The organism is Rhizobium sp. AN5 (assembly GCF_900215255.1).
Classification (GTDB): Bacteria; Pseudomonadota; Alphaproteobacteria; order Rhizobiales; family Rhizobiaceae; genus Agrobacterium; species Agrobacterium tumefaciens.
In genome coordinates this window covers 1-52,679 of sequence record NZ_OCMJ01000001.1, presented here as the reverse complement: position 1 = coordinate 52,679, position 52,679 = coordinate 1, and the positions used below count along the sequence as shown (strand labels likewise).

Here is a 52,679-nt window from a genome sequence, read left to right as displayed (position 1 = left end):
TGAACGACGAGCTGAGGATCGCCGGCCGTTCGCGGAATGGTAAAGTGATCATCACTGGCGATCTGGTGAACGAAGTCGATGATGGATTGAAAATGGCGTTGGTTATCGCCGCGCTCCAGAGCTTCAACAACTTCAATCCGGACAACGACCCGCACGGCGAACACGATTGCGGGACATTCGAGACCGCAGGTGAGCGGTTCATGTTCAAGATCGACTATTACGCCCTGGACGAGGAAAGTCTGTCGGAGCACCCGGAGGATCCCAACGTAACGATCCGGGTTCTCTCGGTGTTCTACGCGCACGACTACTGATTCCGCTCACTACCTTGCGCGCTCCGATTTAGTTCGCGCTATAACGTAAGTAATGACTTACTTAAAACAGGAGCAAAGCCATGCAGACACCGCAAAACATGCTCGATCACCTCACAGACTGCGCCAACGTGTGCGGCGAAGACTTTCCCGGCAAAATTTACAAGCGCTGGCACGAAGGCGCGCACGGTCGCTCGATGACCCAGGAGCTCATAATTTTTGGCGATGATGGCGAGACCTATCGCGTGAAGATGGATCGCGTCCCGGCAGATGAGGTGTCGGAGCTCGTTAAGGACGCTCACGAAACATGAGCGGAAAGAGGATCAAGGTCGGCGACGTTGAGGTTTCCATCATCCGCGATCCCGATCCTGCGAAAACAGGTTGGCTCGTGGTGCGCTATCGGCCCCGAACCCACGAATACCTATCCAAACAGCCTGCCCAAACGCGCGAAATGGCCGAATACCTATTCACCCAGGTCGCCGGTCAAGAGGGGCTTCGACAAAAACGTGCCGCTGAGCAGGCTGTGGCAGCTATCAGCGTCGTGAATGAAATGGAAGGCGTCCTTGGCGGGGAGCCTTTCTATCGTGACCATCCCGACTATGCGAGGTTCTAACCCTATGAGCGTCCAAAAACGAAAGCGCGAGCTATTGCGGCTCGCTCAAGCAATCTGCCCCGCCGCAACAATCGAGCACTCCGGACACCACCTGCAAATCACCATTCGAGGACCGAATGGATCCCGCAAGGTGTTCTGCGCATCGACGGCGGGTGATCACCGCGACACCAAGAATATCAAGCGCGACATATTGGGCGCGGCGCGGGCGACTGGTTTGATCGCGGTCAACAATAACGACCGCACATAGCCTGCCGCTCTCCGAAGTCGAGAGCGTTAAGATTCGAATATCAGCAACGACCGAAGAAGAAAGACACCAGAATGAACCGCTATTCAGTTCACGGCGACAACCAAATCGCCCGCGCCGATCTGTTCGCGTTCGCGGCTCACTCCGCTGTGAGCCAGGTGCGCAAATACACAGGTGAGCCTTATATTCAACACCCGCGCACGATCGCCGGCATGATCCAGGCTGTTCCGGGGCATACCTGGCAGCAGGTTGTTCTGGCCTTGCTCCACGATGTCGTCGAGGACACCGGCGTTACGCTCGACCAGATCAAACAGGAATTCGGCGAGGACATCCACGACGGCCTCTACTTCCTGACTAATGTCGGCAAGGAAGCCGGCAACCGGGCGGCCCGTCACCAGATCAATTGCGCGCGACTGCGCCAAGCGCCGGCTTGGGTAGCGACGGTCAAGGTTCTCGATATCCGCGACAACACCCGCAACATCGTGGAACTCGATCCGAAGTTCGCGCTGCAGTATCTGCGCGAGAAGTCAGAAGCGATGGAATGCCTTCGCCAGGCTGACCCGATCGTCTGGCGCCTCACCATCGAGCAGATTGCGCGCCTGCGTAAAGAGTGCGTGGATAAGGGGCTTGCGGCATGAGCAGTATCGAGACCGTCGATATCCACGAGATTGAGACCCTGCCGGGTGGCGCTGCCACGCTGCAGGTGATCTCGATCGAGGACAAGCTTGAAGGCGACAAGTATTTCGTGCGCCTGCAGGAGGTCGGCAACCCCGACGAATACGAGGACACGCCGTTCGAGGACTATCCGCAGGCGTATGCCCACTATCGGAACACCCTGCGCACCCTCGGAATCAGCGTGGCGTATCATGCGCCGGTCCAGGTCAGCTTTGCAGAGGACCGCACCGCGGCTCCCACGCGCGGCGCCGTCGAAGTCTTCTACGAATTCCACGGAGAGCTGAGCCGCTTTGGTGCGGGAATGATCGAGGCGACGGCCGTTCGCGACAGGTTTATGGCCGACCCCGATTTCATCGAGCACGCCAACGAGATTTTCGCGCTGGCTGGCACCGATAAAAACGATTGGAAGGCTGCAACCATTCGCACGGCTTGCCGGCGCGTCGCGGCGGTGGAGAAAGCGGAGTCTGATCGTCGAATTCAGGAGCAGCTTGGCTCTGTGAGTGGCTTTGGGGCGTTCTAGCCCTACCACTACCCTTGCGGGCCGCGCGCATCACCTACCGCGTTCCAACTGCATCTTCGCTACAACTAAAATGCAAAGCGAAACAAAGCAGAGGAGAGCTGTATCATGGTGAACGTGCCGAACATCGAGCGCGTGATCGCTTCCATTAAAGGCGAGCTGCCTGAGACGCAGACGCTAGGTTTCAACATGAACAGCTACGTCGATCCCGTGAGCTTGGCGAACCCGGATCTCAGCGGTCGCGATTGCGAATGGACCGGCTGCATCGCCGGTCATGCCTATCTGCTCGAAATCGGCTGCCCCTTCACCCAGGCAGAGAGTGAGGACACCGAGGAGATCGAGGAGATCGCCCAGCATTACCTCGGTTTAAGCCGCGAGCAGGCCGATAACTTGTTCTTCGATCTTCCAGCGCACCTGAAGCTCGCGCGCCTTCCGGCGAGTGTGGCGATCGAGACGCTGGAACGTCTGGCCGCGACGGGCAAGGTCGACTGGCTTGGAGAGAAATATGTCGACGCCGCCTGACGGATGGACGCTGATCAAGGGCGTGTCGTGCGCCGGCTGGGATATCTGGGCCGGCAAGTGCGAGAGGGGCGGCCGTAGTCCCTATGCCGTGCTGCGTCGACGCATTGCCGACCAGGACACCTATGACATCGGCAAACGTCATCCCTCACTGGAGTCGGTGACGGCCGCGATCGATGAAATTCGTCAGACGCTGCGGGAAGGCAAATACAGGTTCGATGACCTGTTCCCCGAAGAGAAGCTGATCGATCATCCCAACTATGGGGCATTCTGATGACCGAAGCGACCGAGATCCAGGTCTTTGCCATGCACGGCGATCGTATCGCAGAGCGAGGCGAGACCATCGACTACTACGATATTCTGGTGCGCGCCGACGGCAACGACGGCGAGATCATTGAGATCGAGGAGCACGAAGACATGTCAGAAGACGAAATGAACGTTGTCCTGACCGAGCTTGAGATCAAATACGGTCTCAGCGCCGACTTTATAGGTGGATAGGGAATCCGATGTTGCGCAACCTGCTTTACTGAAACGCGGTGTGTAGTAGAGGTTCATCTGTCAGCACTCAAAAGAGCGAACGTCGCAGATGTCGGTAAATCCCAACGAATGGCTTAGCGCTGCCGAGAATATATTCAACAAAGCGATGGGCTTTGGGATCGTTCTTCTTGTCCTGTCAGGCACATACTGGCTCTTCTACCGTGCCGCGTTCATAACGCCTTCGAATGCAACGAAGCTTGCCTTCGATGTCAGTCAGATTGTTGCGGTGCTATCCCTCGCGCTATTTATTGTCGGCGTTATCATTTGGATTTACAGGCTCGTGTTCGCGCTCATTCGTTGGCCCTTCTCCTGGATCGCTAAGCGATGCCAACGTCGGTCTGAGTATATAAACTTGAGCAGAAACTATAGGCTCCTCAAAAGGGTGAGTCAGGTCGTTTTCTTGCATTATCTAGAACACGACGACGGACGATTCCGGTCTCCCGGAAACACACCCTACATTAAAGAACTCACGGAGGCCGGGCTTATTTGGGCCGTAGATGTCCAGGATCGAGCCTATGGCATTAGCCATCCCGGCGAGTTTATGACCGTAACGCCACCTGCCAACACCAAATCAATGAAAAAGATGGTGAGAGAGCACCTCCTCAATCAAGGTATTCCGATTAATGACGCCGCGGCGTTTGGACAACTGCTCAGCAATATCGCAACCACTAACAGGTTGTCTCCCTAACAAGGCACAAATGCCTAATCTCTTAAAATCATAGGGAAACGCTCCACCTAATTTTAAGCCGCTCATGCGACAGGCAAGGGTGCATAAGGAGCGATTATGAACGATCACAAAGCCAAGGTTCTCAAGTTTGTCGGGTATGCAGTCCTGGCATATGCCGTTCTGACGACGCGGGTTGTCGAAATTCACCCCACAGCCGAGCCGGCATCGAGATACGTCATCGGCACAAATTTCTGGGCCTTCTACCCCTTTGACTCTGCCGCAGCTTACTGTGAGCGCAATGTGGGGAGCGACAGGAGCCTAAACCCGATAAACTGCACTAGTTGGGTATCTGATGGCGTCGCTGCAAAATGGCTTACCTTCACCATTTATCGAGGCGAACCGGTCTCGGCGGCATTCTGAGGATAACCATCGATAAGAGGTTGTTATCGATGGTTAGGCGCCCAACCTCAGACTATCCGAACTAACGAATCCTAAACGATAGTTCGCTTTCGTTCAGGAAGAATTAACCATAAATTTCAAGCTCTTGTTAATTCACCATTTTCAGCGGCTTTTGCCTTCTATATAAGGGCGCGACAAAAGGAGCTGCCCACCATGGATCCCACGCGTTCATTTCAGGATTTGATTCTGACCCTTCATAATTTTTGGGCCGCCCAAGGCTGCGCGATCCTGCAGCCCTACGACATGGAAGTGGGTGCCGGCACGATGCACCCAGCCACTGCCATGCGCGCAATCGGCCCAAAACCCTGGAAGGCAGCCTACGTTCAGCCATCACGTCGGCCATCGGACGGACGCTATGGCGAAAACCCCAATCGCCTTCAGCATTATTACCAGTATCAGGTCATCCTGAAGCCCAACCCGTCCAACCTGCAAGAGCTCTACCTCGGCTCGTTGAAGGCGATCGGGCTCGACCCCCTGTTGCACGATGTTCGCTTCGTAGAAGACGACTGGGAGAACCCGGCACTTGGCGCCTGGGGTCTCGGCTGGGAGTGCTGGTGCGACGGCATGGAAGTATCGCAATTCACCTATTTCCAGCAGGTCTGCGGGATCGAATGCTCACCCGTTTCTGGCGAACTGACCTATGGTCTGGAACGCTTGGCGATGTATGTCCAGGGTGTCGATAACGTCTACGACCTGAACTTCAATGGCCGAGAAGGTGATGAGAAGATCACCTATGGCGATGTGTTCCTTCAGGCTGAGCAGGAATATTCGCGGCACAATTTCGAATACGCCGATACGACCATGCTGCACCGTCACTTCGATGACGCAGAGCGGGAATGCAAAGCCCTGCTGGATGCCGGCACACCCAACGCTGCCCACGTGCTGCACCACTGCGTTTTTCCCGCTTACGACCAGGCGATCAAGGCGTCCCACGTCTTCAACCTCATGGATGCCCGCGGCGTGATTTCCGTCACCGAGCGCCAGAGCTACCTTCTACGCGTCCGCACCCTCGCCAAGGCTTGCGGTGAAGCCTTCCTCCTAACCGAGGCGGGTGGTGCGAGCTGGAACAAGGCAGCATGAATACCGTCACGCTAACCCCTCCGTCACATGCACTGGTAGGAAGAGTCGAACCGCCTGGCTCGAAGTCCATTACCAATCGCGCCCTGCTGCTGGCAGGTCTCGCCAAGGGTCAGAGCATCCTTACGGGTGCGCTGAAGAGCGACGATACGCTTTACATGGCCGAGGCGCTTCGAATGATGGGCGTCAACGTCACGGAAGTAGATGCCACAACCTTCATCGTTGAAAGCAGCGGCAAACTCACCACGCCCGGCGGACCCCTCTTCCTTGGCAACGCCGGCACGGCAACGCGCTTTCTGACGGCCGCTGTTGCGACAGTTGATGGAACTGTTGTTGTGGACGGCGACGAACATATGCGCAAGCGACCCATAAAGCCGCTTGTAGACGCACTTGTCTCGCTGGGCGTCGATGCTTCTGCACCGACCGGCTGCCCTCCCGTGACCGTGCGTGGCAACGGCAAGGGCTTCATGCGACCGCGGGTCACCATCGATGCCAATCTCTCCAGCCAGTATGTCTCCGCCCTACTGATGGCCGCGCCCTGTGGCGACACGCCACTGGATATCGGTCTGGCTGGCGAGGACATCGGCGCGAAGGGTTATATCGACCTCACCGTCTCGGCGATGGAAGCCTTTGGAGCGACAGTTGAGCGCATCGACAACGCGACCTGGCGCGTCCATCCGACCGGCTATATTTCGACGGATTTCCACATCGAGCCGGATGCCTCGGCTGCAACCTATCTCTGGGGTGCGGAACTACTGACGGGCGGGAAAATAGACATTGGCACGCCTGCGGATGCGTTTACGCAACCTGACGCCAAGGCGCACGCCGTTATGGCGCAGTTTCCGAACCTGCCGGCCGAGATCGATGGCAGCCAGATGCAGGATGCCATTCCCACGATTGCCGTGCTCGCGGCCTACAATAAGACGCCGGTGCGCTTTGTCGGCATCGCCAACTTGCGCGTCAAGGAGTGCGACCGTATCCGCGCAGTGTCGCTCGGACTGAATGCTATCCGGGATGGGCTCGCTCATGAAGATGGCGACGATCTGATCGTGCATTCCGATCCATCGCTCGCCGGTGAGACGGTCAAGGCGTCGATCGACACCTTTCACGACCACCGTATTGCGATGAGCTTCGCTCTGGCTGGCCTGAAAACAAGCGGAATAGTCATCGAGAATCCCGCCTGTGTCGGCAAGACCTATCCGGGTTACTGGAAGGCGCTCGCCTCGCTCGGTGTCGAGATGACCGAATTGTAAGGCTAACGAGGCAGTTGACCAAGGATCCACTTGTTGCCTGCCTTGTTACCGCACTCCAAGCACCTCAGACGCGGCGCAAGAGAGGAAAGATACGTTGTCTTTCCCCACTGACGCGACAGGTCGTAGCGTTGCAGCCAAGCTTCTCGCTCGCACCTGGAACAGTGCGCACCCAAAGCGTGCCACTCCGGAATATCCTCAAATGTCGTGTGCATCGGATCCAACAGAGGACCGAGGTAAACCACCTCGTCTCGTCCGAGCTTAATGCCGCGTCTATGCCTCATGTTCTTATTTTGTTCTGAACGGGTTTGAGAGTCAACTTTCTTCAACCCTGCCGCACTCCATCTGCATCTGAGTTAAATTCTAATCATCGACAGCGACAAGAAAGAACGCGAACGATGAAGAAGCTCAGTCAGCTTTGAGGGTGGCTACCTCGACCACAAATAGCCCGGCTGGAACACGCCGTTACTCTCATACGGTAGGCAGACCGTTATAGAGGATGGGACAAGGATAAAGCGCCCTACCCTCCGGCTGCACGATCCGAGATGTCGCCCGCCCGTCATGGGTAATCTGGGTGAAAAGATTCCAGACCCTATGCCTCGAATGGCGCAGCTCGACTGCCCGTAATCGTTGTCAGGGTGTTCTGCTTGAGTGCTCACGATCCACTCCTAGATCCGTATCCCGCGCGCCACTGAGCCGTGATGACGCTGCGGAGTGAGATCAATGAACACTCGGGCGTAGCTCTATAGCTTCCTAGCTAAAAAGCTACCGCTCACGACCCGGAGCGCTTGCCCGAGAGCGCCGCTAAAACTGTCCGCATCTGGATAAACCGAAGGAAAGGCCGGAAATGTCGAACACCAGCAATGACGCAGCCCTTGACTACCTCAAGGAGTTGAAGAAGGACAAGATCTCCATCATCACGGAGACCAAGGAATACAAGCACTTCAAGCTGAACGGCGTCGAATACGTCGAGCTCCTTGAAGACTCGACCGCGTGGTCGGTTTTCTACGACGTGATCAGCGCCACGCTGGGCAGTCACTTCCTCAACGAGCGCAATATCTATCCGGTTTCACGGATGGCGACCCTCTACAAGAAGATGATCGAGCGCGCTCGTCGGCGGTTCACCCACTTCGAAAAGCAGACGAATTTCAAGGACACCGTCGCAATCTTCGAACTGCTGCGGATCGCCAGCGATCGGGTCGAGGAAGAACGCAAGTCGCGCATGGACGACGGTCTCGTAATCTTCGAAGACCTGCCGTTCCTTTTCGAAGATGGCGAGCGCGTCACCTGGGAAAACTCCGACGAGCTCCAGGTTGCAGGCTACTATCGTGCGGCCGAAGCTAAGTCGTCCTGGTCCGGCTCCTACATGATCTTCACCATGGAAGTGATCGTCAAGGTGTCCAATAGCGTCACCCGCGCTCAGGTCACGTTGTCCGTGCCGGCATTCGGCGGCTCGGTGGAAATCTCAAAGCTCCCGATCGCCAAGCTCGTTACTGGCTCGAAGACCGAGAAGGAGTTGATCGCTCGCGGCGAAATCTTCGCATCGGTCGCTGGTGGCGCCTCGTATGTCGAATATACCGGTATGTTGGTTAAGCCGGGCTGGATGTCTGATGCCGAGTTCCGCGCCGACGGTCGTGTGATGGTCGATCCGGAATCGATGGCCCGTCTCGACAGCACCACCTATGACAAGGTGAAGCGCCGCATCATGCAGAAGACGGGCTACCGCGACGATGATGACATTGAGGTCAAGATCGAGACCGTCGATGAGAAGGATCTGTTCGCTTGCTCGCCCTACGTTCTCGGCTTCTCTTTCCGTGCGAAGACCTGGGGCATGTTGCGTATCGCCGACATCAAGCCGATCGATTGGGCGAAGGATGCTTTCGAGCGCTTGGTCCTGGAGCCGAAGACCAAGAAGCGCGTCCGCGCCCTGGTCCAGAACTCCACGGATAGCTTCTCCGATATCATCGGTGGCAAGGGCGGTGGTTGCGTGTTCCTGCTGCACGGCGAACCCGGTCAGGGCAAGACGCTGACGGCTGAAACGGTCGCAGAAGACCTGCGTCGTCCGCTCTACTCGATCTCCGTCGGCGAGCTCGGCACTGACCCGGATCAGCTCGAAAAGCGCCTGCGCGAGATCCTCGACCTGGCGACCATCTGGAACGCGGTTCTGCTGCTCGATGAAGCGGACATTTTCCTCGAAGCCCGCGACGAGAAGGACGTGCTTCGCAACGCGATGGTCGGCGTGTTCCTGCGCTTGCTCGAATACCACCAGGGCGTTCTGTTCCTGACCACCAACCGCGTCCGCAACATTGATACCGCCTTCTACAGCCGTATCTCTGTCGCCATCGCCTTCACGAAGGCGGATGCGTCCAAGCGGTTCAAGGTCTGGAACAACCTGCTCGGCGCGGCCGGCCTCAAGCTCGGCGACAACGAAATCGGGGAGCTTGCCAAGAGCGATCTCAATGGTCGTCAGATCAAGAACGTCATCCGCACGGCGACGACCCTCGCCAAGCTTGACGGCGAGACTGTGACCTTCGAGCGTCTGCAGGACGAGATCGACGAAGCAACCCGCTTCGAGCGCGATATGCGGGAGGCGCCTGAGTTCCTGACCAAGGAGCCTGCCAAGCCGCAGCTCGTGAAGGCCGCGTGAGCCACACATCCTCAAATGATCAAGGGCGCACCCGTTGCGCCCTTTTTCTTATACGCCCTACCCGCGGATCCCGTGCGGAAGCCGCTCATGACCTGCCGCACTCCAAGCGTGTGCTTGCTAAAACTAATCATCAGCAACGCATCTGATCGGTCGAAGGAGAACTTTATGACAGTCAATCCATTCACTGCGAAGTGCGCGTCGGATCGAAACCCGGACTGGCCCTACTGGTATGTTGAAGGCCCGGATGGCGTCAATCAGACCGCACGGCTTCTGACCTGGCTGATGAACAAGCCTGTCACGGGCTATGTCCTTCCAAAGAAGATGGCAGAGCTGCTTTCAGCTTACGCGGTCGAGTTCAACTACCCGGCGCCGTGCGATCCGGAAGTCCTCAAGAAGTTCCACGCGACCCTCGCTGAGAATAAGGAAGCAGCGTAATGAGTGCCCTCGGACGGATCAGAAAGGACATGCGGCCAGCAACCAGGATCGCACCGCCCTCCCCTTCCAAGATCGACACCTTTGTCGCTGAGTTGATCGAGGAGGTCCGCGCAGAGGAAGGCGCCACGACCAAGGTGCCGCCTCACCCGCAAAAATATCCCAAGCACGATAATCCCGAGAAGGGCTCAGTCTTCGGTGGTATCTGCAACCGGACTGCCTGCAATGACTTCCCTGCCCTCTTTTACAACAAGGGCACCTTCGGCTACTACTGCGTGCCATGCGGTCGAGCTATCAACGGCCGTGATCCGAAGCCGTTGTGTGAGCGCGTCGATCATGACCTCTCTCACGAAGAAATGAACGAGAGGTATCGGTCGCAATGGGCCAGGTCGAAATAGCGCTTATCCCCGCGGATGAAGAGCCGCACTTTAAAGAGCCTGAACGCCAAAGCGCGCTCATGGCTTTTAATGAGGAAATGAAAAGGCACGGCGTAAAACTAGAGCCTTTCGTTTATATGCAGAAAAGCTTTGATGGTCCCGGTTCATGGCAGACGGGCATGTTCCTGTTGGACATCGGCAAAGAGGCAGCGCCATACTTTTCGAACATCATTACAGGTTTACTCGGATATCTGGCTGCGAAGAAGGGCAGAAAGGTCAAGGTGAAAGTAGGCAACACCGAGATCGAGGCAGGATCACCGGAGGAGGTGAAAGCTCTGCTCCAGATCCTAAAAGATCACAGCAGCAAATCGTAAGCTAGGAGGCCAAGATGCCCAAATACCGCATCACCACCACAATGATCCTGGAAGCTGACGACGAGAAGCAGGCTGCGATGAAGACCTTCGCCCTGCACGATACCATGACGCCCGAAGATTATGTGGTCTACGGCGAAGATGAGATCATCGGGACAGACGTCTTCCTGGAACAGGACAACAAGGAAGAGGCTCGCCGGGCATACGCTGCAGGCGAATATTTCGAAGAGGTCGATATCTCGCAGGTCAAGCTGTGACCTGCTCCCATATATGGGTAGAGATAGGCGGGACCAACGCAGGGTGCGACGAAAATTGCATCTGCTCGGTCCCGGTCTTCGCATGTCGGCTCTGTGGTGACTCTGACTATGGCGATAATATCTACGCCAGGAGCCGGATTCAGAACTGCAGGCAGCATGAGGCCAGGCAGGCCCAAAGACACCACTATGCAAACAACCCGGCCTATGGAGCTTTCTAGCTAGGTAGCTATAGAGCTAACCATGCGCGCGGGATCCGCCCATCACGGTTTAGGCAGAGACCGGTTTACGGGCACGGCCTTCTCGATAGACCTTGGCGAAACAATGGGGCGAATGCGCCGGCCACATACACACCGAAAGGTCTTCCCTATGCAGCTGCCGTCTGGTGGAAGGCTGGTCAGATCGAGCTCCACATGACGCTCACACGGGTCGCAATAGAGGTCCACCCTTAGACCCATAGCGATCATGCCGCCCCAGGTTCCGTTATTAAGCTTGGACATGAATAAATCCGGTGTAGAGTGGGTTATGCACAAGATGGTCTACCAGATAAGCTACAACAACGGAATTCCAACCCGGCCCATGACCGGCACCATGGATGACCTCGCCTACACTCTGACACAATATGGTATCGACAAGGACGACGCCCTTGCCGCGGCGTTAGCTTTGGACCTCATCCTGCAAGGGCACTCATCCTACAGTTTTCCGATCGATAACGTCACGATTCACGCCAGGCTACCAAAACCATAACGCGAGTTATGATTTACATACAACCTTCCATCATGACAAGGTTAAGCAAGGTTCGGCCAAGCCAGGCCCTCAAAACACATATCCCGCCCAGGCCAGAGGTAAACATCACGACAACGCCCAACCTTGTCGAACCTTTACATCAAGTTTACCTTATCTTGACAGATTAGCCCCGTTTCATCGATTTTCGGCAAATGTAAACATCGATGACAACGTTCTCCCTGGCTCGACAAATCGACAGAGAAGCTCACAGAAGCGTTCCGTCGTATAGAGATGAGCAGAGAGACACTCAACTACACCCATGTGCTCAGTGACTCTCTACGAGCTTTCCCAAAAACGCTGGCAAACCAGAACCAAAAACATATCCCGACAGAGACAGAGAGCTAGATAGGCAGATAGCTACCTAGATAGATACCCATATGAGGGAGAGCACCATAGAGAGACCCTACGTGTATGTCCCTAGAGAGAGGGTGCGTGTGTAGAGAGGAAGGTGTGCGTGTAAGGGAGAAAGTCGGTGAGCGTCCAGAGGAGGTAGGTTGCCGCGCCGCGGTTCTCCACGGACCAACGAGGCAATCCATCACCTCCCACCCCGACCCACGGCAATCCATGGACACGCACGCCGTTCTTACCCTGATTGCTCTCCATGATGCCCTGTGCGACACACGATTCATCAGTTTCGAGCGCTGTCACCCGGAGCGCTCTGCGAGGAGAAGTTAGACGCTCCCCGCTTTCTTCGTAGTTGCTGATGCCGGCGATCGGGTGTGAGCTGGACAATTAGGCGAGCTTGACCATGTGTCGGCTCGCCTTTCTTTTGGGTGCCTGATGCGGGGACGGGGAACGGGGCGCTTCGCATACGCCGGAAGCCTGACCCTTGGAGAACCGTGGGACGGCGGGTTCTCAACTCCCGGAACCTTATCCATTCCCGTCCGCATACCGTCTGTTACTTAAACCTTATACATACTGGTATAGGTATATAATATTTACGATGAACGGACGGGAATGAAACTTCCGGTTCCTCGTGATGGCGTCCTCTTCCCCTCTCCCAAGGTCTTCCGTGGCGCTCCATGGTTCCGGCTAAGGTTAGCGACGGGCCTCGGATCCCGCCCGCAGTAAAGCCTGCTCCTGCCCTTCCCTGTCCTCGATACACCCAAGATTTGCTTTGCTATTGTCTAATCATCGAAACGCACAAAGCTTTCGAATAACAAGCAACGCAAGAAGGACACACCATCATGACCAAGAAGAACGCAAAGAACACCGCAGTTTCTACCGAAGTTGCACCGCTCGACATGGCCCAATTCTTTGACGCCGCTGCAAACGCCGTCGCTGAGATGGGTGCAGAGGCTGAGGAGCTGGCTGCCAAGGAGAAAGCGGAAGCCGACGCGGCCGCTGAGCTCGCCGCCCTGGAAGCGGCCACGACCGATGCTGATGCCGGCCAGGCCACTGACGAAGAACCGGCCGGCCAGGATGAGGTCGAGCTCGAAGCCGTCGAGCATGTGCCCGGCGACCTGAAGACGCTCAAGACCAACTTCACGCCCGAAGAGAAGCAGGCGAAGAAGGACGAGATCGTCACCGAGTTCACCGAGCGCAAGGAATTCGAGAAGGCCCAGCCGGGTCTGTCCTCGAAGATGATCCCCAACCTCGAAGCCGAGGAGAAGAAGATGGCGACCATCGGCGCTGCCGGTATCTTCCTCGCCATGGACATCGATCCGTCCTTCATCAACCGCGAGGTCTCGACCGGCTCGAAGTTCAACGTCTACGCCCTGCAGAAGGTGAATGACCTGATCGTAGCACTCGACGGCGGGTTTATGCAGAACGCCATCAACCGCGCGATCGTCATGAGCCTGTTCAACTTCCGGGATGCCGGCGTTCCCTTCACGGGACAGGCTGCACTGTGCGCCGTGTCCGACAAGATCAAGGCTGACCGGGCGATCGCAAAGCATCTGGTTCGTCACACGGTCAGCGCCAACACCGCCTCGACCCAGAAGTCCTCGACGATGACCGCACTCAAGACGCTGGGCATCGTGACGAACAGCGGACCGCGCGGCCAGGAGGTGTGGACCTTGACCGACACGCCTGCAACGCGCCGCCTCGAAGAGGTTGTTCGCAAGGCTGCATAGCCACATAGCTACCTAGCTAGGGAAGGGCGCTTCGGCGCCTTTTCTTTTGGGCACATCTAAGGGCACGGGGTCGGGGAACGGCTTAGGATCAAGGGATCGACGGGATGCCTGCGGTTACGGCATAGGGGACGGGCTCCGCGGCCCGGCAGGAACAGGCCAGGCCCGGCCACCCTGCCCTCTCCCGGCCATCCTCGGCCACCCGTGGGAGACCGTGCATCACCGCGAGACACCCTGCTCCAGCATTTGCGAAGATCAATCATCGAAAACGCAATGGAGCATCACATGCACAACGACCGCACTCTCCTCGAAATCGTCACTGACAGCGCCAAGGATCTCGCCGGGCTTGCTGCCATAAGCCTGTTCATCCTGGCCGTCGTTCACATCGCCATCGCATACGCACCCGTCGTAAAGCCTGTGTAATCCTGTAGCTACGTAGCTATCTAGCTAGTAATCTAAAAATGCGCAGAACGAAGCGCGTAACAGCAACGAAAGAGCACAAAAATGTCCTACGTCACCGAAGTTTTCATGAACCGTCAGATCGCTCAAGCCGCTGTGTCTCTCGACATCGTGCAAGCAGCACAGAACCACAAGCTGCCTGCTGACAGCAAGAAGCACGCAATCCTCGCCCGCGTCTTGAAAGAGCACGCCGATCGCTTTCAGCAGCTCGCCGCACAGCAGACCGTCATGTCGCCTGACGAGTTCTTCAAGCGCGCAATCGAGCGTGTCCGCGAGATCCGTGCAGAAGCTGCCATTCTCGCCACCCAGCGCCGCGAGAAGCGTGAGCGTGACGAAGCCGAGCGTGCCCATATCTTGAATATGATGGGCGCGACAGCAGCCGCTTAACGATTGACGCCTAGCGACAACCGCAGTGCTTCGGTGCTGCGGTTGTTTGTGGGCGTGCCGGGAGGTTACGGGGTTGGGGAACGGCTTAGGGTCTAGGGACCGCCCGTATGGCGGGAGGGCGCGGGCACGGAAGGGGCCCGCCGAACCCTGTGACAGGGTTCGGCTTAGGCGCAAGCGGTCAGAGGAGGGCAAGGGCAGCCACGGAGCGCCATGTGGGTCCAAGGACACTCGCCAACGCAAAAGACTCGCTAGGGACGATCCTGGCGAGTTTGCGGAATGGCAGCTATGTGGCTATATGGCTAGACCCGCGCGGGAGGCGCCCGCGGTCAGTTGCTAATTGAGTGAGCGCTTATTCGCGCTCACTCTTGTTTAGCTTTTGCTTATGCAGCTTCGCTTTCTGTTTCGTCGCTTTCTTCGATCTCGACTTTCGTTGCATCGATTTTGAACGCATCGCAGAGAGCTTGCGCAAGCGTCGTCAGATTGACGCTATACGCGTTTTTCATGTCTGCGCGTGCTTCGATGATGTTGAGCGTCAAAAGCGCGTCACGCGACGTTTGTGTCTGCGCTTGCACTGTTTCAGACGTCTGAATGAGATTGCGAACGTAAACGACGTGCTTAACGCTATCATCGACTGTCAAATCGCGCGAAATGCTCGCTTCGATCATGTTCTGTGTCAGTGCGATATCGTGCTTGTAGCAGTTGATCGCAGTGCGAAAGATTGCATACGTGTTTTCATTCAAGTCTTTCGCATTCAAAGCGATAGCTTGCGATGCAAACTTGACGACTTTTTCACAAGCGTAGATAGCGCGTGTAAAGCGTTCTGCGTCTACGTTTGCATCTTTAAGCATAGATGCAAGCTTTTCGTTAGCAAGCATGTTAGAAAGCTTGCGCATCTTCTTTTCGTTAGACGCGCTGCAATTGTTATCAAGTGCAGTTGCGAGACGTGCGACGATTGCAGAGTGATATACGTTAGACATTGTGTTTCTCTTTCTTCATTAGAGCGTTGCGTTACTCGAAACGTTGCGTTTTGCTTTGTTCGTTTCGATGATTAGACTTTATCGAAGTCTTAGATCGGAACAAGCGACGTGATGGGGATGCCTTCCGCACTGGCGACGTTCCGGCGAATGTAACCTCCCATACCTAGCCAGATAGCCAGATAGCTACCAGTCTAGACCGCTACCGGGGCAGATGTCCGGTGCTCCTATCCTCCTCTACCGACGCGTGGTATGACGCCAGGAGGGTTGGGAACTGCCAGACATGAAGAAGACACACATCAGACCGTGGCCGCGGAATGACGAGCGGAAGAACCGTGAGGAGCTCCTAAGGGAGAAGCGCCGAAGCCGCCTAGGCGAACATCTAATGATCGCAGCGACTGTTCTCTCGGCGATTGCGACCGCCGGCACAGGGACAATTGCGTTGATGCAGTATCGGACGATGGAACGAGCAATCAACTCCCCGAACAAGAATGAAAGCTTCCAGGAATTGCTGCGAGGACTAAGCGAAGCATGTGTCGCAGCGCAACCATTCCGGAGCTGGCTTATCTCGCTCAACATCGACAAGGATTCATATCCTAGCGATAAGGACTTTGATGGTCTGGATACCCCGGTTCGAAGATTGCACACCGCGTTTGACGCCTTTAAAGTCTGGCTTGAAGCAGACAAAAGGGTTGAGATACTCGCAATAGAATACGCGTTCACCTCCTCCTTCGACACTTTGCTCCTGCGCAGCGTCTTCGGCTCGAAAAAGCAGTTCACAGCCGATCATGCATTTCGCATTCTTCAAGTGTGCACGACCGGGTCCAACCAGATTATCTCCTGGTTCCACGACGGTCGACAGATCGACTTTAGTCCGTATCTGATCTCGAAAGTGACACCATCTTCACTCGGCGAAGGCCCATAAGCTAAATAGCTAGATAGCTAATTGTAAGTAAGTGTTTACTTATTTACGGTGGAGTGGTATGGATCTAGTGTGCTTACGCGGGATAGCTCAGTTGGTAGAGCGCTGGACTCATAATCCAGGTGTCGTCGGTTCAAGTCCGGCTCCCGCAACCAGCATTGGATCGTAGCTCAGTTGGTAGAGCGCCTCACTGTTAATGAGGTGGTCGCAGGATCGAAGCCTGCCGATCCAGCCAGTTTCATAGGACCGCAGGCTGGGCATGAGTGAGCCCATCTGGCTGTAAACCAGACGCCTTAGCGCTGTGGGAGTGCGAATTCTCTCCCTGCGGACCAGTTCAATCGGGGTGTGTAGCTCAGTGGTAGAGCACCGGTCTCCAAAACCGCAGACGAGGGTTCGATTCCCTACTCACTCGCCAGCTTCGAGAGCTTCATGACCCACGATCCCTCCCAGATCCATTCCGACGCGCTCCAGCAGCGCGACGCCGAGAAGTCCGACGTTCATCAGGTAGCTACCGAGCTATCTAGCCAGATGGCTGCATCTCCCATCGCCGGACACTCTGGCTTGCCTGTCGTCGGCTACGACAAGAAGGTCGAGCAGTGGAAGATCGACATGGTCAACGAGAACAAGGTTCTCGAAGAGAAGGTTCTGCGCCGCGTCGACGCCCATGTCCGCAATCGTGGCAGCCAGGAGATCGATCAGGCTTCTGTGCAGATCGCGCGCCGTCACGTCGAAGACGCCTTCTACCGCCTCAACCGGGCCATTATGCAGCCGAAGCGCATCACCGGAGACCTTTCCTAATGTCCGTTATCGTCTACGACGCAAAGCGTCAGCTCATGGCCGCCGATACCCGTGCTTATTCGGGATCTTCGCATCCGATTGGAAACAAGATGAAGATCCACCGTCTCTGGGATGGCTCGCTCCTCGGCATGTCCTCGGCCCAGCCCGGCGCTCCGGAAGCATTCAAGGCTTGGATCGACCGTGGTGAGAAACTCGATGACTACGCCCCGAGCGACATCGATATCGAAGCGCTCCTGGTAAAGCCGAACGGCGAAGTCTTCCTCTACAGCGACGGATACTATCGCGCTGGCCCGCTCGTAGGTGACGTGTTTACGGTCGGCTCGGGCAAGAAGTATGCACTTGGCGCCTGGCATGCTCTCCAGGACGCAGTGCAGGCCGTCGAGGTGGCAATCGCGTGCGACACTATGTGCGGTGGCCCTGTCGCTGCTTTGCCGCTTCACGAGCCTCGCACGTCCGATCAGCCGCAGGAACAGCTCCCGCTGGATCTATCGGGTTTCTCGACCGGAGCCACCCTCTCCTCGACGCCTGTAGCTCAGTAGCTACCTAGCCAGAAAGCTTTCCAGCTATGCCGCACGTTTTCCATCTCCTCAATCTGATCCTCGGCTTCATCCTCGTGGCCGCAGTCATCGCATACGCCGCGATCATCATTCCGATCGTGCTGGCCTGTGTGGCCGGCTTCTGTCTCGCCCTTTGGCTCTACGCCCATGTGGTCGACGGCGTCTATTATCTCAGCCGCAGGGTCCAGCGCTGGTTCTCCAGCCGCAGCTAAACAGTAAGGCCGGGCATTGACCCGGCCTTTTCGTCTATCTGGCTATGTGGCTTGGTAGCTACTTGGCTTTTTCCCGCTCGGCCTTCTCCCAAGTCGCGAAGCATTCCATCAGGAACTCCTTCATATCGAGTCCTCGCGAAACCGCGGTCATCTTGAAACGCGTGTGCCAATCCCGCGGCATGTTGAAAGTCATGCCGACGAGTTTCTCGGCCTTCATGTTGTTTGCGGCCTCGGCCCTTTCCTCAGTTGCGGACGGCGCCAGGAACGACGACTGCTTTCTGGGAGGAGGGGGCGGGGTTGCGCGTGTTTTTGCTTCGGCCGTCATGCTGCCTCCTGCGACTTGCTCACTACATCAACGATCTCGGCTGCGACGAGGTCAGCTATCTCCTCCAGGCGCGCCGTGTTTAGTCCATGGACTTCGGAGAGCGCATAGCCGTGGTTCTGACACTTCATGTAAGAGTGTTTCAGCTCCAGCGTCTGGTGCGCCACCCGGAACTCCGACAGATATTCTCTGGCCTCTGAGACCGCGAGCTTCGAGTCTGTCACCTTGGAAAGAACGAAAATGATCTTGTCGCGGTTCACACCCTTGGCCACGAGTTCTTTGGCGAACGCAAGCGACGGCTCAAGGTCGAAAATCGACAACCCGGTCGGGAGCACGATTGCATCTGCCAGTCGGGCGATGTCGAGAGAGGTCTGGTCAGAGTCTGGCCGGCCGTCGGCGACCACGAGATTGCTATCCTCGCGGGGCAGGGCGCTTGGCATGTGATAAGCCTCGGCGGGAACCTTCGGCTCGATGCCAGATTTTTCCCTGGTGCGCGACCATTTAACCGATGTGAGCTGGGTCAGGTTGAAATCGGCGATCATGACAGACCACCCGGCGACGGCATAAGTCCTGGCGATCAGATGGGCGAGGGTGGACTTGCCAACTCCACCCTTCTGCGACAGGCAGGCTATGATCAGGTCAGCCATATGTCTATGTCCCTATGTAGCTATCTAAATGGATGGCTACAGGGCTACCTGATTCAGGTTAACAGAGTCTATAGCTAAGACCGGACGTTGAGACGAATTCCGCTGCTGAGGGTGATCTGACCCGTAGAAATAGGTCCCATATTCGCGCTGAGTGCGCTCAAGCGGGCCACGTTCAAGTCCTGGTAGAACAGCGGATCACGCTCTCCGTCGGCCGGCTCGAACCAGTCGTAATCGAAAATCTCCTCAAGCAGGCTAAGCGTGACCCGGATGATCTTGTATTGAAAGACCGTCGCGTCCCACTGGAAATCAGTGAATTCCTCGCAGTCGGAACGCCGCACGTCATAGCGCGCCAAGGCCGCATCAACAAAGCCCTCGCCTTCGTTCTTGATCTGGAGATTGTCAATCGAGACGCGGATGACATCGAGCGGCAGAGCAATCCTCTCGACCCTGAGCGGGGGAGCAGGATCGACAGCGGATCGATAGCCCGTCGAAGCGGGCACTACCGGAATGTTCATCCGGATCTCGCGCATTCCAGGGGAAGGGGTGCCAACCTTGGCATCCCCAACCTTGCGGTTCTTGAACCACACCTGCATGGTCAGTGCGCCCGGCCGATGACTTCGACCAGCTTGCCCATCAGATCCTTGCGCGCTTCGTCCTTCGACAGGCCGCGAGACAGACCGTCGTTGAGGATCTGGTAATGGGCATATTCGGGGTTATAGCGGTCGAACTCGTAAGGGGAGGGGCCAACGTCCGGATTGACGATCTCAAGGATCAGCGCACCGCGGTCACGCCAATACTTACCCTGTTCACGACGAACAGAGCCGAAGGTCGCGGACTGCCCCTTCGGCAATGCGTTGTGGCTCATGATCGGGATGATGTCGCCACCGAACTTCTCTTCGAAGGCATTGCCGATCTCGCCCAAGATCTCGCGCACGGTCCACTCGCGACCGTTGAGCGTGACCTTTTCGAGCTTGCCTTCCTGCGTGAACACCTGCTCGGGCGTCAGGCCGAAATAGTTGATGGCGATCATGCGCAGCGGACGGCCGTCGTCGGCGATCTCGTGGCCGTAGACCTCATTGATGATCTCGGCAGCAGTCGTCTTGCCGCTGGTCGGATGCCCGCAAAGGCCAATGATCTTGGGAATGCTCATGTAAGCTGTCTCCGGTTCTAAGTAAGCACTTACTTACTTATAGCGAAGCAGCAGGGCAATTGCGCAAATAGCTATCGGTCTAGGTAGCTATCTAGGCAAATAGCTGTTCCTCGTCGTCGTCAGAGGCCAGCATCGATAGACGCATGGACAAGGAGCGCACCTTGCGTTCCAGTTCCCAGACCTCCTCCTGCAGCCGACGGTTCTCGGCGTGCAGGTAGTCTGCGGACAGAATAGAATGTCCGCGCTCGTTGAAGAAGTGGATCGGGTTGACGTTCATGCTGCGATGGCCTTCCGCTCGAAGATTTCCCACGGGAGGTTATCGTTGGCACCCAGGATGCCCTCAACGAAGCCAGGCGTAGCCCGGACAATGCCTTCGCGCTTCCTGGCATGGTCGCGCAGCGTGTTGTTGAGGTTGATCGAGTAGTCCACGATGAACGTCACGTTCGGTCCCTTCTTCTTATAGCGCAAACCGCGACCGATACGCTGACGAAGTTCGACCTCGGCCTTCATTCCGCCTGCAAGCTGCACTAGACCGATCGCCGGGCAGTCGACACCAACGTCGAGGATCTTGGTGCCGATCACGAAATCGATGGTGCCAGCCGCAAGCTCTGCCAGCTTGGCCTTGCGCACCTTCTGATCGTCGTCGCCGCGCAGGAAGACGCCCTTCAAGCCGAGCCTCGAATAGAGATCGAGGATATTATCGCCGGCCTCGGTGCGCGCAACCAGCGTCAGCACCGGGAGCCCGTAGGTCTTTGCCATCAGCGCATCCTCGGCCATCGCCTTGTGGAGAGGGGAGGTCTCCTTGACGTAGCCCAGCGTGTAGGCGCGTTCGAACGGCGAGGACTTGTGCAGACCCTTCGGCGCCTCGATGTCGCGGAACTTGAAATAGGGCTTGGCGAGAATGCCGCGCTCGATGAGGAGCGACTCCGGAATGTCGATCAGGATCGGGCCGAAGGCTGCCATCAGGCGCATATTATCGGCTGCAGAGTCCTTCATGAAGGGCGTTGCCGTCAGTGCAACCCGGATCGTGGCATTCTTGCAGTGACGCAGGATCTCGTAGTAGCTGGTGCCGCCCGCCTCGTGGGCTTCTTCGCCGATCACGACCTCAACCAGGGACAGGAACTTGATGATCGCGTCCCGGCGCTTGGTCTTCCTGTCGAACTTGATCTGGGCAAGCTCCTTGATCTGCTCGCGGGTCATCTCCGCATTGCCCTTCTTGGACAGGTGCTGGGACTTCACGACAGCGCGGATCTCGGCGTTGATGTCGGGCACTTCCAACGCCTGGACAAGCGTCTGCACCATGCCGAGGTTCACACCGCGCACGAACTTCATTTCGCCGTCGCCGATCTGCCCGGTGTTGAGCCCGATCTCCTGGAGCTGATCGTCCATCTGGTAGAGCAGGATGCCGCGCGTGGTCAGGAACAGCGTCATGCGCCGGTAGCGCGCCATGATGATCTTGGCGATCTTTGACTTGCCACCGCCCGTTGCTACACGAATGATGCCGGCGCCGTGCTTTTCGACCTGGCGCAGCGCCTTCATCTGATAATCGTAGTTCGGATTATCATTGCCGAACTCATCAACGATCGGGTTCTCGGGCCCAAGCGGCTCAGCGTGCGGCTTGAACACCTCGTAGACCGTGTGGCCGATCTTCTCCAGTTCCGACTTGACCAGGTAGGCGAAGCCGGCCGGATAGGTATTCTTGGTGATCGAGAAGAAGCTTGCGGTGCCAGAAAAACCGAGACCGCCCTCGACCTGATAAGACAGGAGATTGTTGACGAAGTTCTTCACTTCCTTCGTCGGTTCCCGGAGCTGGGCGACGACTGCGTTGCGGGCGATCGTAACGACGGCCATTATTCTTCCTTCAAAGCTTGCCTCGTGAGGCATTTGGCATTAAGTAAGTAAGCACTTACTTAGTTGGAACCGTCCTTATGCGCAAGATTGAATATCTGACTGTCGCTGTCGATCAGTTGCGGAAGAACCCCTGGAACACCAACAAGGTCTCTCCCGAAAACGAACTCAAGATCCGCGAGAGCCTCAATCGCAATGGCATGTTCAAGCCGATTGTCGTTCGCGAAGTCCCTGGTGTGCCGGGCTATGAGATCCTGGGCGGCGAGCATCGCTGGGAACAGGCGATCGAACTTGGCGAGTCTGAGGTGCCGGTCGCCAACCTCGGCGTCATCTCTGAGAAGCAGGCCAAGGAAATCGGTCTGATCGACAACGCGCGGTATGGAGCCGACGATACCCTGGGGTTGGCTGATCTTCTGAAGGAGATCGGTGACGTTCCTGAATTGCAAAGCTTTCTCCCTTACGGCCAGGCCGATATTGACGCTATTTTCTCTGCGTCAGTTATAGCGCTGGACGACTTGGAGATTGACGAAAGCTTCGAAAAGTCGGCTGAAACGGACGTGGAACTTGCGCCTGCTCCGAAGGTCGCCAAGACCCATGCGCAGATGCGCTTCAAGGTGACGATCGCAGACGCCGAACGCCTCACCGCTCTCATCGCCAAGACCCAGAAGGACCACGGCTACAAGACCGAGGACGATCTGACGAACGCCGGCGATGCTCTCATCCACCTTCTCGCTGACCAGCTCCGGCAGGTTGCCGCGCCCGCAAGCGGGGATCTCGACACCATGCTCGATGCAGCCCTGGCTGCCAACCCGGAAGACCTCTGATGTCCGAACACGCAATCGAAATTGTCGATATCACCTGGCTCAAGGAATACGAGGCCAACGCCAAGAAGCACCCTGACGACCAGGTTGAGGCGCTGGCAAAGTCGATCCAGAAGTTCGGTTGGACCTCGCCCATCATCGTCTGGAAGGACGGCACGATCATCGCCGGCCACGGTCGTCGCAAGGGCGCGCTCAAGCTTGGCCTTAAGAAGGTGCCGGTCATTGTTCGTCGTGACCTGACCAAGGCCCAGGCCGACGCTCTGCGTCTGGCCGACAACCGGGTCGCCGGCACGGAATATGACCAGGCCGCGATCCAGATCGAACTGCAGCGCCTGGCTGACGAACTCGACGGCTCGTTTGAGCTGTCCGACCTCGGCTTTACCGACAAGGAGCTCGACTTCTCGCTCTCGGAGCTCGGCGACATCGACGACAGCCTCTTCGTGGATGACATCTCCGGCGCCGTCGAGATCCAGAAGGAGGAGAACAAGGCCAAGGTTGAGGCGGTAGACGACACGGCCGCTCCCGTTGGCGACGCCCTCGGCTTCAAGCGCGTCACGATCGAGGAAAGTCGCAAGCTCAAGGGCCTGATGGCGCAGATCGAGGCCCGCTCCGGCAAGAAGGGCGTGCAGGCGCTGATCTATACCCTCTCGGCTGTCGTTGAAGGTAAGTAAGGGCTTACATATGTCCAATATCATCTCGATTTCCACCCGCAAGCCTTGGCACGAGGAACAGCAGGAGAAGCGGCGTGCGCGCCGCGCGGAGTCACGCAGGAAGCGCAAGGAGGCAAACGAGGCCAAGGCAGATCACAAGGCCATGCAGCTCCTGATGCTCGACGAGATCCGTAAGCTGGTCGAGGAGGACAAGTTCGAGGGCCTGGTCATCTTCGGCCGCGATCCGAAGACCAAGGCATTCTTCAATGATTTCGTCCTGGACGTGACCACGGTCCCGCTCAACGACTACTTCGCCTATGCCGGCGTCATGCAGACGGTCGCGGGCGAGCTAATGGATTGCGCAACGATGGCGCCGGCTCTCATGTCCGATGGCTCTATCCAGGATCCATACCTTGAGCCGACCGATGTCATCTACCTCGAAGGAGATGACATCGAATGACCACCTACACGATCACCCGCAAGTTCAACACGTCCGTCGATCGCACGCCGCGCGTGCTGGAGATCGCAGAGGCATTCGGCCTCGGGCTCTCCGACAAGGAGTTCGTCGTCTATGACGCCCTCAAGATCGATATCGACCAGGGCGATGTCGTCTACATCAAGGGTCAGTCCGGCTCGGGCAAGTCGCTGCTGCTCAAGGATCTGACCGCCCAGATGTCTGCAGGCGGCCTCAAGGTCGCCGACCTGAACAAGGTGGAGCTCGAAGAGAGGCCCGTGATCGAGCTTGTCGGCCGCACCACGGTCGAGGCTACCGATCTGCTCGCCAAGGCCGGCATCTCCGACGCCTACATCTACCTGCGCAAGCCCTCGGAGCTGTCGGACGGACAGCGCTACCGCTTGAAGCTCGCGATCCTGATGGCATCCGACGCCGATGTCTGGATCGCTGACGAATTCGGCGCGGTTCTTGATCGCACGACGGCAAAGCTCGTCGCCTTCTCGATGCAGAAGGTCGCCCGTCGCCTCGGCAAGACTTTCATGGTCGCAACCACTCACGATGACCTGCGCGAGGAGCTCGGGCCGTCCCTCACCATCACCAAGCGCTTTCGCGAGAAGGTCGAAGTCGAATGAGCAAGCTCGTCACCACCAAGGATATCGTCATCCCGGCCGGCACTGAGGTCGCGATCGGTCCCTGTGTATCCACCTATTTCACCGAGCACGGTGAGGTCCTGATCGGATTCGACAAGGACACGACCGGAACGCTGCGCTTCGACATGGACGAGGCGAAGGCACTCGGGCTCGTGAAGGAGCTCGAATGACCGAAATCACTCTCGCTATCCTCTTCGTGATGTTCGTCATCCACCTCGAAGTGAAGTGTCGTGAAAGGGAGCGCGATAGCGACTCAGAGAAGCTCAAGGGCAGCGATGACGATGTTTCCTGATATCGAGACACAGATTGAGCGCGATGCGCTCCCTCGCGCCAATTTCGCGCTTACGGACGAGATGTTCGTGGAGCGCGGAACCAAGGCCGATTGGGAGCTGCTGCACGATCTCCACTACAAGGCCGAAGGTCTGCCGATCGGTCCACAGTTCTGGAAGCTGACCCTGCACGGGCAGACGATCGGCGTGCTTGTCGTCGGCCAGCCAAAGGGTATGCTCAAGGAGCGCCATCTGGTCTTCAAGAACCTGGCGCCGGGTTCAGGTGAGACCAGGCTGACCAACACCAACCGCTACGTCTACATCAACGCCAACTTCCGCGTCGTCTCGCGCTTCGTCGTGGATACCATGTTCCGCGGCATTGGCGCGGGATACCGCATGATGAACCTGGTCGCCCGGATGGACGGTCATCAGTTCATCGAGATTCAGTCGTCCATGTCGAAGTTCAACGCCTTCGGTCAGAAGGCAGGCTTCAAGTTCGTCAAGCCGATGAACGCCAACAAGTTCGACGCCGGAATGAAGTTCTTCCGGTCCAACTTCGAAGCCACGCCCCAGGATTTCGAGGCGGTCGTCAACGAGCTGGAAAACTCGCCGCGGTTCGAGCAGCTCCTGGCCGCCTGCAAGGAATTCTACCAGAAGAACTCCGCTCTGGAGAACACGGGCTCAGGTCGCGACGGCGCTGACGCGCGTGTAGCTGCCATGAGCCCGCGCGACACCATCAAGGCGATTCAGCAGATGAGCCTGGCATCTCCGATGTATGGCATCTACCGCAACCCGGACGCCGGACGTGAAATGCCGGAACGTCTGCCCCTGACTGCGTTCGATCGCCAGGGAGTGACCGAAAGGCTGGTGCTTGATGGCTAAGCCTCGCCGGACGGAGAAGCAGCGCGAAATCATGGGCCTGGTCTTGAAGGCGGCCGGGGAGGGGAGGTTCCTTACCACGACCGACATTCACGAGCAGGTCTCCTACACGGCCAGCTATGGCGCGATCCGGATCTCTATCCGCTTCCTCGTGGAGCAGGGGATGCTGGAGCGCCGCCCGGACGGTCAATTCACCTATTTGATACCGACTTTGAAGGGCTACGACTGGTTCCGCCCGGCACTCTAAACTCGTCCTCTTATCGTAATAGTGTATATATGATAATAAGTAATTACTTACTTATATAATCTTACGATGAGAGGACGAGAATGAAGCTGCTCCGGGAGTGAAATTCAGATCCGCGGATGAGAGAAAAACATGACTGAGGAAATTGAAGCGAAGGATGAGACGAAGGAAGGTTCCGGTAATTCGGGCCGGCGCCTCACTGATGCTGAATTCGCGGAAGCTCGTGAACTCTACGAACTCGGCAAGGCCGGGCTCGTAGAGCTTGCGGACCAGTATGGCATTTCTCGCCAGGCGCTGTCGGATCGTTTCAAGCGCGCTGGCTCTAAGAAGGCAATGAGGGCTCATGAGGTAGCTGCTGCGATTAGGAAGGCTGCCACGGCGTCTACCTCGGCTGCTGCGACGGCAACCATTGAGCGTTTCGCGGATCGTCGCTCGGACTGGATCGAAGAGACCAGGATCAACGGCTACAACCAGCTCAAGCTCGCCCGCGGTCTCGCCCAGAAGGCAATCAAGGACGCGATGGCTGCCGGGCGCCCGATCGCATCCGCGGATGACGACCTCAAGGCAGTCATGCGCCTCAACAAGATCCTCTGCGACAACATCGAGCACACCCTGCACCTTCTCGAAGCCGACAAGCACGTCGATCAGAACGACCTGCCGACCCTCAACATCGAAGACCTGACCGACGAGGATATCCTCAAGCATCACATTGGCACCGGCGCCCTGCCGGAAGATGCGACTGTCGAGGACATGCTGGCCGAGGAGCAGCCTCCGGAGGGCGAGGATGGCTAAGGCAGTCGATAGCCTCAAGCTGCACAAGCTCCAGAAGGTCGTGATGAACGACACGCACCGTTTCCGCGTGGTCGTCGCCGGCCGTCGTTGGGGCAAGACGCAGGTCTCCAAGATCTCGCTCATCAAGTATGCGGCGCTCAAGCAGAAGCAGCTTGTCTGGTATGTAGCGCCGACCTACGCGATGGCGCGCGACCTAATGTGGAAGCCGCTGAAGGCTGCCATGCCGAAGGGCTGGATAAAAAAGGTCAATGAGAGCCGTATGGAGATGCAGCTCATCAACGGCTCGGAGATTTCACTCAAGGGCGCAGATAAGCCGGACTCTCTTCGTGGTGTCGGTCTTGATTTCGTGGTCATTGACGAGGCACAGGACATCAAGGAAGAAACTTGGGAAGAGGTCCTGATGCCGACGCTCGCCACGACCAATGGCCGGGCGCTTTTCATCGGCACGCCGAAGTCCTACAACTGGCTCTACCATCGCTTCCGGCTCGGTCAGCGTGGCCCGCTGGTTAAGGACCACCGCAAGCGCCTGGTTCCGAACGAATGGAAGTCCTGGCAGTTTCCGACGATCACGTCGCCGTTCATCCCGCGCAAGGAAATTGAGGCGCGTCGTCGCGACATGGATCCTCGCTCGTTCCGTCAGGAATTCGAAGCGAGCTTCGAAACCATGTCCGGCCGTGTCTACTATCCGTTCGATCGTAACGAGCACGTCGGCGACTACCCGTTCAATCCAAAGCTGCCGATCTATATCGGCATGGACTTCAACATCGACCCGATGTCCTCGATCATCATTCAGGAGCAGCCGAATGGCGAGATCTGGGTGGTCGACGAGGCTGTCATGTATGGCTCGAACGTCCAGGAGACAGCAGACGAACTCGCGCGACGTTACTTCCGACAGATGAACCAGATCACCATCTACCCTGACCCGGCCGGCAACAGCCGTAACCACGACCGCGGCGAAACCTCGCTGCAGGTTCTTGAGGAGGCCGGCTTCAAGCGGATCCAGTTCAAGCGCAAGCACCCGGCCGTTCAGGACCGCGTGAACGCCGTGAACCGCCTTCTGATGACGGCTGAAGGTGATGTGCGCCTGCGGGTCAATCACACCTGCCGCAAGTTCATCGATAGCCTTGAACAGACGGTCTATAAGGAAGGCACCAACGAGGTCGACAAGAAGCAGGGCGCCGAGCACGCGACCGACGCTTTCGGCTATTATGCGGACTTCCGTCATCCGATGCGCAAGCACAAGATCCTCGGTGTGTCGATTTAGCCTTGCAACTAAGTAATCACTTACTTACAATACGGCACGAAACACAGGATTTGACATGGCTTCGAGCGAACAGAATGATGTGATGAGGGACTTCTATGATCGCCGGCATCCCGGCTATCATGAACAGGTCACGCATTGGCGTTTTCTCGATCTTGCCTACCGCGGCGGTCGTGACTGGTTCCGTGACAACATTTTCCGCTACTTCAAGGAAGGCGACAAGGAATACGACAACCGTTTGTCGCGCGCCTACCGCTTCAACCACACGAAGGAAGTGGTCGAGCTCGTCCAGAAGTATCTCTTCAAGGGCGAGATCACTCGCAACACGTCCGACGCGCCCGATGTCGTCAATCAGTTCTGGAAGAAGGCGACCCGTGGTGGCACGTCGATCGACCAGCTTATGCGCCTGGTGTCCGTGGGCAACTCGACGGGCGGCCGTGTCGCGATCGTGGTCGACAACAATTTCCAGGCTGAGGTCGAGACCGAGGGCGGCAAGCGCCCGGTGTCGATTGCCGAGGCCAAGGCGCAGAATTATCGAATTTACGCCTACACGGTTCCCGTCAAGGATATTCTCGACTTCGCCTATGACGAAGACGGCGACGGCGAACTCTTGTGGGTCAAGCTACGCGAGATCGTCCGCGATGACCGCGACCCGTTCCACTCCCGCGGTGAGCTGATCGAGCGCGTCCGTCTGTGGACCCGTGACGGCTGGGAGCTCTACGAGGAGCAGGATACCGGCAAGACCAAGGTCTACAATGGCATCCGCACGCCGATCAAGAGGGTTGAGCTGGTCGATTTTGGCTACCACAATCTTGGCTTCGTGCCCGTCTATTTCGCCGATCACACGATCAACGAGGACGCCTACCGTGTCACATCACTGATCGACGATATCGCCTATCTCGATCGCGCGGTCGCGAACTATCTCTCCAACCTGGATGCCATTATTCAGGACCAGACTTTTTCCCAGCTCGCGATCCCCAGCCAGGCGATTCAGTCGGGCGACGATATGTTCGACAAGGTGCTTGAAATGGGCACCAAGCGCATCTTTGTCTACGACGCAGGCGCCGGATCGTCCGCAAAGCCTGAATATCTATCGCCGGATCCGAAGCAGGCCGGCGTGATCCTGTCGGTGATCAACAAGATCATCAACGAAATCTACAACACCGTCGGCCTGGCCGGCGAACGCACGAAGGAAGACAACGCCGTCGGTATCGACAACTCGTCGGGCGTGGCGAAGGCTTACGACTTCGAGCGGGTTAATTCGCTGCTGCTGGCAAAGGCTCAGTCCTGCCAGAACGCGGAAAACTGGATGGTCAAGACCGTTCTCGCATGGGCAGGTGAAAGCGCCCCGAAGGACGATCTCGTCACCTATCCAACCACCTTCGACATCATGGGTCTCAACGACGAGCTTGTTACCGCCGAGGCACTGGCGAAGCTTTCCGGTCCGATCGAGGTGCGCCGCGAGCAGATGAAGTCGGTTATCGAGAAGATTTTCCCGCAGCTCAAGAAGGAGCTGCGGGCCAAGCTCTTTGCCGACATCGACAAGTGGTTGGAGGGCACCGACGTTCTCCCGCTACCCACTTCCATCGGTGGCACCAAGTCGGCTGCCGCTCCCAATCGCCAGGGTGAGGTCACTCGCGCCACGCCCGCCAAGCCTAACACGACCAAGGCCGCAGCCAAGTAACCGGCTTAGCCTGACCAGGAATACCCGCGTCCGAGATACTGGACCGAACCGACTACGCCTACCGCAACGCCCGAGAGAATGGGCAAAGGAGACTGAGAATGAAGACCACTGCAATCGCATCTGCAGGCCACTACGCATCTTCGATGAAGATCCCTGGTATGCCGCAGATCATGTTCGCGCCTGAGACTGGCGCTGGCGCGGGTGGGGCTGGTGACGCTGACGCGCAGGCTGCTGCCGCTGCTGAAGCCGCTGTCGCCAAGCACGCCGAGGAAACCGCCGCCGCTGAAAAGGCCGCTGCTGAGGCCGCCGAGGCCCAGGCTGCAAAGGAACTCCAGGAAGCCGAGGACGCCGCTGCTGCTGCAGCCGACGCCGGCAAGGACGCATCCGCGCTCGCTGCTGAGAAGGCAAAGCTGCTGCGCGAAGTGATGGACAAGAAGAACAAGCTGAAGGATGCCGAGAAGAAGGCTGCCGATGCTGCCGCTGCCCTTGAGGCATACGGTGGAGTGGATCCTGCCAAGGTTCGCGAGCTGCTCAAGAAGGAGCAGGAGGCTGAACTTGCCGCAGCCGAAGCTAAGGGTGACTTCGAGCGCGTCAAGCAGATGATGGCCGACGAACATGCCAAGGGCGTGAAGACGCTTGAGGAGCGCATCGCGGCTCTTGAAACGGATCTGGCTGCCAAGGACAAGGTGATTGATGGTCTGACCGTCGGCAACGACTTCGGCGCGTCCAAGTTCATCACTGAGTCCCTGACGCTGACTCCGACCAAGGCTCGCCAGCTCTACGGCACCTACTTCGGCGTCGAGAACGGCCGCACGGTTGCCTACGACAAGCCCGCTGGAGAAGCCAACCGCACGAAGATGGTTGACGCCTCTGGCAACCCGCTGGTGTTCGACGAGGCATTCAAGCGTATTATCGAGGCCGATCCGGACAAGGAAACGCTCCTCAAGGCTAAGACCAATCCGGGCTCCGGCTCTTCGACGACGCAGACGAAGACGGTCGAAAAGAAGCCTTCGGGTGTCGGTTTCGGTGTCAATCGCATTCGCGCTTCGCTCGGCGGCTAAGCCAAATTTACGACTTATAGCGGAAAAAGTAAGCAAGCGCTTATTTTTCTCCTTGCAAAATAGCTCACCCTTGGACTATTGTAAGTAAGTGCTTACTTACTTAGTCCATCGGTGGGCTGAGTGCATTCAAGGAGAATATACGTATGCCGCTTCTGATGGACGAAGCCGCTAAGCTGGCCGAAGACGACCGCCAGCGCGGCATTATCGAGGAACTCCTCGACAAGGACGAGTTTTTCGCCCTGGTTCCTTTCGTGCGTTCTAAGGACGACACGTTCAGCTATACCCGTGAGCTCGAACTGCCGGGCGCCGGCTGGATCGATCCTTACGATGATATCGAAGAGTCGACTGGTAAGGTCGAGAACATCTCCACGAAGATCAAGATCCTCGCTGGTCAGTTCGATATCGCCAACTTCATCTCCGAAGTGAAGTCGGACATGTATGATCAGATCGCCGTCCAGGCGAAGTTCAAGATCAAGGCCGTCGGCCGCGACTTCAAGAACGTGCTGATCAACGGCGACTCCGCGGTCAACAACAAGACCTTCGACGGCTTGAAAAAGCTCGTTTCCGCACAGAAGACCCTTACGGCTGGCGCAAATGGTGCAGCTCTGTCCTACTCTGCCCTCGACCAGCTCAAGGCTGCAGTCGATCTGGGTGCGGACTTCTTCATGATGCGCGAGGAAGTGTGGCTGGCTATCCGCGAACTCAATCGTCTGCACGGTGGTAACACCGCCGAGATGATGATGGTCGAGAATTTCGGTGGTCCGATGCGTTTCTACGACGGCACGCCGGTTATTATCAATAACTACATCAGCAAGACCGAAACGCAGGGCACGAACGACAAGACGACCTCGATCTACGCTGTTCGCGCCAACGAAGTCGATGGTTTCCATGGCCTCTGGGCCGGCGACGCTGCTGGTGTTCGCCTGGAAGAAATCGGCACCAACTTCAACAAGGACTCGAAGCGCTGGCGCGTTAAGTGGTATTGCGGTGCAGCTCTGCGCGCAACTCACGCCGTAGCCCGCCTCAAGGGTATTCAGATTTAAGCTTGAAAGTAAGTAATTCCTTACTTACAATGGGCGGGATTAAACTCCCGCCCATTTCCCGTTTCTGGAGAAGGTAATGCCCTATATCAAGCTCACGAACCCTCGGTTCGCAAATCTCACCGGGCAGCTTCCCGGAAAGAACTTCCGCGGCATCGATTTTATCGCTGGTGTGTCCGCTCTGAACCTCGATCTGTCTATCGCTGACAAGATTGCAGCCCAGCTTGCCGGCACGATGCTCTGTGACGCGGCTGGTATTGTGTCCGGTCCTGCCGGCTCTCTTTATCGTATTCAGACTGAACTACCGACGAGTAAGCTCGCGCCTGCTGTGGTTGACTCGGTTGTCAACTTTCGTGATGTCAATGCGGCTACCTACACGCTTTCCAGCAATGACAATGGCTGGACGCTGAATTTCGTTAAAGCTTGCGTAGTAACGGTCCCGGCCAATCTTGGCAGCGGTTTTGCCGTGTCACTCCGGCAGGGCGGCTATGAGCCTGTTAGGGTCACGCATCCTTCCAATGTTGCAATTGAGGATCCGACCTATTTCTTCCGCACGCGCAAGCGTCAGTCTGTTCTTCATCTCGTTCAGGTCGCGAAGACCCGCTTCACGCTTGCGGAAGTAAATCCGACGACCGCTGTTACGCCGGCGAGCGCCGTAAACGGCTTCTCCAAGTTGAAGGCCAAGCTCTCGTCCTCGCAGAACGCAACCATGCTTATTCACGCTGATAGCACTATGTGGGAGCGCAACAGCGCCTCATACAAGTTCGCAGAATTTCTCGGTGCGCGCTACAACGTCAACGTAACCGTTCGCCTTTGGCAGGAGTGGGTAAAGACCGCACTTACCGGCCCGATGCGCTATGGTCCCGCGGAAACCGTATATTCTGCTTCCGTAGCAGGCCGTCCCACTCTTGATATCTATCTTCTTGCTATTCCTGGCGCCTCTGCGGGGACCGCATTTGACGCACGCCGTCGTCCGACGGCAATTGACGCACTTCCCACGCCGGACTGCATTATCATCCATCACGGCCACAATCAGCAGACGTTCGAAACGCCTGGCAATTTGCTTTCTGCGGGCGCTGGTCTGTTTTTCGGCCCGATCGGTGTGCTTTCGCAGCGTTTCCCCGGTGCGCCAATGGTGATGACGACGCAGAACCCTTGGCGTGATAACGCCGAATATCTCAAGGTCTATAACTCGATCAAGAAGGTGGCCGCGGCACTCCCGAGCTTGACCCTGATCGACAGTTTCGCCGCTTGGGATGAAGTAGGGAAGCCTGGTAATCTCTATATTGACAACGTTCACCCGACGGCGAACGCGGCCAACTCTGTGGGCGCTCAGCTCGTCACGGATTCGATTGTGAAGGTGTGGGATGCGGCAACTCCCGATCTCAATGCAACCACGGTGTCCTGGCCTGCATTGCCAGCGGTAAATCTTCTCGTGAACGGCGATATGACCGACTGGACCGCCGCGCTGCCGACGGGCTGGACGAAGACGGGATCGAAGCCGACCGTATCGAAGGATACGGAAAACAAGCATGCCGGTTTTGCACATTGCATGAGTATCGTTCCTAACGCTGATACTGGTGCTGGAGTGCGTTATTCGCTGAGTGCCGCAGAGCGCGCCGCTGTTGCGGGTAAGACTGTCTCGTTGGCGATACTCGTCAAGGATACCGTCCGGTCGACCGGCAAGGCTAACAACTTCTACGCATCTTTCGTCGCCAAGAGCGGCGGCGCCGTGCGGACGATCGCGTTCACGGGTCTGCAGCGGTCGTATGGTGGATGGATGTGGTATGTCGCCTCTGGCGTTCCGGTCGATGCAGATGTCGCAGAGGTCTACTTCACGCTGATCCCCAACTTCTTCAACGCCGCGGTCGATAATCAGCCTCTCCTTATCCAGAAGGCGGTCTTGGTTGAAGGCGACCTGCCCAAGGGCGGCCTCGCAGCTTAACAACAAGGAAAACCCAATGTCTGATATGAAGCATCTCAAGGTCGTGGACGATAAGTGGAAGGGCTACACCGGCGCTCTCGGTATCGCTGAGTTCAAGGACGGCATTTCCGTCTATCCGCTTCCACGCCACATCCGCGACCGTATGGCAGCAGCCATGAATTTCGTCGAGGTTGATACCGACGGCAATGAGCAGCCGGCAGGTGCCGCGCATCGCATGATCCGTGAATACGCCGAGCGTGCAGCTCCGATCACCGAGCTCGCCCGTCAGACCGACGGCGAAAAGAACGCCGAGATTGCGGCCAGCCAGGTAGAGCTTGCCAAGACGCCTGTGGTCCTGTCGCGCTTCGAACTCGAAGCCGTTGCGTCCAAGGGCGGCATCAAGGGCCTGCGCGAGATCGGCAACAAGTGGAACGTCAAGCATCGTGCCATCCCGACCCTGATCGAGATGATCCTCGACGCCCAGGACAAGGCAGTCGCCAAGACCAAGAAGCCGGAAGCCCCGGTCGAACCGGTCGTCGACCCTGCCGACCCGGCCGAAGACGATGTGATGGCGCAGATCGCGGCCGAGAAGGCAGCGCGTGACGCCGAGATCCTGGCAGCCGAACAGCGCCAGGCTGCAGAAGCTGCCGAGTTCCTCGCCGCTGAGAAGGGTAAGGAAGAAGCGCTCAAGGATGCTGCGGCATCCGGCGACCTGGCTGCAGCCGTCTCCACCGACGAGACCCCGCAGGAGTAATCATGAAGTTCTATCCCGAGGATTACGTTGTCGAAGTGATCGTCAAGTTCACCGACCTCAATGGAGCAGCCATCACCCCGACGGCTATCTCTGCCGTTCTGACGGACGGCGAGGACGCCGAGGTTGTGGACTTCGGCGCGCTGCCTTTCGACGCCGCCGAGGGACAGAAGCTCATCGCCATCCCGAAGGAGTTCAATCGCCTGGTCGACGGAGAGATCCGCGCGGCCAGGATCCTTCGTGTCAAGATCGAGACGGAGCAGGGGACTATCCCGCGCTCCTTCTCTTATGCCATCGAGTCCGAGCAGCGTCTCGTCCAGATGATCAACACCTTCCAGACGCTTGAGGCTGCCGAGTTCGCCGCTCTCGATACGCCGAACACTTCCGGCTGGTCGGTCGCATCCGAACCGCAGAAGCTCGCAGCGCTGACGGAAGCCTATCGCCGGCTGACCCTGATCCCGATGAAGTTCCCGACGTTTGCACCGGGCTCGCGGTTCGACAACTGGAACACGATCGCCTCGCGTGAGCTGGTCGAGGAGACGGTTATCGAGCGCGATATGTGGCACGAGATCACCGTCGATATGTTCGCCGACTTCCCCGCGCCTTTCAAGAAGGCGCTTCGCCGTGCGCAGTTCATCGAAGCTAACGAGATCCTGCAGGGCGATGCTGTCTCCAAGAAGCACCGCGCGGGTATCGTGACCGAGACCATCGGTGAAAGTTCTGTGACCCTGCGCGCCGGTGCTGTCGACTTCGGCATCTCGTCTGAGACGATGAAGGCGCTGGTTGGCTATGTCTACTTTAACAACAGGATCCGTCGCGCTTGATCCCGTTTCGCCTCAATGATGCAGCCGAACAGGCCGCTTCCCGCTACGATCAACTGACTCAGACCTTCGCCGCCCTGCACAACACGGCACTAATGTCGGCTGACTTCGGCTTTGCCGGCCAGAGCGAGCGCCTGTTCGCCGAGGCATATGAAGCGGCCGCCCTGTATTTCGAACGCGACAAGGACGTGATGAACGACCTCGTTCACGGGATTGCGTCAGAAGCTCACCAGCATGCGCTGTCTGCGCTGCGCTCTATCGATGCAGAAAATCTCTCGGACGCAGCCCTGAGTCATTTGAGCGAGACCCAGACGTATCTGTCGAACGAAATCGCTGCACAGGTGCATCGCGACATCTCACAGATGCGACACGCGCTACAGCGGGCAGTTTTGAGCGTCTCCATGATCGAGCGCAGCCGGCGCCTCCCGACGAGGCAGGCGCAGATGGCCTACGTGATGAAGGATCATGAGGAACTTCAGCTCTCTTTTACCGATCGTCGCGGGCGCCGCACGCAGTCGCGGACCTTCATCCGGTCGATCTATCGCCAGGCCCTTCTGTCGATCCACAACGAGGTGACGCTACACACGATCGCCGATCACGGTCTGGAAGAGGCAGCCATCATGAAGCTGCAGGAAGGTCAGATCGAGCGCGTCGGCTCGATGGTGGTCGAGCAATATGCCGAGCTACGCGACAGCTACTTTCACCCTAATTCCAACGCCTGGCTCGAAGTGGAGGTCAAGAATGTTCGCACCTAACGTTGTTGGTCAGATCAGCCGCGTCATCGGTCGCGATGTTCATGCCCGGCCTACCTTCTCAGAACCGATGGACTGCCCGTTCGGTATCGTCAATCTCAACGTCGGCGCCGAGAAGACCGTCGTGCGTGCGGACTCTTCTGCCTCCCGCGGATCCGCCGATGAGACGGCCGCCCTCAACGCCAAGATCCTTATCGTTCCTTATGTGCCCGTCGACATCGGCGATCGCTTCGAATTTCAGGGCTTGGTCTTCAAGATCAAGTCCAAGCACGTCCGGTTGTCGGTGCTGGGCACGATCGACCACATCGAGTGTGATCTGGAGATGTATCCGGCATGAGGGGTCGCGTGAAGGTGACGGGACTGTCTGCTGTGCGAACGGAGCTGCGCGTTCTTGCTGATCGCGTGCCTGACGCTGCGCGCAAGCAGATCCACCGGTCAGCGGCACGTATCGTCGCGCTTGCCAAGGAGTATGCGCCCGAGGACACTTCGAACCTGGTAAACGGCATCCAGATCATCAAGGACTACGCCGGTCAGAACGGACGCCTTCAGATCGACGTGGGAATCGTCATGCCTCCCGACAGCTTTTCAGCATCTGGCACGCCGCTCACTGCGGCACAATTCGATAACTATGTGGCGCTCGTCCACGAGAACTATTGGGATGCCGTCGCCTATGTGAACGGTCCTGGCAAGAAGACGCTCGCGAAGATCGCGCGGCATGGACAGAAGGTCGGCACGGGCTTCCTGCGCACTGCAGCCCAGGAAGAGGAGCCGCGGATGGGCAAGAGCCTGGTTGAGCAGGTGACGAAGGTGATCGACGAGGTATCGAAGGCATGATCTACGACATTCTGGAAAAGAAGCTGATCGACGCGGGTCTTGTCATTGCAGGGCAGAACCTGTTCCGCAACACGATGCCACATGACGTGAAGGTAGGCGTGATGATCCGCGTGCCGCTCACCGGCATCGCGATCGACCCGCACATCGAGGGATGGCACAGGACGCAGATGCAGGTCATCTGCCGTCATACCGATCCTGTAGAGGGCGCGAAGTTCGCAGCCGAGGTGTGCAAGGCACTGATTGTCGAAAGCCCCGAAATCCATGACGCAAGTGAGGAGAGGGGACCGGCGCATATCAATGTTTTCTATCCCTCGACTCTTCCGATCCAGTATCCGCGTCTTGAAGGTAATGGTCTGGAATTCTCGCAGCACTTTGACGCGGCCTTCGGCTTCAAGCCCAATTGGCGTAGCTAGCTAGCTCTATAGCTAAAAATAAGCGCTTACTTACTTTTAGGTTGTCAAGCCATAACCGTCTGCGGTATTGTAAGTAAGTGATTACTTACTTCATCCGTGGTGGGTGGAGTCATTTGAAGGAGAATTCAAGAGATGTCGTCCACCGAGAACGTAAAGCTCGGCGTTTGCAACGTCCTCTTCGACGGAGTTGACCTTGGCTTCACCAAGGGCGGCGTCGAAGTCGAAGTCGCCACGTCCACCAAGGAAATCACTGTCGACCAGATGGGTGAAACCCCGATCGGCGAAATCATCATGGGCCGCACGGTCCAGGCTACCGTTCCGCTTGCTGAAACCACGCTCGACAACCTGGTTGCCGTTATGCCCGGTTCCGAGCTGATCTCCGACGGCGCCAAGGCTTCCGGCACTGTTACCTTCTCCACGGCCGCTCCGGTCGACGGCGACAAGGTAACGATCGCTGGTGTGGACTATACGTTCAAGACGGCTCCGGTTGCCCTGAACGACATGGCTATCCCGGCGACGATCGCCGCTGCTGCTGCATCCCTCGCTGCCAAGATCAACGCCAACGCTGCTGACTTCCAGGCTTCGGCCGTCGGCCCCGTTGTGACGATCCGCGCGAAGAACCGTGGCACCGACGGCAACGTCGCAGTGACGAAGACTGCCGCAACCGCTGCCAACATCACGACCACGAACCTGACGGGCGGCGTCAACGCGACGAAGGCCCAGGTCAAGGTTTCCACCGGCGTCAATATCAACCTGCTCAAGCTCGCAAAGACCCTGGTCTTGCGTCCGAAGGGCACGAATGGCGAAGACGACTTCACCATCCATCGCGCGATGTGCCCCGGCGCTCTGAACTTCGCCTACCAGTTCGACAACGAACGGGTCTTCTCGGCTGTCTTCAAGGGCTACGCCGGCTCCGACGGTTCGCTGCTCTCGGTCGGTGATGTGACGGCCACGGCGTAATGCCGGTCCTGATCCAGCTTTAACCAACCCGACCGGCGCCTCTCCAGGGACGCCGGTCTTTTTCCTCAAAGAAACAGGTTCGTCATGACCAAGATCATCAATATCGCTTCTCTCCGCAAGCCTGCCCCGGTCACTGTTGTCACCGAAGACGGCTCGAAGCACGAGATGGTGCCAGCATCCGTTGCCCACTTTCTCGAAAACCTTCGCAAGGTCGAAGCCTTGGGTCTCGATGCTTCTCCCCTCACGGAAGCTGAGCTGATCCTCGATACCATTGACCGCTCGTTCCCGACCCTTGATCGCAAGGAGATCGAGAGCTGGCCGATGGATATCGTGAAGAACCTCTACATCACCGTCATCACGGCCAATGGCGAGATGGTTTCCGACAATCCGGAGACCCTTGAGGAGGCCAAGAAGACGGGAAAGTCCGCACCGGAGGCGTAAAGGAAGTCGATTTCGGCCTGCTCTTTTGCAAGGTGCTGGCCGAATACGGCATGTCCTTTGACGAGGTGATGGACCTTTCGATCAAGCGGTTCTGGTTCCTTGCCAATCAGATCGAAAGGCTCCGCGCCGAGAAAGACCTCCGGCAGATCCAGCTTCTCGCATCCGTAGGCTCCACTGAAGCTTACAAGACGGCGCGAGACTACCTCAAGGACCAGATGGGCGAAATCTACGTCCTCGAAGCCGATGCCCCTCCGACGGAGATCAGGATCGACCCCGAGACCGGATTGGACCCCGAATTTGACAGGGAAGGTCTGCGGGCACTCAAGATGAAGATCTCGGCTGGTCGCTGACCTAAGTAAGCGCTTACTTAGGAAAATTCTTAAATGACTCAGATCCGCGTTGAACTCCAGCTTGTCGACGGCTCGTTTACGTCCGGTATCCTCCGGGCGGGTCAGACGCTTGCCGAGTTCAATCAGGAACTGCTCCGCACCAACCCGCGCTTGGCCGGTATGCAGAATGCTGCCGGCTCGGTCATCCGCACGATGTCGCGGATGGATACCTCTACGAAGGGCGTTCTGGCGACCCTTCGTGATCTCTCTGTTGTCACCGGTCTCGTCTCGCTCGGTCTTTCGAAGGCTTCTTCTGCGGCGAATGGCTGGCTGGGCGACATCGTGCGTGTCAACGCCGAGATGGAAAAGCTCAATTACCAGATGCGGGCTATGTCCACTGCGGCAGACCCGATCAAGGACGCGGCCAACAACGTCAAGTATCTGCGAGAGCAGGCAACCCAGATGCCGTTTTCGCTGCGCACCCTGACCTCTGGCTTCACCAAGCTCAAGGCGGTCGGTCTCGATCCGGCGAATGGCACCATGAAGGCGCTCGCCGATGGTATCTCGGCCTTCGGTGGCTCTGACCAGGAATTCAACCGCACCGTTCTCGGTATCACGCAGGCCGCTGGTAAGGGCGTTCTGCAGATGGAAGAGCTCCGTCAGCAGATCGGCGAGTCCATGCCGATTGCGATGAACCTGCTTGCCCGCTCGATGGGTATGACTGTCGGGCAGCTCGCCAAGGAAATCTCGACCGGCACGGTTGCCTCGATCCCGGCGCTCCAGAAGCTGACCGCGGAACTCGATCGCGCATACGGTGGCACCGCCCAGCGTATGATGCAGACCTTCTCGGGTCAGATGACCCAGCTCTACACCAATCTGCAGAACCTCGCGACCTCGGAAGGCGGCAAGGGCTTCTTCGATCAGGTGAAGATCCAGCTTCGCGAGATCAACGGCTTTCTGTCGTCTGATATGGCTCAGAAGATGGCCGTGTCGTTCGGTCAGTCCCTGGCGTCGATCATGCAGTCGCTGCGCGAGGGCATCGCGACCATCTGGCAGTTCCGCGACGAGATCGTCTCGACTGGAAAGGTAATCGCCGGCGGCTTTGGGCTGCTCGTTGCCATGCGCGCACTGTCTGCATTTCGCGGCGCGCTTGCTGCTACCCGCCTGGAGCTGATGACGCTCTCGCCGGCCTGGGCTGCCGCACAGGGTCGCATGAGCGCGGCTGCCACCTCGTTCACCAATGTTGGCGCAACCGCCTACACCGCTGGCCGCGCTGTTCGCGGCATGGGCTCGGTCATCTCCGTCGCCGCATCCGGCCTGGCTGTTCTTGGTCCCTGGATCACGGCTGCAGGTGTCGCTGCCTACGCGGCATCCGAATATTTTGGCATTCTCTCTGACAAGATCGATGAAGCCTATCAGGAACTGCTCAAGTATGGCGCAGAGTCCAAGAAGCAGGCCGAGGACACCGTCAGCGCCAAGGAAACGCAGCTCACGGAGCGCCTCGAAGCGATGCGCAAGGCTGCTACCATGTCGTCGCCGGGTGTCTGGGAAGAGGACATCAAGAAGACTGAGGAACAGCTTGCTGCCCTGCGCAAGGCTGCCCCGCAGCTTATTGCTGACGCCGGCAAGCGTGAGATCGCCCGTGACATGGAGCGCTACCGCGCCGAGGTCTCCGATGGCCTCGAAGCGATCCAGCGCGACTACAACAAGACCGCGATCGCTCGTGACAAGGCATATGCCGAAGAGCTGAACAAGGAAGGCGACAGGGAAGAAGGCAAGGCAAAGATCCGTCAGCGCTACGTCGATGACCAGATCGCCCAGCAGAAGCGGGCAATCGATGAAACGCTCGCGATGTATGACACCCAGATCGAAGCCATGCAGAAGGCTTACGATAAGGCCGACGAAGCCGACAAGGGCAGGTTCCTTGCGCGCCTCGACTACCTGCGCACTTCTCGCGTAGCTGAAGCAACCAAGCTCAACTCCCTGTCGCGTGAAAGCTTCGACATGGAATACGCCCGCGCACCCGCTGACGAGAAAAAGCAGATCACTGCCGGCCGGAACGCCCTCGACGGCCTGCGCGCGGACATTGCCAAGCTCCAGGCGAACATCACCGGCGCGTCCGGTGCGGTTGCCGAGATGAACGAACGCATCGCGGCCGGCGACTTCGGAACCATCAAGGAAGGTGGCGTCGAAGTTGAGAAGCTGCACCAGGAGCTGCTCGCTGCTGCCGAGGCAAAGGAAACCCTCGACAAGGTTATGAAGGGCAACCAGAAGGCCGATCAGGACCTTGCAAAGATCAAGGCTGACATCGCCGAGAAGCGTCTCGAACTCCTGGAGCGCCAGCAGGGCCGCGAGCTTAATGACGCGCAGCGCATGGAGCTCAAGCTCGACAACGGTGGCTATTTCGGCCTCGGCCCCTACGAGAACATCAAGAAGGCCATTGGCGAGATCGTGGGCTCCCTGAATGCCCAGGGTCAGGCCGCCGAGAACGTCGGCACCTTCATGCGTCAGAACGCCTTCGGCGAACAGACGGTAAAGCAGATCGACACCGTCACGCAGCGTATCCATGAGATGCGCAACGCGATCCTGGGCGTCGGAACCAGTCTGTCCGGTCTCGACTTCGGCTCAATGGGCGCGAATATGTCCGGGCTGCCGTTCCTCGGCGCCAACGCTCCGCGCATCACGTCTTTCTCGGGCTCCATGCTGGAGCTGATCGCAAAGGGCGAGTCCGGCGGCAACTACAATGCCACGCTCGACAACGGCAAGTGGACGAACGGCGCGCAGAACCTGGTCGGCATGACGCTCAACCAGATCCGCGACCTGCAGCGCCAGATGCTGTCTTACGAAGAAAACCGCATGAAGCACCGCGACGTGAACGGCCGCCCGGCTGGCTCGTCGGCGCTCGGAAAGTATCAGATCGTCGGTCAGACGCTCCAGGGTCTCATGAAGGAAATGGGCCTGTCGGGCAACGAGCTGTTCGATGAGAAGATGCAGGATCGCATGGCAATGCAGTTGCTCAACCGTCGCCTGGCTTCCGGCGAGGGTGTCGCTGGCCTGCGCAAGGAGTGGACCTCGCTTCGCAACGTCTCTGATGGCACGATCCAGGGCGCTCTCAATGGCATGAACAACGGCCCGACGCGCGAACGCGCTGCGGGGCTCGGCACGGCTGATGTCGGTGCGATGAACTCGGCTCTTCAGCCTCTGCCGGCCTTCCAGCCGACCGTTCTCGATCAGCAGGTCCAGAAGACCGGCGAACTTAAGGATGCGCTCCGCGAAGCTGACGCTGCCTACAAGGATATCGCCAAGCAGACATCCGACCAGGATCTCGCGGACTGGATCAAGAAGACCTCGGAAGAGACGAAGGATCTTGGTAACGAGGCCGAGGATACCGGCAAGCGCTACGAGCAGCTCCGCAAGGCGATCCGCAGCGGCGAGTTTGGCAAGAGCGAAGAGGATCGCAACCCGGAAGCCGACCGCTACAAGGCAGCGCTCGCTGCTGCAAAGGCGTATGACGAGGCGAAGAAGCAGGCATCCGAAAACGACAAGCTCGACAAGAGGAACTCGCAGGAAGCGATCAAGTTCGAGGAAAAGCGCGTCGAGCTTAACCGGCGCATCGCTGAGATGCAGAACAAGGTCAAGGATCCGAAGTGGGTTCCCGATAGCTCGGAACTGCAGAAGCTCCAGACCGATCTCGATGGCTATGTTGCCGACGTGCTCAAGAGGGCAGGTGGCGACACGAACAACGCCGCCTATAAGCAGGCTCTTGAAACGCGCCGTAACATGCTTGCCGGCCAGCGCCAGCTTGAAAGCCTGGACGCTCAGGTCGCCTTTAACAAGGAAACCAACGACCTCAAGAATTCGCTTCTGACCCAGAGCCAGCTCCGTCAGAAGAACATGCAGGAAGAGCTCGCCCGCGTAGACACCTGGCTTGAGCAGCAGCGCAAGAATGGCGCCAACGAGGTCGAGATCACCCGCATGGCCGAAGAGCAGAAGGCGCTCATTCGGCAGAAGTATCAGCAGGACAGCTCGCCTATGGCAAAGCAGTTCGCTGAATGGGGCGACCTGCAGAACAATCTATCCCAGGCTTCGGCTCGCTGGATGGATTCGCTCGCGGGCGGCATCTCCGACTTGATCATGGGCACCGGCGACCTTCGTTCCGTCATTCAGGGCATTCTGAAGGACGTCATCAACATGGGCGTCAAGTTCATGATGTCCAAGATGTTCAACAAGTCCGGCGCTGCTTCTGGTGGCAAGGGAGCGGGCAAGGGCGGTGGTGGCAAGAAGGCTGCGTCTGTCGCCACGGGCGGCAAGGGCAAGATCGGCACGGCTCACACGGGCGGCATCATCGGCTCGTCATCGCTCGTTCCAAAGATGGCTCATTCCTCGATCTTCAAGGGCGCTGCCAAGTTCCACACGGGCGGCATTGTCGATGGTCTGCTGCCGTCGGAAGTGCCGATCATCGCCAAGAAGGGCGAGGGTGTCTTCACGCCGGAACAGATGGAAGCGCTCGGCGGTGTTGGTGGATCTGCCCAGCAGTTCAACGTGTCGTCCAACATCACGGTCAATGGCTCTGCAGGCACGCCGGAGCAGAACAGCGATCTGGCGAAGAAGATGGCTCGCGAATACGAGGTCTCGGTTCGCTCGGTCGTCGCCGATGAACTGCGCAAGCAGACGAAGGTGGGTAATTACATGAACCAGAGGGGACGTTAATGCCGCTTCCGACTTTCACTCCGCCCGTCGGTCCCTCGCCGGGCACCAGCCACAAGCCGACTGTCTCCCTCTGGGAGGCGGATTTTGGCGACGGCTATTCGCAGCCGACGCCCAAGGGTGTTAATCACATCAAGAAGAACGCCACGCTGTCCTGGAAGGTTCTGACCACCGAGCAGGCCGACGAGATCGAGGACTTCTTCGAGCGGATGGGTGGCAACAAGCCGTTTTATTTCGAGCCTTTCGGCACGCGCGGTGCGGTCAAGTGGACCTGCAAGGAGTGGTCTCGCACCACTGAGGGAGGCATCTGGCAGATCGATGCGACCTTCGTGCAGTCCTTCACCAACGCGAAGTAAGTTATTACTTACTTTTCTCCTTGCAGATAAGTAAGCGCTTACTTACAATAGGGCCTCAACCACGAGGTCCTAATGTCGCTTCAGTCCGAGAGCCAGTCTCTTTCGCCTTCCGGCATCATCAGCCTGTTCACCATCGACGCAAGCTCGATGAACGGGCCGATGATGTATTTCGTCCAGGGCTCCGAGTCTGACGGCCCTGTCGTGTTCAACGGCGTCGAATACCAGCCGATCGATGTCGAGTTCACCGGTCTCGAAACCTCTGGCGCTGGCGCTTTGCCAACGCCCAAGATCCGCATCTCCAATATTGACGGCATGGCGCAGGCGCTCGTCTCGACCTACGGCGAGCTGCTGGGTTGCACGCTCTATCGCGTCCGGACCTACCAGCGCTTTCTCGACAGTCAGCCGGACGCCGACCCTGAAGCCTACTACGGGCCCGATATATTCCGCTTTGAACGTAAGGCGTCGGAAAACGGCGTCTTCATTGAGTGGGAGCTGTCGGCGTCGATCGATCAGGAAGGCAAGCAGCTTCCTGGCCGCACCGTGATCCGTAACACCTGCCTTTGGCGCTACCGCTTCTACAACGGCTCGGTCGGCAACTTCGACTACTCGAAGGCCCAGTGCCCCTACACGGGCAACAAGTATTTCGACATCAACGACCAGGAAGTGAGCGACCCGGCGAAAGACACGCCCTCGCGCCGTCTCGGCTGCTGCCGCGCACGCTTCGGCAGGAGCAATCCGCTGCCCTTCGGCGGCTTCCCTGGCGTCCAGAAGGTCTCCTGACATGATGAAGTTCGCAGACGCGTTCGCAGACGCCAAGGATCATGCACGCGAGATGTTTCCGGAGGAAAGCTGCGGCCTGATCGTCTCCGGCCGGTATATTCGCTGTGAGAACATTGCCGAGCTCGCCGTCAATCACATCGAGGAAGACGAGAACTGCGCCTGCCGGCTTTGCTCGTTCGAGATCTCGCCGCAGGTTTACCTGCAGCATGCCGACAACATCGATGTCGTGGTGCATTCGCACCCGAATGGCCCGTTCTTCCCCTCGAAGGCGGACATGGAAGGCCAGGCTCTCACGGGTAAGCCGTGGGCCATCATCGCGCTCGACGAAGAGCGTGTCGCTGACAAGCCCGTTGTATGGGGCGGCAAGGACATTCCTCCTCTGCTGGGCCGCGAGTTCATGCACGGCGTTACCGACTGCTATGCGGTGATCAGGGACGCCTACGCTCTCGGCAAGGACAAGCTTGCCGAAGAGGGCATCGAATGGCCATTCGATCCCATTCACCTTCCTGACTTCCCGCGCCAGGACGCCTGGTGGGAAAAGGGCGGTGACCTCTATGCCGACAATTTCGCCAAGGCTGGTTTCATCGAAGTGAAGGACGCACCCCAGCCGGGCGACGTGTTCCTTATGGGTATTCGATCCTCGACCGAAAACCACGGCGGGATCCTCGTCGGTAACGGCCTCATCGTTCATCACCTGCCTTCGCGTATGTCGCGCCGCGAGCCCGCTGGGCTGTGGGGTCGTCAGGCTACACGTTGGCTCCGTTTCAAGGGTCTGCCCGATGCGTAATATCTACCTCCACGGCTCTCTCGGCGACAAGTATGGCAAGGAGTTTCGGCTCAGCGTTACCACGGCGGGTGAAGCAGTCCGCGCGCTTTCTGCCAATTTTCCCCAGTTCATGAAGGATTTGAGGGAAGGGGCATGGCACGTCGTTCGTGGCAAGGACGTTGACGGTGGTCTCGCGCTCGATGAAGGCCAGGTCGCAAGCTTCCGGCTCGGCAAGGGCGACCTGCACATCGTTCCGTTTGTCGCTGGTTCCAAGCGCGGTGGTCTCCTCAAGGTCATTCTCGGCGTCGTTCTCATCGGTGCAGCCTTTGCGTTCACGGGTGGCGCTCTCGCAGCCCCGATCGCAGGCGGCGCGCTGGGCGGTATTACCGGAACGCAGGTTGCGCTGTTCGGCGCTGCGGTAGCCCTCGCTGGCGTCTCCTCGCTCCTCGCGCCCGAAGAGAAGGCGGAAGAGGAAGACGGTTCGAACTCCTTCACGATGTCCGGCCCTGGCAATACCTACGATCAGGGTAATCCCGTGCCGCTCGTCTACGGAGAGGTCATCACAGGCGGCCAGCTCATCTCGGGCGGCATCGATATCGAACGTATCGCAGTCACCGGAAACGGTGGCGGGTCTGTCGGCTCGGGAGGCAAGAAGTGATCAAGATCCTTTCTCACGGCGACACCGCACTCGCCACGAATGAACTTGTTTCCAATCAGCCGATCCGCGTGCGCGGCATGGGCGGCGGTGGCAAGGGCGGTGGTAAGGCGTCAAACGACCGCAACACGCTGCGCTCTCGCGCCCGGTTCAATTTGATCGAGGCCATCTCGGAAGGTCCGATCTGGGGCTTGGTTGATGGCGAGCGATCGATTTACTTTGATCAGACGCCCCTTCTCAATGCTGACGGATCCTACAATTTCAAGGAAGTTTCCTGGTCCCAGCACAAGGGTCTGGCTGACGAAGGCTTCTTCAACGGCCGGAACGCGGTCGAAACGCCGGCGAACGTCGAGGTGCAGGTTAAGGCATCGACCGGGCCTGTCGTTCGCACCATTGTTGACGAGAACGCCGATGCTGTTCGGGTTATTACCCGTATTCCGTCCTTGGTGCGCCAGGACGACAACGGTAGCCTGAAGGCCACTTCGCTCTCTTATGCGATCGATGTCCGCGCCTATAATGGCCTCTGGCAGGAAGCGATCGTCCATGAGCTGACGAATGAGAAGTCCCTGTCGCCGTCGCAGGTAGCGCATCGCGTATCTCTGCCGGCGGGCGGTTCGCCTTGGGATTTGCGCGTTCGCCGTATCACGCCGGACTCAAACGACGACAAGCTCCAGAACGACCTGTATTGGGAAGGCTACATCGTTCTCGTTGAGGGTAAGTTCATCTACCCGCACACGGCCGCGATCGCGATGGAAGGCAATGCGGAGGAGATGGGCTCCAACATCCCTCCGCGCTCCTATCACGTCCGCGGTTTGCTGGTGAAAGTTCCGGCGAACTATGACCCTATCTCCCGAACCTATAGCGGAATCTGGGATGGCTCGTGGAAGATCGCGTGGACGAACAATCCGGCATGGGTATTCTACGACCTTCTGATTAACGACCGCTACGGTCTCGGCGAGTTCATCAAGCCTGAAATCGTCGATAAGTGGTCGCTCTACACCATCGCGCAGTATTGCGACCAGCCTGTTAAGTCTGGCTACAAGAACGGCGACACTGGCGCCGATATCTGGGAGCCGCGCTTCACCTTCAACGGTGTGATCAACACCAAGGACGAAGCTTTCTTCGTCCTGCAGTCGATCACGAAGGCATGGCGCGGCATGGGTTATTGGGCAATGGGCCAGGTCTTTGCAACCGCGGACATGCCTTCCGACCCTGTTCGACTGGTTTCGCCTGCGAACGTCATCGGTGGCGACTTCGAATACGCCGGCACTGCTGACAAGGCTCGGCATTCTGTGGTCATGGTCAAGTGGAACAACCCGGATGATTTCTATCGGGCTGACACCGAAGTCGTGATCGATACCGATCTTCTGCACAAGAAGGGTTGGCGCGACAAGACCTTGCAGCTTACCGGCTGCACCTCGCGAGGATTGGCGCACCGCTACGGCAAGTGGGTGATCGACACCGAACAGCACGAGACGGACACGCTGACCTACTCGGCGTCATGGGATCACGCGGAGCTGCGTCCCGGCGAGATTATCGCCGTTTCCGACCCGCGCAAGGCGCAGATCCGCGCGGCGGGTCGCGTTGTATCGCACAACGGTCTGGTGATCGAACTGGACGGCGATTTTGACTGGAATGAAGGCGAGACCTATCAGCTCATGCTGACGCTTCCTGATGGAAAGCTCGAAACCCGGCCGATCCTGGCATTCCTGGACGATCGCACCGTTCGTGTTTCTACCGCCTTCACCCAGAAGGCCGATGCGGACGCGATGTGGACGATCAAGGGCAGCGATATTACGCCTCGGCTCTATCGCGTTCTCTCGGTCGATGAGACCGAACCGAATATCTTCAAGGTCACGGCGCTTTTCCACGATCCGCAGAAGTTCGCGCGTGTCGAGGAAGGCATCAGCTTTGAGCCGCTTCCCTATGAGCGACCGCCTGCTGCTGCCGTTCCCCCTTCCAACCTGATTGTGCGCGAGACCGGCTATATCTCGGGCGGCCAGAACTACCATTCGCTGACCGTATCGTGGACCGCGCCGCTCAACTTCCTGACGCGCGGCTTCATCATGTCCGTCGATACCCCGGACGGCGAAAGCTTCACTGTCGGCACGACGGCCGAGAGCTTTATGGAGTTGCTCACGACCTCGGGCGGCACCTACAAGTTCTACGTCCAGTCGATCGGTTACACCGGTCTTATTTCGGAGCCGGCTACGATCGAGTTCGAGGCCGCTGGTCCGGAGGGCTTTCCGAAGCCAACCGTCTCAGATCTGGAACTGGTCGATAATCCGGGTAGCCATACTTTTGTAGGCACTGATGTTCGTGTGCGCTGGAAGAACAACTTCGCCCTGCAGGCAGCCGGCCCGCTGGAGAATGTTTCGTCTCCGCACTACAGCCACAACCACGTCTACGTCTATCACAATGGCACCGGCGAGCTGTTGCGCTCTGAACGCATTACCGGTCAGTCGTATCTCTACGACTTCCAGTCGAACAAGACCGACTGCGAGCGTCTCGGCCATTCGAGCCCGACCCGCTCCGTTCGTATTGACGTAACCGTTTCCGATGTCTTCGGCCGCACGTCCGACCCCGCCTCGGCAATCTTCACCAATCCGGTTCCGGCTGCGATCGCACCGTCCTATCAGGTTGCCGGCTCCTCGATCTACCTGGGCTACACGCAGCCCGACGATCCGGATTTCGCGGGTATCATCATTCTGCGTTCCAAGACGCCCGGCATCCAGATTACGGACCAGCCGCTCTATGACGGCATGGCAAACCCGCTCACCATCCCCGGCGAGCCGGACACTGGATACTATCTCCGCATCGCCGGATACGACAGCTTTGGCAAGACCGATCTTAACTGGTCGACCGAGTTCACCATCACGACGCTGAATGACGGCGCGGATGTTGATCCGCCCGAGACGCCGACGGGACTGTCCGTGACCTCGGCTCTGGTCGATGGCCGCGCCCGCGTAACCGTGTCCTGGAATGAGAACACGGAAGAGGATCTTGCTGGCTACGACTTGCAGGTCAAGCAGGGCAACGGCAACTGGGTATCGATCCCTGTCGTAGCCGGTCCTTACGAGTTCAATGGTATCTCCGGCGTCCAGTATCAGATTCGCATTCGCGCCCGTGACAAGGCGTCGAACGGTTCCGCTTACACGGATCCGGTAGTCCATGTGGCGATCAAGGATACTACACCTCCTGGAAAGGTCACGGACGTAGAGCTGACGGCCGGTCTGACCTCGTTCTGGCTTGCGTGGAAGAATCCTCTCGACGCCGACCTCGCCTATATCGAAGTCCTTGAGAACGAGACCAACGATGCCGCGACGGCTGCCGTCATTGCTCGGGTCGCCGGTTCGAGCTTCGCACGCACTGGCCTGCCGAACGAAGTATCGCGTTTCTATTGGCTGCGCGCTGTTGACGCGAGCGAGAACGTGGGCGAGCTGTCCGATGTCGCGACAGCCACGACTGCTGTATTGCCCGACGCAAAGCGTGTGCAAATCGTCGGACTCAAGCTGACGCCTAATAATCCTGCCACCAATAAGGTTTCGTGGACCCAGTTCGAAATCACCTTTGGCGTGCCTGGCCGGACGCCTGTAACCAAGGTCGTCCAGGCTGGTAACGCGACCTGGACCGCAGGCACGCTCTACCTCTACTACGTTGAGGGCGAAACGACGCTGCGCACGTCGACCAGCGTGAGCCCGATCTTCGTCCAGAGCGGTCATCCGATCGCATTCTACCGCGGTGGCGCGGACGTGCAGCTCACTGACGGCAAGGCGACCCTCAACGGCTCCGATATCCTCGCTGGGACCGTCGGCGCCCAGCAGCTTGTCGCAAATGATGTCATCATCACCAACACGCTCCAGCTCAAGGACGCGATCATTACCTCAGCCAAGATCGTCTCTGTGAAGGCTGACCAGATCGAGGCGAACGGCATCCTGGCTGGCACGATCCAGGTGGGCGGCGATACGTTGAACGCGATCCGTGAGCGCGCAAATGATCCTGCAAGCCGTATCAATCAGGGCGTAACGGTTATCGAACCCGGCCTTATCCTGATCGATGGCGACACTACTCTGTCTGACTGGCGTTCGGGCGGTGACAGGGCGAAGATCAACGGTGGCGCAGTAGCCGCTAACTCACTGGCTGCAAACACCGCGGTCATCGGCATGCGCGGCATTAATATCGACGGCATCACTTTCGAGCACAACAGTCCGTCGACCAACCGTGTTTCCTGGACTGCTGGCACTATTGCCTGGGAGAATGACGCCGGCGATGACGTAACCGTCAGCATCGCCGCAGGAAATGCTCTTTGGACTGCTGGGACGCTATGGCTCTACTGGGTTCAGGGTGAAACGCAGATCCGCGCGACCGCGACCTTCGCTACGGCGAACGCATCGAACAACGTGGTGCTCGGCTCCTATAAGGGCGGCATCTTCCTGTTTGCCTCGTATGGCCGCACTGTGATTGATGGCGGTCAGCTTAAGACGCAGTCGATTACGACGGCGCAGCTTGCAGCAGGCTCGGTGACTGCCCAGACGATGAGCGTGCAGACGCTCTCCTCGATTACGTCGAATATTGGCGTCATGGTCTCGGGCATGCTGCGGTCGGATGACAGCCTGATGCAGGTTGATCTGAACAATCGCCGCATCCTGATCGCGGATAACACTTGACACAATAGTAAGTAAGCACTTACTTAGTGATATGGCAAATCGAGTTGTTCTTGGCGCCTTTGATGGCACGCATGTTCTCCGGGTCTCAAAGCCCGGATACAACGTGCTTGATCCGAACCTGCCCGCGAGCGCGCTGTCATTCGATAGCCGGTGGGCGGAAATCGCCGGCGTCTTTATGGAAGGCACGGTTTTGCTCAACAACAGCGTTCGGTCGGCGACTGTCTACCATAACCTGGGGTATCGGCCTTTGGTTTTCGCTCTGCGCCGACCAGGCGCAGATGTCCAGGAGGGCGCGTGGTTTAGCGCCTACACGCCCGAAGCGATGACTTACGAAGACCGCGTCGTCTTCAACAATACACCTCTCATCGGTCTTGAGGGCGAGCAGATCTATTTTGACGACGCATATATCCGCTATTGCATCTTGAGGGCTGCGGTCGATGGCTAATCGCGTGCTTCTAGGACAGCGTGGATCCGAAATGGGCCTGTGGGTGTCGAAGCCCGGCTATGACGTGCTGACCACGGCTGAACGCAACATGCTGTTTCTGGCGACCCCGTCGAGGGCGATCAGGGCTCTCCAGATCGTTCAGACCGGCCTTATTCAATTCCCCGCAAACGTCGCATCGATCGATGTTGGCTATCCCTTTCAGGGATACATTCCGATGATCGTCGCCTACTTTGGAGACGGAAACGCCACGTTTGGCGTCACTATGACTTTCCCGAACATTGGGGTTCTTCGGTTCACGCGCCAGCGCACTGACGTAACTTCGGACGTTTATCGCTACTTTATCACCTCAATGAAGGCCAATGGCTAATCGCGTCCTCCTATACACGAACGGTCTGAAGATCAGTCGTCCTGGCGTCAACGTTTTGACGGCCGACAATGCTGACCTGCTGTTTAACTCCGACCTGTCGAGCATGGTCGTTGGTCAGCGTGGGAGCTTCTATGTGCCGAACATCGAATACAGCGCCACGATCAACCTCGCGAAGCCCGTCAGTGAGTCGGTTCTCATCTTTATGCACGCTCAGAACTATATGGCAGCCGGCGCGGGCCTTGCAGCCCACATTCATCCGGCCGTTGGCTGGAACGGGCTTTGGACGCTTGAGCGCATCAACGCCACTCAACTCCGGTTCTATCAGGGCATCACGCAGATCGATGGTCCCGTCGGGCCCCAGCCGCCCTATGCCGGACCGCTCAGTTTTCCTTATGTCGCCAATTACGCAATCGTGGACTCAGGCTAATGATCATCGAATATGACGAAAACGGACGGATTTTTCACATCGTCCAGGATCCCGTCCTGCCCAGTCAGGTAGCTGCCTTCGCCGATCGCGGCGTTCGGTTCGTGAACGTTCCGCCGGTGTCGCTTCCGGACATTCCGGCGACAGACGAAGACGGACAGCCGATTTACGATATGAACTCGGAGCCGATGGTCGACGAGGAGGGCAACCCGGTGCGCGACGAACGCGGCGAAGTGCTTTTCCGGGACGTGAACCGACAGCGCATGATTACCGGTCGCACCGAGTCCGCGGATGTCGACTTCGTCCGGGACTACGTCCGCGCTGGGACGGTGCAGGCTCGCCCGACTTTCAACGTTCAGGCGGAGATTATCCTATCGCGTGGTGAAACTCACATTGTTCAG

The 52,679-nt window shown here is 58.0% G+C and carries 66 protein-coding genes and 4 tRNA genes (1 of these 70 running past the window's edge); 63 read left to right on the top strand and 7 right to left on the bottom strand.

The window, feature by feature from the left end:
* From CRP02_RS00335 to CRP02_RS00235, 22 genes are all read left to right on the top strand, one after another.
* A protein-coding gene (locus CRP02_RS00335; protein WP_097169821.1) for a DUF3768 domain-containing protein crosses the window boundary here: on the top strand, positions 1-311 show its 3' portion. It extends 37 nt beyond the left edge of the window; the window shows 311 of its 348 coding nt (coding positions 38-348); its start codon lies beyond the left edge, outside the window; the stop codon is at positions 309-311.
* 80 nt (positions 312-391) lie between these two features.
* Positions 392-619 (top strand): hypothetical protein, encoded by a 228-nt coding sequence (locus CRP02_RS00330; RefSeq protein WP_097169820.1) that lies wholly within the window; start codon positions 392-394, stop codon positions 617-619.
* On the top strand, positions 616-921 hold the full coding sequence (locus CRP02_RS00325) for a hypothetical protein (protein ID WP_097169819.1): 306 nt from the start codon (positions 616-618) through the stop codon (positions 919-921). Before CRP02_RS00330 ends, CRP02_RS00325 begins: the two co-directional genes overlap by 4 nt.
* 4 nt (positions 922-925) lie before the next feature.
* On the top strand, positions 926-1,168 hold the full coding sequence (locus tag CRP02_RS27265) for a hypothetical protein (protein WP_143539286.1): 243 nt from the start codon (positions 926-928) through the stop codon (positions 1,166-1,168).
* 71 nt (positions 1,169-1,239) lie between these two features.
* Positions 1,240-1,803 (top strand): HD domain-containing protein, encoded by a 564-nt coding sequence (locus CRP02_RS00320; protein WP_097169818.1) that lies wholly within the window; start codon positions 1,240-1,242, stop codon positions 1,801-1,803.
* Entirely contained in the window at positions 1,800-2,360 is a 561-nt protein-coding gene (locus CRP02_RS00315) for a hypothetical protein (protein WP_097169817.1), read from the top strand. Before CRP02_RS00320 ends, CRP02_RS00315 begins: the two co-directional genes overlap by 4 nt.
* 105 nt (positions 2,361-2,465) lie before the next feature.
* Positions 2,466-2,879 carry a hypothetical protein gene (locus CRP02_RS00310; RefSeq protein WP_097169816.1) on the top strand — a complete coding sequence of 138 codons (414 nt, stop codon included), beginning with the start codon at positions 2,466-2,468 and terminating at the stop codon, positions 2,877-2,879.
* Positions 2,863-3,150, top strand: coding sequence for a hypothetical protein (locus tag CRP02_RS00305; RefSeq protein ID WP_097169815.1), 288 nt, complete (start codon positions 2,863-2,865; stop codon positions 3,148-3,150). Before CRP02_RS00310 ends, CRP02_RS00305 begins: the two co-directional genes overlap by 17 nt.
* Entirely contained in the window at positions 3,150-3,374 is a 225-nt protein-coding gene (locus tag CRP02_RS00300) for a hypothetical protein (RefSeq protein ID WP_097169814.1), read from the top strand. Before CRP02_RS00305 ends, CRP02_RS00300 begins: the two co-directional genes overlap by 1 nt.
* Positions 3,375-3,462: 88 nt before the next feature.
* A complete protein-coding gene (locus tag CRP02_RS00295) occupies positions 3,463-4,101 on the top strand; it encodes a hypothetical protein (protein ID WP_097169813.1) in 639 nt (212 codons plus the stop codon).
* Between the two features lie 96 nt (positions 4,102-4,197).
* The gene (locus CRP02_RS00290) at positions 4,198-4,500 is read left to right on the top strand and encodes a hypothetical protein (RefSeq protein ID WP_097169812.1); all 303 of its coding nucleotides are present in this window, start codon (positions 4,198-4,200) and stop codon (positions 4,498-4,500) included.
* A 192-nt stretch (positions 4,501-4,692) separates the two neighbouring features.
* Positions 4,693-5,619, top strand: coding sequence for a glycine--tRNA ligase subunit alpha (locus tag CRP02_RS00285; RefSeq protein ID WP_097169811.1), 927 nt, complete (start codon positions 4,693-4,695; stop codon positions 5,617-5,619).
* A complete protein-coding gene (locus CRP02_RS00280) occupies positions 5,616-6,869 on the top strand; it encodes a 3-phosphoshikimate 1-carboxyvinyltransferase (protein WP_097169810.1) in 1,254 nt (417 codons plus the stop codon). The genes CRP02_RS00285 and CRP02_RS00280 overlap by 4 nt, the downstream gene beginning before the upstream one ends.
* Before the next feature lie 844 nt (positions 6,870-7,713).
* The gene (locus CRP02_RS00270; RefSeq protein ID WP_097169809.1) at positions 7,714-9,513 is read left to right on the top strand and encodes an ATP-binding protein; all 1,800 of its coding nucleotides are present in this window, start codon (positions 7,714-7,716) and stop codon (positions 9,511-9,513) included.
* A 165-nt stretch (positions 9,514-9,678) separates the two neighbouring features.
* Positions 9,679-9,948, top strand: coding sequence for a hypothetical protein (locus CRP02_RS00265; RefSeq protein ID WP_097169808.1), 270 nt, complete (start codon positions 9,679-9,681; stop codon positions 9,946-9,948).
* Positions 9,948-10,343, top strand: a complete 396-nt coding sequence (locus tag CRP02_RS00260) for a hypothetical protein (protein WP_097169807.1) — start codon at positions 9,948-9,950, stop codon at positions 10,341-10,343. The genes CRP02_RS00265 and CRP02_RS00260 overlap by 1 nt, the downstream gene beginning before the upstream one ends.
* Positions 10,325-10,696, top strand: coding sequence for a hypothetical protein (locus CRP02_RS00255; protein ID WP_097169806.1), 372 nt, complete (start codon positions 10,325-10,327; stop codon positions 10,694-10,696). Before CRP02_RS00260 ends, CRP02_RS00255 begins: the two co-directional genes overlap by 19 nt.
* Positions 10,697-10,710: 14 nt before the next feature.
* The gene (locus tag CRP02_RS00250) at positions 10,711-10,950 is read left to right on the top strand and encodes a hypothetical protein (RefSeq protein WP_097169805.1); all 240 of its coding nucleotides are present in this window, start codon (positions 10,711-10,713) and stop codon (positions 10,948-10,950) included.
* Positions 10,951-11,472: 522 nt separating this feature from the next.
* Positions 11,473-11,694 carry a hypothetical protein gene (locus CRP02_RS00245; RefSeq protein ID WP_143539285.1) on the top strand — a complete coding sequence of 74 codons (222 nt, stop codon included), beginning with the start codon at positions 11,473-11,475 and terminating at the stop codon, positions 11,692-11,694.
* Between the two features lie 1,226 nt (positions 11,695-12,920).
* Entirely contained in the window at positions 12,921-13,808 is an 888-nt protein-coding gene (locus CRP02_RS00240; protein ID WP_097169803.1) for a hypothetical protein, read from the top strand.
* Positions 13,809-14,090: 282 nt separating this feature from the next.
* Positions 14,091-14,228 carry a hypothetical protein gene (locus tag CRP02_RS27375; protein ID WP_179783887.1) on the top strand — a complete coding sequence of 46 codons (138 nt, stop codon included), beginning with the start codon at positions 14,091-14,093 and terminating at the stop codon, positions 14,226-14,228.
* A gap of 81 nt (positions 14,229-14,309) precedes the next feature.
* On the top strand, positions 14,310-14,651 hold the full coding sequence (locus tag CRP02_RS00235) for a hypothetical protein (protein ID WP_097169802.1): 342 nt from the start codon (positions 14,310-14,312) through the stop codon (positions 14,649-14,651).
* A 380-nt stretch (positions 14,652-15,031) separates the two neighbouring features.
* Here the strand turns inward: CRP02_RS00235 and CRP02_RS00230 are convergent, their stop codons facing one another.
* On the bottom strand, positions 15,032-15,628 hold the full coding sequence (locus CRP02_RS00230) for a hypothetical protein (RefSeq protein ID WP_143539284.1): 597 nt from the start codon (positions 15,626-15,628) through the stop codon (positions 15,032-15,034).
* A 382-nt stretch (positions 15,629-16,010) separates the two neighbouring features.
* On the opposite strand from CRP02_RS00230, the gene CRP02_RS00225 reads away from it, so the two are divergent.
* The 8 genes from CRP02_RS00225 (at position 16,011) to CRP02_RS00195 (ending at position 18,114) form a co-directional block, all read left to right on the top strand.
* Entirely contained in the window at positions 16,011-16,550 is a 540-nt protein-coding gene (locus CRP02_RS00225; RefSeq protein WP_143539283.1) for a hypothetical protein, read from the top strand.
* Between the two features lie 76 nt (positions 16,551-16,626).
* Positions 16,627-16,702 (top strand) — tRNA-Met (locus CRP02_RS00220).
* 4 nt (positions 16,703-16,706) lie between these two features.
* Positions 16,707-16,782 (top strand) — tRNA-Asn (locus tag CRP02_RS00215).
* A gap of 11 nt (positions 16,783-16,793) precedes the next feature.
* Positions 16,794-16,879: transfer RNA gene (locus CRP02_RS27370), tRNA-Tyr, on the top strand.
* 9 nt (positions 16,880-16,888) lie between these two features.
* Positions 16,889-16,962, top strand: a tRNA-Trp gene (locus CRP02_RS00210).
* Positions 16,963-16,976: 14 nt separating this feature from the next.
* Positions 16,977-17,345, top strand: a complete 369-nt coding sequence (locus CRP02_RS00205; protein WP_097169799.1) for a hypothetical protein — start codon at positions 16,977-16,979, stop codon at positions 17,343-17,345.
* Positions 17,346-17,434: 89 nt separating this feature from the next.
* Positions 17,435-17,884 carry a peptidase S14 gene (locus CRP02_RS00200; protein ID WP_143539282.1) on the top strand — a complete coding sequence of 150 codons (450 nt, stop codon included), beginning with the start codon at positions 17,435-17,437 and terminating at the stop codon, positions 17,882-17,884.
* 26 nt (positions 17,885-17,910) lie between these two features.
* A complete protein-coding gene (locus CRP02_RS00195) occupies positions 17,911-18,114 on the top strand; it encodes a hypothetical protein (protein ID WP_097169797.1) in 204 nt (67 codons plus the stop codon).
* 58 nt (positions 18,115-18,172) lie between these two features.
* Here the strand turns inward: CRP02_RS00195 and CRP02_RS00190 are convergent, their stop codons facing one another.
* The 6 genes from CRP02_RS00190 to CRP02_RS00165 form a co-directional block, all read right to left on the bottom strand.
* On the bottom strand, positions 18,173-18,439 hold the full coding sequence (locus CRP02_RS00190) for a hypothetical protein (protein WP_097169796.1): 267 nt from the start codon (positions 18,437-18,439) through the stop codon (positions 18,173-18,175).
* A complete protein-coding gene (locus tag CRP02_RS00185) occupies positions 18,436-19,083 on the bottom strand; it encodes a ParA family protein (protein WP_097169795.1) in 648 nt (215 codons plus the stop codon). Before CRP02_RS00185 ends, CRP02_RS00190 begins: the two co-directional genes overlap by 4 nt.
* A 74-nt stretch (positions 19,084-19,157) precedes the next feature.
* Entirely contained in the window at positions 19,158-19,676 is a 519-nt protein-coding gene (locus CRP02_RS00180; protein WP_097169794.1) for a hypothetical protein, read from the bottom strand.
* A 2-nt stretch (positions 19,677-19,678) separates the two neighbouring features.
* The gene (locus CRP02_RS00175) at positions 19,679-20,233 is read right to left on the bottom strand and encodes a hypothetical protein (RefSeq protein WP_097169793.1); all 555 of its coding nucleotides are present in this window, start codon (positions 20,231-20,233) and stop codon (positions 19,679-19,681) included.
* A gap of 91 nt (positions 20,234-20,324) precedes the next feature.
* Entirely contained in the window at positions 20,325-20,510 is a 186-nt protein-coding gene (locus tag CRP02_RS00170; protein ID WP_097169792.1) for a hypothetical protein, read from the bottom strand.
* Positions 20,507-22,084, bottom strand: a complete 1,578-nt coding sequence (locus CRP02_RS00165; RefSeq protein WP_210200288.1) for a DEAD/DEAH box helicase — start codon at positions 22,082-22,084, stop codon at positions 20,507-20,509. The genes CRP02_RS00170 and CRP02_RS00165 overlap by 4 nt, the downstream gene beginning before the upstream one ends.
* A 77-nt stretch (positions 22,085-22,161) precedes the next feature.
* On the opposite strand from CRP02_RS00165, the gene CRP02_RS00160 reads away from it, so the two are divergent.
* The 33 genes from CRP02_RS00160 to CRP02_RS00005 all read left to right on the top strand — a co-directional run.
* The gene (locus tag CRP02_RS00160; protein WP_097169791.1) at positions 22,162-22,905 is read left to right on the top strand and encodes a ParB/RepB/Spo0J family partition protein; all 744 of its coding nucleotides are present in this window, start codon (positions 22,162-22,164) and stop codon (positions 22,903-22,905) included.
* Positions 22,905-23,573 (top strand): ParB/Srx family N-terminal domain-containing protein, encoded by a 669-nt coding sequence (locus CRP02_RS00155; protein WP_097169790.1) that lies wholly within the window; start codon positions 22,905-22,907, stop codon positions 23,571-23,573. The genes CRP02_RS00160 and CRP02_RS00155 overlap by 1 nt, the downstream gene beginning before the upstream one ends.
* Positions 23,574-23,583: 10 nt before the next feature.
* A complete protein-coding gene (locus CRP02_RS00150) occupies positions 23,584-24,012 on the top strand; it encodes a hypothetical protein (RefSeq protein ID WP_097169789.1) in 429 nt (142 codons plus the stop codon).
* Entirely contained in the window at positions 24,009-24,638 is a 630-nt protein-coding gene (locus CRP02_RS00145; RefSeq protein ID WP_097169788.1) for an ATP-binding cassette domain-containing protein, read from the top strand. Before CRP02_RS00150 ends, CRP02_RS00145 begins: the two co-directional genes overlap by 4 nt.
* Positions 24,635-24,826: a hypothetical protein gene (locus tag CRP02_RS00140; RefSeq protein WP_097169787.1), complete on the top strand. Its 192-nt coding sequence runs from the start codon at positions 24,635-24,637 to the stop codon at positions 24,824-24,826. The genes CRP02_RS00145 and CRP02_RS00140 overlap by 4 nt, the downstream gene beginning before the upstream one ends.
* Complete coding sequence (locus CRP02_RS27745; RefSeq protein ID WP_323455288.1) at positions 24,823-24,948, top strand: hypothetical protein; 126 nt, start codon at positions 24,823-24,825, stop codon at positions 24,946-24,948. The genes CRP02_RS00140 and CRP02_RS27745 overlap by 4 nt, the downstream gene beginning before the upstream one ends.
* Entirely contained in the window at positions 24,932-25,807 is an 876-nt protein-coding gene (locus CRP02_RS00135; protein ID WP_097169786.1) for a hypothetical protein, read from the top strand. Before CRP02_RS27745 ends, CRP02_RS00135 begins: the two co-directional genes overlap by 17 nt.
* A complete protein-coding gene (locus tag CRP02_RS00130; RefSeq protein WP_097169785.1) occupies positions 25,800-26,051 on the top strand; it encodes a hypothetical protein in 252 nt (83 codons plus the stop codon). The genes CRP02_RS00135 and CRP02_RS00130 overlap by 8 nt, the downstream gene beginning before the upstream one ends.
* Before the next feature lie 129 nt (positions 26,052-26,180).
* Positions 26,181-26,840 (top strand): hypothetical protein, encoded by a 660-nt coding sequence (locus CRP02_RS00125; protein WP_097169784.1) that lies wholly within the window; start codon positions 26,181-26,183, stop codon positions 26,838-26,840.
* The gene (locus CRP02_RS00120) at positions 26,833-28,104 is read left to right on the top strand and encodes a phage terminase large subunit (protein ID WP_097169783.1); all 1,272 of its coding nucleotides are present in this window, start codon (positions 26,833-26,835) and stop codon (positions 28,102-28,104) included. Before CRP02_RS00125 ends, CRP02_RS00120 begins: the two co-directional genes overlap by 8 nt.
* Positions 28,105-28,159: 55 nt before the next feature.
* Positions 28,160-29,785, top strand: coding sequence for a hypothetical protein (locus tag CRP02_RS27685; RefSeq protein ID WP_097169782.1), 1,626 nt, complete (start codon positions 28,160-28,162; stop codon positions 29,783-29,785).
* Positions 29,786-29,883: 98 nt separating this feature from the next.
* Positions 29,884-30,846: a DUF6651 domain-containing protein gene (locus CRP02_RS00110; RefSeq protein WP_097169781.1), complete on the top strand. Its 963-nt coding sequence runs from the start codon at positions 29,884-29,886 to the stop codon at positions 30,844-30,846.
* Between the two features lie 143 nt (positions 30,847-30,989).
* Positions 30,990-31,889 (top strand): major capsid protein, encoded by a 900-nt coding sequence (locus CRP02_RS00105; protein ID WP_097169780.1) that lies wholly within the window; start codon positions 30,990-30,992, stop codon positions 31,887-31,889.
* 76 nt (positions 31,890-31,965) lie between these two features.
* Entirely contained in the window at positions 31,966-33,831 is a 1,866-nt protein-coding gene (locus CRP02_RS00100; RefSeq protein WP_097169779.1) for an SGNH/GDSL hydrolase family protein, read from the top strand.
* A gap of 16 nt (positions 33,832-33,847) precedes the next feature.
* Positions 33,848-34,564 carry a hypothetical protein gene (locus CRP02_RS00095; RefSeq protein ID WP_097169778.1) on the top strand — a complete coding sequence of 239 codons (717 nt, stop codon included), beginning with the start codon at positions 33,848-33,850 and terminating at the stop codon, positions 34,562-34,564.
* Positions 34,565-34,566: 2 nt separating this feature from the next.
* A complete protein-coding gene (locus tag CRP02_RS00090; protein WP_097169777.1) occupies positions 34,567-35,385 on the top strand; it encodes a hypothetical protein in 819 nt (272 codons plus the stop codon).
* Positions 35,382-36,137, top strand: coding sequence for a hypothetical protein (locus CRP02_RS00085; protein WP_097169776.1), 756 nt, complete (start codon positions 35,382-35,384; stop codon positions 36,135-36,137). The genes CRP02_RS00090 and CRP02_RS00085 overlap by 4 nt, the downstream gene beginning before the upstream one ends.
* Positions 36,124-36,471: a hypothetical protein gene (locus CRP02_RS00080; protein ID WP_097169775.1), complete on the top strand. Its 348-nt coding sequence runs from the start codon at positions 36,124-36,126 to the stop codon at positions 36,469-36,471. The genes CRP02_RS00085 and CRP02_RS00080 overlap by 14 nt, the downstream gene beginning before the upstream one ends.
* Positions 36,468-36,968 carry an HK97 gp10 family phage protein gene (locus tag CRP02_RS00075; RefSeq protein ID WP_097169774.1) on the top strand — a complete coding sequence of 167 codons (501 nt, stop codon included), beginning with the start codon at positions 36,468-36,470 and terminating at the stop codon, positions 36,966-36,968. The genes CRP02_RS00080 and CRP02_RS00075 overlap by 4 nt, the downstream gene beginning before the upstream one ends.
* Entirely contained in the window at positions 36,965-37,381 is a 417-nt protein-coding gene (locus tag CRP02_RS00070) for a phage tail terminator protein (RefSeq protein ID WP_097169773.1), read from the top strand. The genes CRP02_RS00075 and CRP02_RS00070 overlap by 4 nt, the downstream gene beginning before the upstream one ends.
* 132 nt (positions 37,382-37,513) lie before the next feature.
* Entirely contained in the window at positions 37,514-38,341 is an 828-nt protein-coding gene (locus CRP02_RS00065; protein ID WP_097169772.1) for a hypothetical protein, read from the top strand.
* A gap of 84 nt (positions 38,342-38,425) precedes the next feature.
* On the top strand, positions 38,426-38,782 hold the full coding sequence (locus CRP02_RS00060; protein WP_097169771.1) for a hypothetical protein: 357 nt from the start codon (positions 38,426-38,428) through the stop codon (positions 38,780-38,782).
* A 50-nt stretch (positions 38,783-38,832) separates the two neighbouring features.
* Entirely contained in the window at positions 38,833-39,132 is a 300-nt protein-coding gene (locus CRP02_RS00055; RefSeq protein ID WP_143539281.1) for a hypothetical protein, read from the top strand.
* Between the two features lie 33 nt (positions 39,133-39,165).
* Positions 39,166-43,821: a tape measure protein gene (locus CRP02_RS00050; protein WP_097169769.1), complete on the top strand. Its 4,656-nt coding sequence runs from the start codon at positions 39,166-39,168 to the stop codon at positions 43,819-43,821.
* Complete coding sequence (locus CRP02_RS00045) at positions 43,821-44,174, top strand: phage tail protein (RefSeq protein ID WP_097169768.1); 354 nt, start codon at positions 43,821-43,823, stop codon at positions 44,172-44,174. Before CRP02_RS00050 ends, CRP02_RS00045 begins: the two co-directional genes overlap by 1 nt.
* Before the next feature lie 72 nt (positions 44,175-44,246).
* A complete protein-coding gene (locus CRP02_RS00040) occupies positions 44,247-44,954 on the top strand; it encodes a phage minor tail protein L (protein WP_097169767.1) in 708 nt (235 codons plus the stop codon).
* A gap of 1 nt (position 44,955) precedes the next feature.
* Complete coding sequence (locus CRP02_RS00035) at positions 44,956-45,741, top strand: Mov34/MPN/PAD-1 family protein (RefSeq protein ID WP_210200287.1); 786 nt, start codon at positions 44,956-44,958, stop codon at positions 45,739-45,741.
* The gene (locus CRP02_RS00030; RefSeq protein ID WP_097169766.1) at positions 45,734-46,378 is read left to right on the top strand and encodes a tail assembly protein; all 645 of its coding nucleotides are present in this window, start codon (positions 45,734-45,736) and stop codon (positions 46,376-46,378) included. The genes CRP02_RS00035 and CRP02_RS00030 overlap by 8 nt, the downstream gene beginning before the upstream one ends.
* A complete protein-coding gene (locus CRP02_RS00025) occupies positions 46,375-51,042 on the top strand; it encodes a phage tail protein (RefSeq protein ID WP_097169765.1) in 4,668 nt (1,555 codons plus the stop codon). The genes CRP02_RS00030 and CRP02_RS00025 overlap by 4 nt, the downstream gene beginning before the upstream one ends.
* A gap of 103 nt (positions 51,043-51,145) precedes the next feature.
* Entirely contained in the window at positions 51,146-51,487 is a 342-nt protein-coding gene (locus CRP02_RS00020; RefSeq protein WP_143539280.1) for a hypothetical protein, read from the top strand.
* Positions 51,480-51,854 carry a hypothetical protein gene (locus CRP02_RS00015; protein ID WP_097169763.1) on the top strand — a complete coding sequence of 125 codons (375 nt, stop codon included), beginning with the start codon at positions 51,480-51,482 and terminating at the stop codon, positions 51,852-51,854. Before CRP02_RS00020 ends, CRP02_RS00015 begins: the two co-directional genes overlap by 8 nt.
* Entirely contained in the window at positions 51,847-52,281 is a 435-nt protein-coding gene (locus CRP02_RS00010) for a hypothetical protein (protein WP_097169762.1), read from the top strand. The genes CRP02_RS00015 and CRP02_RS00010 overlap by 8 nt, the downstream gene beginning before the upstream one ends.
* A partial coding sequence (locus CRP02_RS00005) for a hypothetical protein (RefSeq protein WP_143539279.1) occupies positions 52,281-52,679 on the top strand: 399 nt, incomplete at its 3' end. The genes CRP02_RS00010 and CRP02_RS00005, both read left to right, overlap by 1 nt.

What these genes read in the sequence shown, in the direction of transcription:
- CRP02_RS00045 (WP_097169768.1), top strand. Translation starts at nt 43,821, where the DNA reads ATGCCGCTTCCGACTTTCACTCCGCCCGTCGGTCCCTCGCCGGGCACC.
- CRP02_RS00105 (WP_097169780.1), top strand. Translation starts at nt 30,990, where the DNA reads ATGCCGCTTCTGATGGACGAAGCCGCTAAGCTGGCCGAAGACGACCGC.
- CRP02_RS00070 (WP_097169773.1), top strand. Translation starts at nt 36,965, where the DNA reads ATGATCTACGACATTCTGGAAAAGAAGCTGATCGACGCGGGTCTTGTC.
- CRP02_RS00010 (WP_097169762.1), top strand. Translation starts at nt 51,847, where the DNA reads ATGGCTAATCGCGTCCTCCTATACACGAACGGTCTGAAGATCAGTCGT.
- CRP02_RS00035 (WP_210200287.1), top strand. Translation starts at nt 44,956, where the DNA reads ATGATGAAGTTCGCAGACGCGTTCGCAGACGCCAAGGATCATGCACGC.
- CRP02_RS00170 (WP_097169792.1), bottom strand. Translation starts at nt 20,510, where the DNA reads ATGAACGTCAACCCGATCCACTTCTTCAACGAGCGCGGACATTCTATT.
- CRP02_RS00095 (WP_097169778.1), top strand. Translation starts at nt 33,848, where the DNA reads ATGTCTGATATGAAGCATCTCAAGGTCGTGGACGATAAGTGGAAGGGC.
- CRP02_RS00145 (WP_097169788.1), top strand. Translation starts at nt 24,009, where the DNA reads ATGACCACCTACACGATCACCCGCAAGTTCAACACGTCCGTCGATCGC.
- CRP02_RS00270 (WP_097169809.1), top strand. Translation starts at nt 7,714, where the DNA reads ATGTCGAACACCAGCAATGACGCAGCCCTTGACTACCTCAAGGAGTTG.
- CRP02_RS00015 (WP_097169763.1), top strand. Translation starts at nt 51,480, where the DNA reads ATGGCTAATCGCGTGCTTCTAGGACAGCGTGGATCCGAAATGGGCCTG.
- CRP02_RS00055 (WP_143539281.1), top strand. Translation starts at nt 38,833, where the DNA reads ATGTCCTTTGACGAGGTGATGGACCTTTCGATCAAGCGGTTCTGGTTC.
- CRP02_RS00155 (WP_097169790.1), top strand. Translation starts at nt 22,905, where the DNA reads ATGTCCGAACACGCAATCGAAATTGTCGATATCACCTGGCTCAAGGAA.
- CRP02_RS00175 (WP_097169793.1), bottom strand. Translation starts at nt 20,233, where the DNA reads ATGAGCATTCCCAAGATCATTGGCCTTTGCGGGCATCCGACCAGCGGC.
- CRP02_RS00240 (WP_097169803.1), top strand. Translation starts at nt 12,921, where the DNA reads ATGACCAAGAAGAACGCAAAGAACACCGCAGTTTCTACCGAAGTTGCA.
- CRP02_RS00090 (WP_097169777.1), top strand. Translation starts at nt 34,567, where the DNA reads ATGAAGTTCTATCCCGAGGATTACGTTGTCGAAGTGATCGTCAAGTTC.
- CRP02_RS00165 (WP_210200288.1), bottom strand. Translation starts at nt 22,084, where the DNA reads ATGGCCGTCGTTACGATCGCCCGCAACGCAGTCGTCGCCCAGCTCCGG.
- CRP02_RS00065 (WP_097169772.1), top strand. Translation starts at nt 37,514, where the DNA reads ATGTCGTCCACCGAGAACGTAAAGCTCGGCGTTTGCAACGTCCTCTTC.
- CRP02_RS00265 (WP_097169808.1), top strand. Translation starts at nt 9,679, where the DNA reads ATGACAGTCAATCCATTCACTGCGAAGTGCGCGTCGGATCGAAACCCG.
- CRP02_RS00325 (WP_097169819.1), top strand. Translation starts at nt 616, where the DNA reads ATGAGCGGAAAGAGGATCAAGGTCGGCGACGTTGAGGTTTCCATCATC.
- CRP02_RS00080 (WP_097169775.1), top strand. Translation starts at nt 36,124, where the DNA reads ATGTTCGCACCTAACGTTGTTGGTCAGATCAGCCGCGTCATCGGTCGC.
- CRP02_RS00330 (WP_097169820.1), top strand. Translation starts at nt 392, where the DNA reads ATGCAGACACCGCAAAACATGCTCGATCACCTCACAGACTGCGCCAAC.
- CRP02_RS00250 (WP_097169805.1), top strand. Translation starts at nt 10,711, where the DNA reads ATGCCCAAATACCGCATCACCACCACAATGATCCTGGAAGCTGACGAC.
- CRP02_RS27375 (WP_179783887.1), top strand. Translation starts at nt 14,091, where the DNA reads ATGCACAACGACCGCACTCTCCTCGAAATCGTCACTGACAGCGCCAAG.
- CRP02_RS00290 (WP_097169812.1), top strand. Translation starts at nt 4,198, where the DNA reads ATGAACGATCACAAAGCCAAGGTTCTCAAGTTTGTCGGGTATGCAGTC.
- CRP02_RS00305 (WP_097169815.1), top strand. Translation starts at nt 2,863, where the DNA reads ATGTCGACGCCGCCTGACGGATGGACGCTGATCAAGGGCGTGTCGTGC.
- CRP02_RS00225 (WP_143539283.1), top strand. Translation starts at nt 16,011, where the DNA reads ATGATCGCAGCGACTGTTCTCTCGGCGATTGCGACCGCCGGCACAGGG.
- CRP02_RS27745 (WP_323455288.1), top strand. Translation starts at nt 24,823, where the DNA reads ATGACCGAAATCACTCTCGCTATCCTCTTCGTGATGTTCGTCATCCAC.
- CRP02_RS00180 (WP_097169794.1), bottom strand. Translation starts at nt 19,676, where the DNA reads ATGCAGGTGTGGTTCAAGAACCGCAAGGTTGGGGATGCCAAGGTTGGC.
- CRP02_RS00040 (WP_097169767.1), top strand. Translation starts at nt 44,247, where the DNA reads ATGTCGCTTCAGTCCGAGAGCCAGTCTCTTTCGCCTTCCGGCATCATC.
- CRP02_RS00160 (WP_097169791.1), top strand. Translation starts at nt 22,162, where the DNA reads ATGCGCAAGATTGAATATCTGACTGTCGCTGTCGATCAGTTGCGGAAG.
- CRP02_RS00190 (WP_097169796.1), bottom strand. Translation starts at nt 18,439, where the DNA reads ATGACGGCCGAAGCAAAAACACGCGCAACCCCGCCCCCTCCTCCCAGA.
- CRP02_RS00140 (WP_097169787.1), top strand. Translation starts at nt 24,635, where the DNA reads ATGAGCAAGCTCGTCACCACCAAGGATATCGTCATCCCGGCCGGCACT.
- CRP02_RS00100 (WP_097169779.1), top strand. Translation starts at nt 31,966, where the DNA reads ATGCCCTATATCAAGCTCACGAACCCTCGGTTCGCAAATCTCACCGGG.
- CRP02_RS00255 (WP_097169806.1), top strand. Translation starts at nt 10,325, where the DNA reads ATGGGCCAGGTCGAAATAGCGCTTATCCCCGCGGATGAAGAGCCGCAC.
- CRP02_RS00120 (WP_097169783.1), top strand. Translation starts at nt 26,833, where the DNA reads ATGGCTAAGGCAGTCGATAGCCTCAAGCTGCACAAGCTCCAGAAGGTC.
- CRP02_RS00260 (WP_097169807.1), top strand. Translation starts at nt 9,948, where the DNA reads ATGAGTGCCCTCGGACGGATCAGAAAGGACATGCGGCCAGCAACCAGG.
- CRP02_RS27265 (WP_143539286.1), top strand. Translation starts at nt 926, where the DNA reads ATGAGCGTCCAAAAACGAAAGCGCGAGCTATTGCGGCTCGCTCAAGCA.
- CRP02_RS00315 (WP_097169817.1), top strand. Translation starts at nt 1,800, where the DNA reads ATGAGCAGTATCGAGACCGTCGATATCCACGAGATTGAGACCCTGCCG.
- CRP02_RS00130 (WP_097169785.1), top strand. Translation starts at nt 25,800, where the DNA reads ATGGCTAAGCCTCGCCGGACGGAGAAGCAGCGCGAAATCATGGGCCTG.
- CRP02_RS00245 (WP_143539285.1), top strand. Translation starts at nt 11,473, where the DNA reads ATGCACAAGATGGTCTACCAGATAAGCTACAACAACGGAATTCCAACC.
- CRP02_RS00320 (WP_097169818.1), top strand. Translation starts at nt 1,240, where the DNA reads ATGAACCGCTATTCAGTTCACGGCGACAACCAAATCGCCCGCGCCGAT.
- CRP02_RS00075 (WP_097169774.1), top strand. Translation starts at nt 36,468, where the DNA reads ATGAGGGGTCGCGTGAAGGTGACGGGACTGTCTGCTGTGCGAACGGAG.
- CRP02_RS00030 (WP_097169766.1), top strand. Translation starts at nt 45,734, where the DNA reads ATGCGTAATATCTACCTCCACGGCTCTCTCGGCGACAAGTATGGCAAG.
- CRP02_RS00060 (WP_097169771.1), top strand. Translation starts at nt 38,426, where the DNA reads ATGACCAAGATCATCAATATCGCTTCTCTCCGCAAGCCTGCCCCGGTC.
- CRP02_RS00125 (WP_097169784.1), top strand. Translation starts at nt 26,181, where the DNA reads ATGACTGAGGAAATTGAAGCGAAGGATGAGACGAAGGAAGGTTCCGGT.
- CRP02_RS00195 (WP_097169797.1), top strand. Translation starts at nt 17,911, where the DNA reads ATGCCGCACGTTTTCCATCTCCTCAATCTGATCCTCGGCTTCATCCTC.
- CRP02_RS00295 (WP_097169813.1), top strand. Translation starts at nt 3,463, where the DNA reads ATGTCGGTAAATCCCAACGAATGGCTTAGCGCTGCCGAGAATATATTC.
- CRP02_RS00110 (WP_097169781.1), top strand. Translation starts at nt 29,884, where the DNA reads ATGAAGACCACTGCAATCGCATCTGCAGGCCACTACGCATCTTCGATG.
- CRP02_RS00280 (WP_097169810.1), top strand. Translation starts at nt 5,616, where the DNA reads ATGAATACCGTCACGCTAACCCCTCCGTCACATGCACTGGTAGGAAGA.
- CRP02_RS00205 (WP_097169799.1), top strand. Translation starts at nt 16,977, where the DNA reads ATGACCCACGATCCCTCCCAGATCCATTCCGACGCGCTCCAGCAGCGC.
- CRP02_RS27685 (WP_097169782.1), top strand. Translation starts at nt 28,160, where the DNA reads ATGGCTTCGAGCGAACAGAATGATGTGATGAGGGACTTCTATGATCGC.
- CRP02_RS00310 (WP_097169816.1), top strand. Translation starts at nt 2,466, where the DNA reads ATGGTGAACGTGCCGAACATCGAGCGCGTGATCGCTTCCATTAAAGGC.
- CRP02_RS00135 (WP_097169786.1), top strand. Translation starts at nt 24,932, where the DNA reads ATGACGATGTTTCCTGATATCGAGACACAGATTGAGCGCGATGCGCTC.
- CRP02_RS00285 (WP_097169811.1), top strand. Translation starts at nt 4,693, where the DNA reads ATGGATCCCACGCGTTCATTTCAGGATTTGATTCTGACCCTTCATAAT.
- CRP02_RS00300 (WP_097169814.1), top strand. Translation starts at nt 3,150, where the DNA reads ATGACCGAAGCGACCGAGATCCAGGTCTTTGCCATGCACGGCGATCGT.
- CRP02_RS00235 (WP_097169802.1), top strand. Translation starts at nt 14,310, where the DNA reads ATGTCCTACGTCACCGAAGTTTTCATGAACCGTCAGATCGCTCAAGCC.
- CRP02_RS00050 (WP_097169769.1), top strand. Translation starts at nt 39,166, where the DNA reads ATGACTCAGATCCGCGTTGAACTCCAGCTTGTCGACGGCTCGTTTACG.
- CRP02_RS00150 (WP_097169789.1), top strand. Translation starts at nt 23,584, where the DNA reads ATGTCCAATATCATCTCGATTTCCACCCGCAAGCCTTGGCACGAGGAA.
- CRP02_RS00200 (WP_143539282.1), top strand. Translation starts at nt 17,435, where the DNA reads ATGAAGATCCACCGTCTCTGGGATGGCTCGCTCCTCGGCATGTCCTCG.
- CRP02_RS00185 (WP_097169795.1), bottom strand. Translation starts at nt 19,083, where the DNA reads ATGGCTGACCTGATCATAGCCTGCCTGTCGCAGAAGGGTGGAGTTGGC.
- CRP02_RS00230 (WP_143539284.1), bottom strand. Translation starts at nt 15,628, where the DNA reads ATGTCTAACGTATATCACTCTGCAATCGTCGCACGTCTCGCAACTGCA.